At 71.8% G+C, this 57,671-nt stretch carries 43 protein-coding genes and 1 pseudogene (1 of these 44 running past the window's edge); 21 read left to right on the top strand and 23 right to left on the bottom strand.

Annotation, left to right across the window (positions count from 1 at the left end; all coding sequences use genetic code 11):
* Both ACIBLA_RS27375 and ACIBLA_RS27370 read left to right on the top strand, forming a co-directional pair.
* Positions 1–464: the 3' portion of a phosphatidylinositol-specific phospholipase C/glycerophosphodiester phosphodiesterase family protein gene (locus ACIBLA_RS27375; protein ID WP_363245757.1), read on the top strand. It extends 394 nt beyond the left edge of the window; only the last 464 of its 858 coding nucleotides appear in the window; the start codon falls outside the window, past its left edge; its stop codon occupies positions 462–464.
* 101 nt (positions 465–565) lie between these two features.
* Positions 566–760: a hypothetical protein gene (locus ACIBLA_RS27370; protein ID WP_363245758.1), complete on the top strand. Its 195-nt coding sequence runs from the start codon at positions 566–568 to the stop codon at positions 758–760.
* Here ACIBLA_RS27370 and ACIBLA_RS27365 read toward each other — a convergent pair.
* Positions 731–959, bottom strand: a pseudogene (locus ACIBLA_RS27365) (DUF779 domain-containing protein); the annotation flags it as partial. The gene ACIBLA_RS27370 and the pseudogene ACIBLA_RS27365 overlap by 30 nt on opposite strands.
* Before the next feature lie 260 nt (positions 960–1,219).
* On the opposite strand from ACIBLA_RS27365, the gene ACIBLA_RS27360 reads away from it, so the two are divergent.
* Positions 1,220–1,927, top strand: a complete 708-nt coding sequence (locus ACIBLA_RS27360; protein ID WP_363245759.1) for an SGNH/GDSL hydrolase family protein — start codon at positions 1,220–1,222, stop codon at positions 1,925–1,927.
* Positions 1,928–2,015: 88 nt separating this feature from the next.
* Here ACIBLA_RS27360 and ACIBLA_RS27355 read toward each other — a convergent pair whose 3' ends face one another.
* The 6 genes from ACIBLA_RS27355 to ACIBLA_RS27330 are packed head-to-tail and all read right to left on the bottom strand — an operon-like array spanning position 2,016 to position 17,873.
* Positions 2,016–3,923, bottom strand: coding sequence for an ABC transporter ATP-binding protein (locus ACIBLA_RS27355; protein ID WP_399200168.1), 1,908 nt, complete (start codon positions 3,921–3,923; stop codon positions 2,016–2,018).
* A gap of 44 nt (positions 3,924–3,967) precedes the next feature.
* Positions 3,968–5,152: a glycosyltransferase gene (locus ACIBLA_RS27350; protein WP_363245761.1), complete on the bottom strand. Its 1,185-nt coding sequence runs from the start codon at positions 5,150–5,152 to the stop codon at positions 3,968–3,970.
* Positions 5,149–5,961 (bottom strand): alpha/beta hydrolase, encoded by an 813-nt coding sequence (locus tag ACIBLA_RS27345; protein ID WP_363245762.1) that lies wholly within the window; start codon positions 5,959–5,961, stop codon positions 5,149–5,151. The genes ACIBLA_RS27350 and ACIBLA_RS27345 overlap by 4 nt, the downstream gene beginning before the upstream one ends.
* Positions 5,962–5,965: 4 nt before the next feature.
* Positions 5,966–6,277: a phosphopantetheine-binding protein gene (locus ACIBLA_RS27340; RefSeq protein WP_363245763.1), complete on the bottom strand. Its 312-nt coding sequence runs from the start codon at positions 6,275–6,277 to the stop codon at positions 5,966–5,968.
* The gene (locus tag ACIBLA_RS27335; protein ID WP_399200167.1) at positions 6,274–10,935 is read right to left on the bottom strand and encodes a beta-ketoacyl synthase N-terminal-like domain-containing protein; all 4,662 of its coding nucleotides are present in this window, start codon (positions 10,933–10,935) and stop codon (positions 6,274–6,276) included. Before ACIBLA_RS27335 ends, ACIBLA_RS27340 begins: the two co-directional genes overlap by 4 nt.
* A complete protein-coding gene (locus ACIBLA_RS27330; RefSeq protein ID WP_399200166.1) occupies positions 10,932–17,873 on the bottom strand; it encodes an SDR family oxidoreductase in 6,942 nt (2,313 codons plus the stop codon). The genes ACIBLA_RS27335 and ACIBLA_RS27330 overlap by 4 nt, the downstream gene beginning before the upstream one ends.
* A 573-nt stretch (positions 17,874–18,446) precedes the next feature.
* Here ACIBLA_RS27330 and ACIBLA_RS27325 point away from each other — a divergent pair.
* The 5 genes from ACIBLA_RS27325 to ACIBLA_RS27305 all read left to right on the top strand — a co-directional run bounded on the left by ACIBLA_RS27325 (position 18,447) and on the right by ACIBLA_RS27305 (position 23,748).
* The gene (locus ACIBLA_RS27325) at positions 18,447–18,980 is read left to right on the top strand and encodes a methylated-DNA--[protein]-cysteine S-methyltransferase (RefSeq protein ID WP_363245766.1); all 534 of its coding nucleotides are present in this window, start codon (positions 18,447–18,449) and stop codon (positions 18,978–18,980) included.
* Between the two features lie 27 nt (positions 18,981–19,007).
* Positions 19,008–19,613, top strand: a complete 606-nt coding sequence (locus ACIBLA_RS27320; protein ID WP_399200165.1) for an RNA polymerase sigma factor — start codon at positions 19,008–19,010, stop codon at positions 19,611–19,613.
* Entirely contained in the window at positions 19,594–20,214 is a 621-nt protein-coding gene (locus ACIBLA_RS27315) for a methylated-DNA--[protein]-cysteine S-methyltransferase (protein WP_399200164.1), read from the top strand. Before ACIBLA_RS27320 ends, ACIBLA_RS27315 begins: the two co-directional genes overlap by 20 nt.
* Before the next feature lie 150 nt (positions 20,215–20,364).
* Positions 20,365–21,129, top strand: a complete 765-nt coding sequence (locus ACIBLA_RS27310) for a S1 family peptidase (RefSeq protein ID WP_363246222.1) — start codon at positions 20,365–20,367, stop codon at positions 21,127–21,129.
* Between the two features lie 198 nt (positions 21,130–21,327).
* Positions 21,328–23,748, top strand: coding sequence for a penicillin acylase family protein (locus tag ACIBLA_RS27305; RefSeq protein WP_363246223.1), 2,421 nt, complete (start codon positions 21,328–21,330; stop codon positions 23,746–23,748).
* 7 nt (positions 23,749–23,755) lie between these two features.
* On the opposite strand, the gene gudD is transcribed toward ACIBLA_RS27305, so the two are convergent.
* The 4 genes from gudD to ACIBLA_RS27285 form a co-directional block, all read right to left on the bottom strand.
* Positions 23,756–25,117 (bottom strand): glucarate dehydratase, encoded by a 1,362-nt coding sequence (gene gudD / locus ACIBLA_RS27300; protein WP_399200163.1) that lies wholly within the window; start codon positions 25,115–25,117, stop codon positions 23,756–23,758.
* A 121-nt stretch (positions 25,118–25,238) separates the two neighbouring features.
* Positions 25,239–26,114 (bottom strand): LysR substrate-binding domain-containing protein, encoded by an 876-nt coding sequence (locus ACIBLA_RS27295; RefSeq protein WP_363246225.1) that lies wholly within the window; start codon positions 26,112–26,114, stop codon positions 25,239–25,241.
* 87 nt (positions 26,115–26,201) lie between these two features.
* Positions 26,202–26,807: a TetR/AcrR family transcriptional regulator gene (locus ACIBLA_RS27290; protein ID WP_399200162.1), complete on the bottom strand. Its 606-nt coding sequence runs from the start codon at positions 26,805–26,807 to the stop codon at positions 26,202–26,204.
* Between the two features lie 160 nt (positions 26,808–26,967).
* Positions 26,968–27,561 carry a putative glycolipid-binding domain-containing protein gene (locus tag ACIBLA_RS27285; RefSeq protein WP_399200161.1) on the bottom strand — a complete coding sequence of 198 codons (594 nt, stop codon included), beginning with the start codon at positions 27,559–27,561 and terminating at the stop codon, positions 26,968–26,970.
* On the opposite strand from ACIBLA_RS27285, the gene ACIBLA_RS27280 reads away from it, so the two are divergent.
* From ACIBLA_RS27280 to ACIBLA_RS27270, 3 genes are all read left to right on the top strand, one after another.
* On the top strand, positions 27,554–27,868 hold the full coding sequence (locus ACIBLA_RS27280) for a hypothetical protein (protein WP_363246228.1): 315 nt from the start codon (positions 27,554–27,556) through the stop codon (positions 27,866–27,868). The genes ACIBLA_RS27285 and ACIBLA_RS27280 overlap by 8 nt on opposite strands.
* Before the next feature lie 60 nt (positions 27,869–27,928).
* Complete coding sequence (locus tag ACIBLA_RS27275) at positions 27,929–28,423, top strand: GNAT family N-acetyltransferase (RefSeq protein ID WP_399200160.1); 495 nt, start codon at positions 27,929–27,931, stop codon at positions 28,421–28,423.
* Positions 28,424–28,524: 101 nt separating this feature from the next.
* Positions 28,525–29,313 (top strand): SAM-dependent methyltransferase, encoded by a 789-nt coding sequence (locus ACIBLA_RS27270; RefSeq protein WP_363246230.1) that lies wholly within the window; start codon positions 28,525–28,527, stop codon positions 29,311–29,313.
* Here ACIBLA_RS27270 and ACIBLA_RS27265 read toward each other — a convergent pair.
* Positions 29,306–30,544, bottom strand: a complete 1,239-nt coding sequence (locus ACIBLA_RS27265; RefSeq protein WP_399200159.1) for an MFS transporter — start codon at positions 30,542–30,544, stop codon at positions 29,306–29,308. The genes ACIBLA_RS27270 and ACIBLA_RS27265 overlap by 8 nt on opposite strands.
* 194 nt (positions 30,545–30,738) lie before the next feature.
* Here ACIBLA_RS27265 and ACIBLA_RS27260 point away from each other — a divergent pair, with 194 nt between their 5' ends.
* A complete protein-coding gene (locus ACIBLA_RS27260; RefSeq protein WP_399200158.1) occupies positions 30,739–32,259 on the top strand; it encodes a hypothetical protein in 1,521 nt (506 codons plus the stop codon).
* Positions 32,260–32,307: 48 nt separating this feature from the next.
* Here the strand turns inward: ACIBLA_RS27260 and ACIBLA_RS27255 are convergent, their stop codons facing one another.
* Positions 32,308–33,681, bottom strand: a complete 1,374-nt coding sequence (locus ACIBLA_RS27255; protein ID WP_399200157.1) for a cryptochrome/photolyase family protein — start codon at positions 33,679–33,681, stop codon at positions 32,308–32,310.
* A gap of 274 nt (positions 33,682–33,955) precedes the next feature.
* Here ACIBLA_RS27255 and ACIBLA_RS27250 point away from each other — a divergent pair, with 274 nt between their 5' ends.
* From ACIBLA_RS27250 to ACIBLA_RS27230, 5 genes are read left to right on the top strand one after another with little or no spacing between them, the layout of a single operon-like run.
* Complete coding sequence (locus ACIBLA_RS27250) at positions 33,956–34,219, top strand: hypothetical protein (protein ID WP_399200156.1); 264 nt, start codon at positions 33,956–33,958, stop codon at positions 34,217–34,219.
* Positions 34,216–35,751 carry a phytoene desaturase gene (locus ACIBLA_RS27245; RefSeq protein ID WP_399200155.1) on the top strand — a complete coding sequence of 512 codons (1,536 nt, stop codon included), beginning with the start codon at positions 34,216–34,218 and terminating at the stop codon, positions 35,749–35,751. Before ACIBLA_RS27250 ends, ACIBLA_RS27245 begins: the two co-directional genes overlap by 4 nt.
* Entirely contained in the window at positions 35,748–36,704 is a 957-nt protein-coding gene (locus ACIBLA_RS27240; protein ID WP_363246236.1) for a phytoene/squalene synthase family protein, read from the top strand. Before ACIBLA_RS27245 ends, ACIBLA_RS27240 begins: the two co-directional genes overlap by 4 nt.
* The gene (locus ACIBLA_RS27235; protein ID WP_399200154.1) at positions 36,701–37,741 is read left to right on the top strand and encodes a DUF5914 domain-containing protein; all 1,041 of its coding nucleotides are present in this window, start codon (positions 36,701–36,703) and stop codon (positions 37,739–37,741) included. Before ACIBLA_RS27240 ends, ACIBLA_RS27235 begins: the two co-directional genes overlap by 4 nt.
* 13 nt (positions 37,742–37,754) lie before the next feature.
* On the top strand, positions 37,755–38,303 hold the full coding sequence (locus tag ACIBLA_RS27230; RefSeq protein ID WP_399200153.1) for a dihydrofolate reductase family protein: 549 nt from the start codon (positions 37,755–37,757) through the stop codon (positions 38,301–38,303).
* Positions 38,304–38,380: 77 nt separating this feature from the next.
* On the opposite strand, the gene ACIBLA_RS27225 is transcribed toward ACIBLA_RS27230, so the two are convergent.
* Positions 38,381–38,722: a hypothetical protein gene (locus ACIBLA_RS27225; RefSeq protein ID WP_363246239.1), complete on the bottom strand. Its 342-nt coding sequence runs from the start codon at positions 38,720–38,722 to the stop codon at positions 38,381–38,383.
* Between the two features lie 74 nt (positions 38,723–38,796).
* On the opposite strand from ACIBLA_RS27225, the gene ACIBLA_RS27220 reads away from it, so the two are divergent.
* Positions 38,797–39,246, top strand: a complete 450-nt coding sequence (locus tag ACIBLA_RS27220) for a DUF6234 family protein (protein WP_363246240.1) — start codon at positions 38,797–38,799, stop codon at positions 39,244–39,246.
* Between the two features lie 22 nt (positions 39,247–39,268).
* Here ACIBLA_RS27220 and ACIBLA_RS27215 read toward each other — a convergent pair whose 3' ends face one another.
* The 9 genes from ACIBLA_RS27215 to ACIBLA_RS27175 form a co-directional block, all read right to left on the bottom strand.
* Positions 39,269–40,822 carry an FAD-dependent oxidoreductase gene (locus ACIBLA_RS27215; protein ID WP_399200152.1) on the bottom strand — a complete coding sequence of 518 codons (1,554 nt, stop codon included), beginning with the start codon at positions 40,820–40,822 and terminating at the stop codon, positions 39,269–39,271.
* A complete protein-coding gene (locus ACIBLA_RS27210) occupies positions 40,819–41,526 on the bottom strand; it encodes a class I SAM-dependent methyltransferase (RefSeq protein ID WP_363246242.1) in 708 nt (235 codons plus the stop codon). Before ACIBLA_RS27210 ends, ACIBLA_RS27215 begins: the two co-directional genes overlap by 4 nt.
* Positions 41,523–42,725 carry a lycopene cyclase family protein gene (locus ACIBLA_RS27205; RefSeq protein ID WP_363246243.1) on the bottom strand — a complete coding sequence of 401 codons (1,203 nt, stop codon included), beginning with the start codon at positions 42,723–42,725 and terminating at the stop codon, positions 41,523–41,525. The genes ACIBLA_RS27210 and ACIBLA_RS27205 overlap by 4 nt, the downstream gene beginning before the upstream one ends.
* A gap of 88 nt (positions 42,726–42,813) precedes the next feature.
* Positions 42,814–43,851: a hypothetical protein gene (locus tag ACIBLA_RS27200; RefSeq protein WP_363246244.1), complete on the bottom strand. Its 1,038-nt coding sequence runs from the start codon at positions 43,849–43,851 to the stop codon at positions 42,814–42,816.
* 10 nt (positions 43,852–43,861) lie between these two features.
* Positions 43,862–44,398, bottom strand: coding sequence for a membrane protein insertion efficiency factor YidD (gene yidD, locus ACIBLA_RS27195; protein ID WP_363246245.1), 537 nt, complete (start codon positions 44,396–44,398; stop codon positions 43,862–43,864).
* Positions 44,399–44,498: 100 nt separating this feature from the next.
* Entirely contained in the window at positions 44,499–46,091 is a 1,593-nt protein-coding gene (locus tag ACIBLA_RS27190) for an ABC transporter substrate-binding protein (RefSeq protein WP_363246246.1), read from the bottom strand.
* Between the two features lie 10 nt (positions 46,092–46,101).
* A complete protein-coding gene (locus ACIBLA_RS27185; RefSeq protein ID WP_363246247.1) occupies positions 46,102–48,174 on the bottom strand; it encodes an ATP-binding protein in 2,073 nt (690 codons plus the stop codon).
* Between the two features lie 256 nt (positions 48,175–48,430).
* The gene (locus tag ACIBLA_RS27180) at positions 48,431–51,652 is read right to left on the bottom strand and encodes an NACHT domain-containing protein (RefSeq protein WP_363246248.1); all 3,222 of its coding nucleotides are present in this window, start codon (positions 51,650–51,652) and stop codon (positions 48,431–48,433) included.
* A 325-nt stretch (positions 51,653–51,977) separates the two neighbouring features.
* Complete coding sequence (locus ACIBLA_RS27175; protein WP_399200149.1) at positions 51,978–53,624, bottom strand: hypothetical protein; 1,647 nt, start codon at positions 53,622–53,624, stop codon at positions 51,978–51,980.
* Between the two features lie 326 nt (positions 53,625–53,950).
* Between ACIBLA_RS27175 and ACIBLA_RS27170 the strand changes: the two genes are divergently transcribed.
* The 3 genes from ACIBLA_RS27170 (at position 53,951) to ACIBLA_RS27160 (ending at position 57,580) form a co-directional block, all read left to right on the top strand.
* Positions 53,951–54,370, top strand: coding sequence for a hypothetical protein (locus ACIBLA_RS27170; protein WP_363242573.1), 420 nt, complete (start codon positions 53,951–53,953; stop codon positions 54,368–54,370).
* 84 nt (positions 54,371–54,454) lie between these two features.
* Positions 54,455–56,773: an APC family permease gene (locus ACIBLA_RS27165; protein WP_399200148.1), complete on the top strand. Its 2,319-nt coding sequence runs from the start codon at positions 54,455–54,457 to the stop codon at positions 56,771–56,773.
* Positions 56,774–56,800: 27 nt separating this feature from the next.
* Entirely contained in the window at positions 56,801–57,580 is a 780-nt protein-coding gene (locus ACIBLA_RS27160; protein ID WP_363242575.1) for a class I SAM-dependent methyltransferase, read from the top strand.
* Positions 57,581–57,671: the final 91 nt, after the last annotated feature.

Below are 57,671 nucleotides of genomic sequence, written 5' to 3'. Positions count from 1 at the left end.
ATCTGGAGCTGCACCGCCAACTCCGCGCCTACCGCTCGATGCTGAGCACCTACTCCCACGGGGCCGTACGGTACGGCGCCGTCACCCCGGTCATCTCCGGCGACCGCGCCGCCCGCGTCCCGATGGAGGCGCAGCGGGTCCGCCACGCCTTCTACGACGGCCGGCTCGACGACCTCGGCAGCGCGGCGCGCGCCTCGTTCGTGCCGCTCATCAGCAGCAACTGGACAACGAGCTTCACCTGGCAGGGAGTCGGCGCGTTCCCCGCCGCCGAGCGCACCGAACTGCGGCGCATCGTCGACACCGCCCACCGGCGGGGCCAGCGCGTCCGGTTCTGGGCGACGCCCGACCTGGCCGGGCCCGCCCGCGACGCGGTCTGGTCCGAACTGCTGGACGCCGGGGTCGACCACATCAACACGGACGACCTCGCGGGCCTGGAGAGCTTCCTGATCAAGAACGACCGGTAGTCAACCCGTACGGCCTACACGCCAGTTGCCAGAACAGCCCCTCCGCTCCGCCAGACTGACGGCCGAATGCCGCAATTCCGGCGCGGCGGAGGAGGTTGGCGATGGCCATTTCGATCTCACTGGTTCTGCTACTGACGGTGCTCACCGTGATCTTCGTGCGCAACGGCGGACTCAAGCTGGGGCACGCGATCTGCTGTGTCCTGCTCGGGTTCTTCCTCGCCGGCACGAGCATGGCGCCGACCATCGAGGACGGGATCAGCTCCACGGCGGACGTGGTGAGCAGCCTCCAGCCGTAGGCCCGTTGGCCGTTGGCCTTTCTTGCCCCGCCCCTCCACGACGTCGACGATCAGCCGGGTGTGCCGCCATGCCTCGTACTGGCTCACCGACATCCAGAACGGCACCGGCTCCCTGACGCCCGTGGTCCGCCCGCAGTCGCCGTATCAGATCGGCGGCGGCGGGCGTCACCTCCACGCGCGCGGTCTCCTCTTCGCTCATCCTGCCAGTGAACCGCACTCAACGTTGCAGGCAGGTTGCGCGCCCGGCCGGGAGCTTCCCTGAATTGCCATCAGATAATTTATGACCGGGTATACCGCGGGGCATCAACTGGTGCTATTTATATAGAGTCCATGACCCCACTCATCGGAGAAGTATTCGTGCGCTCAAAAAGACCAATCATCGCCGCTCTGTTGGCAATGGTCGTCGCCGCAACCGTAGCCCCCACAGCGAACGCGGCACCGAAGGCGGACGGTAAGTACGTGGCCATCGGCGACTCCTACGCGGTCGCTCCCGGTACGCGTACCTACGACAACCCCGACGACCCGTGCCGGCGCGGTCCGCTGACCTACCCCCGGCTCTGGGCCGCCCAGCACGCGTCCACCGCGTTTGTTGAGGCCTCGTGCTCAGGCGCGACCACGGCCGACGTCGTCAGCACCCAGATACCGCAGCTGACCGCGGACACCACCCTGGTAACGGTGCAGGTCGGAGGCAACGACGTCGGTTTCGTCGACGTCCTGACGAACTGCATCCTGACGATCGACGACGCGGACTGCATCGCCGGCGTCGAACTCGCGAAGCAGGCCGCCCAGGGTGCGCTGTCACCCGCGCTCGCCCAGACCTACGGTGCGGTGCGGGCCGCCGCCCCGTCGGCCAAGGTCGTCGTCGTGGGCTACCCGCGGCTCTACAAGATCGGCGGTTCCTGCGGGATCTTCGGTCTCAGCGACGCCGAGCGTTCGGCCATGAATTCCGCGGCCGACGTGCTGAACGACATTATGGCGAGCCGCGCGGCCGAGGCCGGATTCACCTTCCTCGACCCGCGTCCCGCATTCGACCCGCACACCATCTGCTCGGGTGGCTCGGAATGGGTGACGAGCCTGGAGTGGGACAAGATCAACGAGTCCTACCACCCGAATGTGGAAGGCCACAGGGACGGATATCTGGCAGCCCTGAACTCGATTACCGGCTGACCGGAACGCAATTGATCGAGAGCCGCACAGAGAACGACTAGAACAGGTGAGGGCATTCCGCGAACGAGCGGAATGCCCTCACTCCTTTTCACCGGTTCATCGGCACCGGCTCCCCGGCCGCACCGCCGGTGCCCGCGACGCCTTCGACCGCCGCGACGCCTTCGAGGGCCGCGCCTTCGTCGCCCACCAGCATCTGGGACGCGGCCAGTTCGCGGTACAGCACGTCCGCCTCGACCAGCTCCTGATGCGTTCCCGTGCCACGCACCCGGCCGTGCTCCAGCACCACGATCTGATCCGCGCCCGTCACCGTGGAGAGCCGGTGCGCGATCAGCAGCACCGTGCAGCGCCGCGCCGCCTGCTCGACCGCCTCGCGCAGTGCCCGCTCGTTGTTCGCGTCGAGCTGTGCCGTCGCCTCGTCGAGCAGCAGCACCTCCGGACCGCGCAGCAGAGCACGCGCGATGGCGAGCCGCTGGCGCTCGCCGCCGGAGAGCGCGACCCCCCGGCTGCCGACCTCCGTGCGCAGCCCGTCGGGAAGTCGCGCGATCAGCGAGTCGAGCCGTGTCAGTCGCAGGACCTCCGCGATCTCCTCGGCCGACACCTCGGAGGCCGCGTACGTGAGGTTGTCCTCGATCGTCCCCGCCATGACGGGGGACTCCTGCTCGACGTACGCGATCCGGCGGCGCACCTCGGCGCGGGGCAGGGTGGCGATGTCCACACCGCCGATCAGGATCCCGCCGGCCGCCGGCTCGTAGAACCGCTGGAGCAGCGCGAACATCGTGGTCTTTCCCGCACCCGAGAGACCCACCAGCGCGCTCTGCGTACCGCCGCGTACCGTGAACGAGATCCCGCGCAGCGCGGGGGACCGGTCCGGGTAGGAGAAGTGGACGTCCCGGAACTCGACCGCCGGTGCGTCCTTCCCGTCCCAACGGCCGCCGCCCGCAGCGGAGTCGGCGTCCAAGCCGTCCACGTCGTCCTCGATCGGCATCCGCCCCACCTGCTCGATACGCCCCACGGCGCCGAGCCCCTGCTGGAGCATCCCCAGCCCCGCGACCAGCGAGCCGATCGGACTCGCCAGATAGAACACGTACAGCAGGAACGCGATCAGCGCCGACGCCTCCAGACCCCCCGAGGCGACCAGCGCGCCGCCCACCCCGAGCACCGCGAGGAACGCCGCCTGGATGGAGACGCCGGACAGCACCTTCACCATCGCCACGTACCGCGCGCCGACCAGACCCGCGCGGTACGCGCCGTCCACGGCCTCTCCCGCGCGCGCCGTCTCCCGGCCCTCCGCGCCGTTGGCCTTCACGGTCCTGGCCGCGCCCAGCGCCCGGTCCAGCGCCGCGCCGACGGAGCCGATTGAATCCTGCGAGCGGGCGACCGCCTCCCGGATGCGCGGCAGGATGAGCACCATCACCAGCGTGACGCCGAGCAGTACGGCGACGGTCACCCCGAGCAGTCCCAGATGCACCAGGCCCATCAGGACCACGGCGCCCAGGATGCTGAGGACCCCGTTGGCGACCATCACCAGGCCCTCGGTCGCGGCGTTCTGCACGAGGGTGCTGTCGGAGGTGACGCGGGAGATGAGATCGCCCGGCGCGCGGCGGTCGAGTTCGGGCACCCGCAGCCGGATCAGCCGGAACACCAGATCCCGGCGGATCTGCCGCACCACCCGCTCCGAGGTGCGCTGCTGCCACCACGACTGGAGCCCGGTGAGCACCGCCCCCAGAACGACCAGGGCGGCCAGGAGCAGGACAGGCCCCATGACGCCGGTTCCGTCGCCGAGTCCGTCCAGGACGTGCTGTGCCACCAGCGGTTGTACGAGGCCGGCCCCGCTCGCCGCCAGGAGGAGCAGCAGAGTGGCGCACAGGACGAGGCGGTGCGGCCTCGCGTACCCGAGCAGGACGCGCAGCGGAGCCGTACTTGACGGTTCGTCAATCACCGTGGCGTCACCGGCGGGTCCGGTGCGGGAGTCGGGGGGAGCGGAAGCCGATGTCATGGGGGGTCCTGGTGGCGGTGGGGGGAGGGGCAACGGGGTGGGGGTCAGCCGGACGCGGGGACGGGGGCATGCCGGGCCGCGATCCGTTCGAGGTGGTCGGCGGCGGCGGACCTGCCTCCCGCCGCGCGCAGCGACCGGCCGATGGACTCGGCGGCGGCCCGGTGCCCGCCGGTGTTGTCCAGCACGGTCTCGATCGCGGCACCGAGCCGGGCGGCGTCCACGCGGCGGAACCGGACCCGCACCCCGGCGCCCGCGTCGACCACCTGTCCCGCGACGATGGGCTGGTCGTCCCGGATCGGGGCGAGCACCAGCGGCAGGCCGTGCCACAGCGTCTCGCACACCGTGTTGTGGCCGGCGTGGCAGACGACCGCGTCGGCCCGTGCCAGCAGGTCGAGTTGGGGCACGTGCGGGCGCACGATCACATCGGGCGGTACGGCTCCGAGGGTGCGGCCGGGATCGACCACGACCCCCTGCACCCGGTCCCGGAGCACGTCCAGCGCGGTCACCGCCTCGGTGAGGAAACGGCCCCCGGCGTCCGCGTTGGCCGTGCCGAGCGAGACGAGGACGAGGCGGCGCGAGGGGTCGAGCCGGTCCCAGGGGAAGTCCGAACTCCCGGCGCGTGGCGCTACGGCGGGGCCGACCAGATGGACCTCCTCGCTCGGCAGCGGCGTGTCACCGACCAACTCACGCCCCGTGAAGGCGATCACGCCGTGCGGCGAGTAACGCGGATCGCCCTGCGCCGACGGATCACCGATCCGGGCCCGCAGCCCGCCGAGCAGATCGGCCAGCCAGGCCCCCACCTTCGGCAACTCCGCCAGCGGGTCCACGAGTTCGGCCGACGTGGTGGCCGAGGAGATGTGCACGATTCCGCGCCGCTCGGCGACCAGCGCGCCCGCGACGGCGTGCTGGTCGGTGAACACGGCGTCGGGACGGAACGCGTCGATCGCCGCGTCGACGCCCGGCGCCATCAGGTCGGCGAGCGGGACGAAGAACTTCTCCCAGAGGTACTGGAAGGCGGCGGGCCCCGCGAGGCCCGGCGGCCGGGTCAGCCCGGCGTCCGGCATGGTGCACTCGTACACCTGGGCCTGTGGGCCCGTGAGCGCCCGGATCTGATCGCCGTAGCCGGCCCACGCCACCTCATGTCCCCGGTAGGTCAGTTCATCGGCGACCGCGGCGAGTGGGTTGGTGTGACCGACCAGTGGGGGGACGACGAGCAGGAACCGTGTCACCGCACCGCCTCGGCCAGGGTGTGCTCCGTCACCCAGCGCAGGATCAGGTCCAGCGTCTCCTCCGTGCGCTCGACCAGCACCGAGTGGCCCTGCTCGGCGAGGACCACGGTGCGGCACGACATCAACTTGGCCTCCAGGTCCGGCACTTGCGCGCTCAGACCGGACTCGTCGCCGAAGATCGCGAGCACCGGGCAGCCGTCGAGCGCGTCGAGACTGTCGTCGATGACGCGTCCGGCCGGGACATCCTCGGCCAGGGTCGTCGTGGCCAGGATGCGGCTCGCTCCTCGGGACAGCCGGGCGGTGTGCGCGCCGTGGTTCGCGGAGATCCAGCCGATGACCTCCTCACGGGCGAGCTCGTTCTTGGCGTCCGCCAGCCCGTCGGCCATGTGCCGGGCCCACTCCGCCACCGGCGGCTCGGACTCGATCATGGTGACGGTGGCGACCCGGTCGGGGTGCCAGGCGGCGAACGCGGTCGCGATCGTGCCGCCGAAGGAGTTGCCGACCACATGCACCCGGCGGCTCTCGCCGAGCGCGTCGAGAACGCCGACGAGATCCCCGACGAACGATTCGAGGCGGTACCCCGTGGGTGGCCGGTCGCTGCGGCCGTGGCCCCGCAGGTCGTACATGATCACGTCGATGCCCGCAGCCGCGAACGCCGGGCCGAGCGTGAAGTAGTAGCTGGCCAGGCTGTCCGTGAGCAGACCGTGGACGAACACCACGACGGGCGTCTCGCCGCCGTCGGCCGGCGGGTGCGCGGCGGGCAGCCGCTGGACATGCGTGGTGATCTCGCCGGTGCCTATCTTCGCCATCGGATCAGACCTGCCCGGAGGTGCGCAGGGAGGCGGAGACATAGTCGACCAACTCGCCGACCGTGAGCGCGATGATCTCGCTCAGTTCGAGATCGGCGATGAACAGGGCGAGGTTGACCTGGTCGCCGTAGTGCTCCCGCAGCGAACCGGCCAGGGTCACCAGGTCGATGCTCTCCAGTTCGAGATCGTCGTGGAAGGTGGTCTCCCGTGTGATCTCGGCGTCGTCCAGGCCCTCCTCCGCCAGCATGGTCCGCAGCATCGCGATGATGTCGCTCTCCACGGCCGCCGCCACGCTTGTCTCGGTTTCGGTGGTCATTCCGAATCTCCTGTCTGGTCAGTCTGTTCGTCGTTCTCCGTCGTCGTCCACGCGACGACGTAGTGCCGATCCGGCAGCCCCGGCGGATTGGCTGTCTTCTCCAGGCGCACCTCGTAGAGCCGTCCCCCGGTGACGACTCGTGCGCGGTTCTCGTCGGCGGCCACCACGCGGTACTCCGCCGGGCGGCCACGCAGACCTGTGCCGCGCGCCTTCGCGACGGCTTCCTTGGCGGTCCAGAAACGGGTGAACCACAGGGCGCCACTGCCCGGCGACCTCGCCACCAGACCGTCGAGCAGGGTGAGTTCGCTGGTGTCGCACGCGGTCTCGACCGTCGCGCGCGGCCGGTCCGTGATCTCCTCGATGTCGATCCCGCAGGTCCCGCGCGCGGCGACGGCCACCCCCGTCTCGCGGCGGTGCGCGATCGAGACCGTCAGCTCGCCCAGCGCCCGCCCGTGCACCCCTTCGACCAGCGGGCGCCCCGACGCGTCGTTGCGTACGGAGATCTCGGCCGGATAGATCTCGCCCGCGCCCTCCCGCCACAGCAGCCCGCGCACCGCGTCCTTGGCGGCGATCCGCCCCAGCAGCCACTGGCGCCTGCGCACCGGCGGCAGGGCTTCGTAACGGGACCGCTCGGCGCTGCCGAGTATGTTGCGCATGATCAGCTCGCGGGTCGCCAGGTCCGGCCAGCGCTCGTGGACGATCGTCCGACCGCCCGGCCGCGCCGTGGACAGGGTGTTCTCGCCCGGGAAGCGGTCCACCGCGCGGATGTTGGCGTCGGTGTCGAAGCGCCGGTCCTGCCAGCCGGTGAACTCGGCCCAGACCACGCCGTCTTCACCGATCAGCTGCATGTCGGCCGTGAGCGTGAGGTCGGTGACCTCGGTGATCCGGATCAGACAGGTCAGCCGCGTGCCCGGCCGCGGGTGCGGCCCGTGGAACCGGATGCGCTCCATACGGACCGGGAACACCGTGGTGCGTTCGGTGAGCGTGGCCATGATCCAGTAGCCGAGCAGCTGACCGACGTTGTCCAGCAGGGCGCCGGGCGCGTCGGGGGCGGTCAGCACCCCGCGTACCCACCGGTCGCCGATCGCTGTCAGCTCGCTGACGCCCTGGAAACGCGGCCCGTGGAACATCCACCGCTCGCTGTAGAGCTGTTCGGCCCGCATTCCGGGGACCCGTTCGACGGCGGTGTCGACCGGCCAGGCCGGGGGAGGCGCCGGGTGGGCGGGGCTGAGTTCGACCACGGCGCGCGAGTAGCCGGTCAGGCCGACCTCGACCCGGTCGGATGCCAACTGCCTTACCTCCACCGGCACATCGACGGCGGGCATCGCCTCGATCCACTTCAGCAGGCGTACGTCGTGGACGGCGACCGCCCGCGTGCCGGGCACGGCGTGTTCGGCGATCTCCATGAGATGGCCGATGACGGTGGTGGCCGGGACGATCGGCCAGCGGTCGCCCTCGTCGGGCCAGCCGGGGCGCTGCCGGAAGAAGCAGTGGTCGAGGAGGTACGGCATCTCGCCGACGTCCACGCGCAGCGACGCGGGAACGGCGGGAACTGCGGGAACGGCGGGAACGGCGGGCTCCGGTGGGGGGAGCGGGGACGCCGTCGGCGTCCCCGCCGGAGCGGTCCCGGCCGTCAGCGCTGTCAGTGCCGTCCCCGCCGTCCCCGCCATCCCCGCCGTCGGGTACGCGGCCCGCGCCGCGATCAGCTCGTCCGCGACAGCCGCCGTGTCGTTCATCAGCGCCGACAGTTCGGCGGCGATCGGGAACCCGGCACCGGTCCGGCCGAGCGCGACCAGCCGGTCGAGGGCATTGCCGTCGCCCAGCGGCCGGGCCGCCGGGGGGTGGCCGATGCTGTCGGCGAGCAGCTTCTTCGCCTGCTCGGGCAGGGACACCAGCGCCCCGCCGAGGTCGAGCCGGACGCCGGGCCGGACCCGCCCGGCACGCGCCGGAGCGGTGGCGGCGGCCGTGAGAGGCGCGGATCCGAGCAGCGGACCCACGTCCGGCGCCCCGCCCTCCACCCACAGCGCGGTGACGACGCGGCGCAGCTGCGCCAGGCTGTCCCGCGCCGAGGAGTGCGCGGCGACGACCAGCCGGTCCTTGCCCGCCAACGTGTCGTCGATCAGCGAACCGAGCTGACCGGCGCCGAGTTGGATGAACACGCGGTGACCCGCGTCGTGCATCGTGGTGATCAACTGCCGGAACCGCACCGGTTCGAGCAGATGCCGGACGAACAACTCCCGTACCGCCGCCGGTTCGTGGGGATAGCGCGCGGCGGTCGTCGCCGACCAGACCGGTGTGGACTGCGGGTGCAGCGTGTACGTCTCGGCGGCCCGCCTGATCGGATCGAGATACGGGGCGAGCATCGGGGTGTGGAAGCCGGAGCGGAACGGCAGCACCTGCCCGATCACGCCCCGCGTGCGGAACCGGTGGACCAGTTCGCCGACCGCCTCCTCCGGACCGCAGATCATCGACTGGTTCGGCGCGTTGTCGTGCGACAGCACGACGTCGCTCCGGCCCGCGAGTTCGGCGAGCACCCGGTCTGAGGGCATCCCGAGCACGGCGAAGGCCGCACCGGGCACGCGCAGCGCGTCCGGGTCGAAGCCCGCGAGGAACGTGTCGACCTCGTCGGCGGCGTGAATCCCGCCGCAGGCCATGGCCGTCCACTCGCCGACGCTGTGCCCCGCGACGGAGTCCGGCACCACCGACAGCCGACGCAGGGCCGTGTCGAGGAGCCGCCCGAGCTGGAAGACCGCCGCGCCGTGCCGGCCCACGTCGCCGACCTTGGCGTCGTGCCCCGGCGACCACACCAGGCCGAACCGCTCGGCCAGGGAGTCCACTTGGGCCTCGAACTCGGCTTCGAGACCGGGGAAGACGAACGCGGTCGTGCCGCCGCCGGGACCGAGCAGCGGACGCGGGCTGAACCACACGTCGCTGCGCCCGCGCCAGGCCGCGCCCTTCGTGACCGCCTTCCTGGCCAGCTTCAGTCTGCGCGCCGTCGGGTCCACGATGCCCAGCCGGACGGGGCCGTGGGCGGGCGCGCGCTCGTCGAGACCGGCGGCCAGCACCGTCGCGTCGTCGGCGTCCAGCAGCGCGGCCAGCGTCGCCCGATCGGGGGCCGCCAGCCGCAGCACCCGCTCCGGCTCGGTGACGGTCGCGGTCGCGGTCGGGGACGTGCCTGTGGTCGTGGTCGCGTTTGTCGTCGCTCGCGCCGTACGCCCGCCGGCCGGGACCGCCCCGGCAGCCGCCGACGTCGCCTGCTCCAGCACCACATGGGCGTTGATGCCGCCGAAACCGAACGCGTTGACACCCGCCCTCCTCGGCGCGCCCGTCGCCGGACTCTCCCACGGCGCCGACCGGGCGAGCGGGGCGAACCGCGTCGCCTCCAGCGCGGGATGCGGGTCCTCGCAGTGCAGCGTCGGCGGCAGCACCCCGTGATGGAGCGCGAGCGCCGCCTTGATCAGCCCCGCGACACCGGCTGCCGGCATCGTGTGACCGATCATCGACTTCACGGACCCGATCGCGGCACGCGCGCCCACCGCCGGGCCGAACACCTCGGCCAGGGTGGTCAGTTCGGCACGGTCACCCGCCGGGGTCGCTGTCCCGTGCGCCTCCAGCAGACCGATGGAGTCGGCCGCGCGCGGGTCGAGACCCGCCGCGTCCCACGCCTGCCGTACGGCGCGGACCTGACCGCCGGGATCGGGGTTGAACAGACTCGCCGAACGCCCGTCGCTCGCCACACCGGTGCCGGAGACGACCGCGTACACCCGGTCGCCGTCGCGCTCCGCGTCCGCCAGCCGCTTCAGCACCACGATGCCGGTGCCCTCGCCGATGAGCACACCGTCGGCATCCTGGTGCAGCGGCCGGATCCGCTCGCTCGGCGACAGCGCGCCGAGCTGGCTGAACACGCTCCACAGCGTGATGTCGTGGCAGTGGTGCACCCCGCCCGCGAGCATCACGTCGCACCGGCCGCTGTTCAGTTCGCGTACGGCGTGGTCGACCGCCACCAGCGACGAGGCGCAGGCGGCGTCCACGGTGTACGCGGGACCACGCAGATCGAGCCGGTTGGCGACCCGTGACGCGGCCAGGTTCGGCACCAGCCCGATCGCCGACTCCGGCTGCTCGGGCCCGAGTTGACCCGCGAACGCCGACCGCACCTCCTCCAGCCGGTCATCACCCAGCTCCGGCGCCAGCTCGCGCAGGGTGCGCACCAACTGGTTGGCCGTACGCACCCGTTGGTCCAGCCTGACCAGACCCGGCGTCAGATAGCCACCCCTGCCGAGGACGATGCCCGCCCGCTGCCGGTCCGCCGGCAGCACCGGCTCACCACCGGCGTCGGTGATCGACCGGTGCGCCACGTCCAGCGCGATCAGCTGGTCCGGCTCCGTACCCGCGACGGAGGTCGGCATGATGCCGAACCGCGTCACGTCGAACTCGGCGCTCTGGTCGACGAATCCGCCGCGCCGGCAGTACACCCGGTCGCTGCGCGGGGGGCCTCCGGGCGCGTAGAACTCCTCGTCCCAGCGTCCGTTCGGCACCTCGGTGATCGAGTCGACGCCGTTGACGATGTTGTGCCAGTAGCTCTCCAGATCGTTGGCGCCCGGGAAGTACACGGCCATGCCGACGACGGCGACCGGAGTGCGGGAGTCCACCGAGGTCACCAGCCCGACGCGGTATAGACGGCCGCGTGCACCTCGGGCGCGCCCCAGGCCAGCTCACGCAGCAGGCTCAGGGGCCCCTCCTCGGGGTCGATGAGCTTGATCCCCCGTGCGGCGTACGAGCGCATCAGCGCCGGTGTGACCATGCCGCCGTTGGTCTCGGCGGCGGCCCACGGGCCCCAGTGCACGGTCAGCCCGCGGCGGTCGTCCGTCGACCAGCGACGGCCCAGCTCCTCCAGCGCGTCGTTGGCCGCCGCGTAGTCGGACTGGCCGCGGTTGCCGAGCGCGGCGGCGATGCTGCCGAACAGCACGGCGAACCGCGGGCCGCGCGGCAGCACGTCCACCGCGTCGAGCACGGCGCGCGCGCCGTCGACCTTGGTGGAGAACACCCGGCCGAAGGACTCCGCCGACTTCTCGGCCAGCAGCTTGTCCTCGATGACCCCGGCCGCGTACACGACACCGTCGAGCCGGCCGTGCTCCGCGTAGATTTCTTTCACGGTGGCCTGTACGGACTCCGTGTCCAGCACGTCGACGCAGTGGTAGCGCACCTCGCTGCCGAGCGCCCGCAGCGCGTCGACCGTGGAGCGCACCTCGCGCTCGGCGAGCACCGCCCCGACCAGGCGCTCCACCTCGCCGGGGGAGGTCAGGCCGGTGGCCAGGAACGCGGCCCGCAGCCCGGCACGGTCGGTGGCGCCGGCGGTGGCCGGGTCCTCCGCCGTGGCTGGGACCGGGGTCCTGCCCATGAGTTCGATCCGGCACCGGCTCGCCGAGGCGATCGTGCGGGCGAAGCGCGCGGTGATCCCGCGCGCGCCACCGACCAGCAGGACGACCGACTCACGGTCGAGTCCCGCCGCCTCGGCCTCCGCCTGGCCCTCGCCGGCGGGTCCGGCCCCGGTGGCGGCGAGCGCGCCCAGATCGGTCGGGGTCAGCCGCAGCGCGCGCCGCTTCCCGCCGTCGGTGAGGACGACCGGCTCCTTCTCGGTGGCGGCGAGTTCGGTGACGAGGCCGTCGGCCACCGTCTCGGTGCTCGCGTCGGCCGACACCTCGACCAGGGTCGTCTTCATACCGGGGTACTCGCGGGCGACGCTACGGAAGAAGCCGCGCAGCCCGCTGGCCGCGCCTTCGGCCCTGCGCTCGACGGCGACGAGCGTCGCGGGCGCGCCCGCGAGCGCCGCCTGGAACAGCGGGAGCGCTTCGGGGAGCGGCGGCTGCGCCGTGTCCAGCGTGTCGAGGACCACCACGGCGTCGGCGGTGGCCGTCGGCAGCTCACCGGCCGGTACGAGCGTGGGCGAGGCACCGGCCGCGCGCAGCCGATCGGCCAGGGCTGTCGCCAACTCGCCGCCGCCGAGCAGCAGTACGGCGGCGCCGGCGGTGATCGTGCCGGTCACCTCGTCCAGCGGCTCCTCGGTGAACTCCAGGCGCTGCGGGGCCAGGATCTCCGCCTCGGCCTCCGCGTCGGCCGTACCGCTCCCGACCGGCGCCTCGCCCGCCGCGACCGGTTCCGCCTCCGGCGCGTCGGCACCCGTCAGCCGTTCCACGAGCAGTCCGGTGATGCCGGAGGCAGTGCGTGCCGTGCTGAGACCGTCCAGCTCGCCGCTCGCGTCGAGGGGCAGGCCGAGGCGTACGGCGAGTTCGCCGGCTATCTCGGCGCGCTTGATGGAGTCGACGCTGAGGTCGGCCTCCAGATCCAGCTCGGGCTCGATCATCTCGACCGGGTAGCCGGTGCGCTCCGCCACCACGTCCAGTACGGCGGCGAGCACCGATTCCGGATCCGCCGGGGACGCGGCCGGCTCGGCCTCCGCGACGGCCGCGACGGTCGCGGGCCCGGCCTGGGCCACGGCCGTGGTGCTGGGGCCCGCCGCCGCGGTGGGGGACACGGCGGCGGGCAGTGTGAGGACCGACGGTGCGGTCGGTGCGGCGACGGCGGCGACAGCGGCCGGCTGCCAGGCGACCGGAGCCGGCGCCTGGACGGCGGCCACCGCTCCCGGCCCGCCGAGATAGGTCATCAGGACGTCGCGCTGGGCGGCGACCAGATCGCGGCTGGTGCGCAGGAACTCGGCGACGAGCGCGTCCGGTGCGCTGTGGGGGGAGTGGGGGGACTGGTTCTCCGGCACGATCAGCTCCGTAACGGGTCGGGCGGGGTGCAGCGCGGTGGGGGGAATGGTGCCGTCGGCGAGCCGGACGAGCTGGCCGTCCACGGTCCAGCCGGGGCTCCGCCCGGCGACCGCCGTCTCCGGGTCGACGGCGTCCCGGCCCCGGAAGAGCCGGCCGGTACGGACATCGGCCCCGCTGACGGCGAGTTGGGCCAGGGCGGTGAGGAAACCGCTCAGTCCGCCCGGTCGGCCACCGTCGAGCGGAACCGTCCGGTGGGGGCGGTCCCCGAGGACGGCCGAGACCAGCCGGCTGAGCACCCGGCCGGGACCGACCTCGGCGAAGACGCGGGCACCGGCGGCGTACATGGCCTCGATCTGCTCGGCGAACCTGACCGGCGAGCCGATCTGCGCGGCGAGCCCCGCCCGTACCCCTGCCGGGTCGCTCGGATACGGCTCCGCCGTGCGGTTGGCCCATACGTCGAACGCGGGCGGATAGACCGTGAGCGCGTGGAGGCGTTCGGCGAAGGCGTCACCGGCACCGGCCAGCAGCGGACTGTGGAAGGCACAGGCCACCTGGAGCGGTTTCACCGAGTGGCCGGCGTCCCGCAGCCGCGCGACGGCCGCGCCCACCTGCTCGGTCGGGCCCGAAATGACCGTCTGGGTGGGCGAGTTGCGGTTCGCGGCGACGACCTCCCCGCCCAGGCCGGCCAGCCGCAGCACCTCGTCCACCTGCTCGGGCGACGCGGTGACGGCGGCCATCGTGCCGGGGTCGCCGCCCGCCGTCCTGGACAGGATCGCCTCGGCGCGTGCGGCGCTCGCGGTGATGACGTCCTGCGGGGAGAGCGCCCCGGCCACGCCGAGCGCCACCAGTTCGCCGTAGCTGTGCCCCGCCGCCATGTCCGGGCGTACGCCGACGGAGGCGAGCAGTTCGGCGGCGGCGAGTTCGACCACGCCGAGCGCGGGCTGGGCGACGGCCGTGTCGGTGATACGGGCCAGCTGCCCGGCCTTGCCCTGCTCGCCGAAGGCGGCCGGCGGGTGGAGGATGTCCGCCCAGCGCGCGCCGAGTTGGAGATAGCGCTGCAACTCGGGGAAGGCGACGAAGAGTTCGGCGAGCATGCCGGGCCGCTGGCTGCCCTGGCCGGGGAAGAGGAACGCGAGCTTTCCGTCAGCCGGGACCCCAACTCCCACGTCCGCCGCGTGGATTCCCGCATCGGGAGCGTGCTCCCCCTCCGCCGCGCGCCGCAGCAGCTCGGGCAGCGCGGCAAGGCTGTCCGCCACCACGGCGATCCACACGCGCTCGCCCCGCACGGCGGCCCGGTCGGAGCGCCGTGCGGCACTACGCGCGAAGTCGCGCAGCTTCCCTTGGCCACCCTTGGCCAAGAGCTCCTGGAGCGCCCGGACCGACCGCTTGGCCGCCTCGGCGTCCTGCCCCCGGAAGGTGAAGAGTTCGGCCGGCCAGGCGTCGAGTGAATGCGCGGGTGGCGCCTGGGTGTACGCGCGTAGAACGGCGTGGAAGTTGGTGCCGCCGAATCCAAAGGCGCTGACGCCCGCGACACGCTCCGCCGGCTCCACCGCCCAGGGCGTCGCCGTCGTGTGGAAGACGAACGGACTGCTCTCCGCCTTCCAGGCGGCGTTGGGCTCCTTCAGATGCAGCGTCGGCGGCTTCACGCCGTGGTACAGCGCCAGCGTCACCTTGATCAGTCCGGCGAGTCCGGCGGCGCACTTGGTGTGCCCGATCTGCGACTTGACCGAGCCGACCGCGCAACTGGCCACCTCCGCACCCGCCTCGGTGAACACCTCGGTGAGCGTGCTCAGTTCGGTACGGTCCCCGACGACGGTGCCGGTGCCGTGCGCCTCGACCAGTCCCACCTCGGCCGGCGAGACACCGGCGTTGCGGTAGGCGCGGGTGAGGGCGGCGTGCTGTCCCTCCGGGCGCGGCGCGGTCAGCCCGAGCGCGCGTCCGTCGCTCGCGCTGCCGACCCCGTCGATCACGGCGTACACCCGGTCGCCGTCGCGCTCCGCGTCCGCGAGGCGCTTGAGGACCACGCAGGCGACGCCCTCGCCGAGGGCGATGCCGTCGGCGGCGGCGTCGAAGGTGGCCGAGCGGCCCGTGGGGGAGAGCGCGTGCACCGACGAGAACAGCAGGTAGTCGTTGATGCCGTTGTGCAGGTCGGCGCCGCCGCACAGCACCATGTCGCTGGTGCCGGCGACCAGTTCCTTGCAGGCGACGTCCACGGCGGTGAGCGAGGAGGCGCACGCCGCGTCGACGGTGTAGTTGGCACCGCCGAGGTCCAGCCGGTTGGCCACCCGTCCCGCGATGACGTTGGCGAGCATTCCGGGGAAGGAGTCCTCGGTGAGCCGGGGCAGTTGCTCGTCCAGCGCGGGCGGGATCGTACCGATGTAGCCGGGCAGCACCGTACGCAGCGTCGTCGCGTTCGACAGGTCGCTGCCCGCCTCGGCGCCGAACACCACCGACGTACGGGCGTGGTCGGTGCCCTTCGCGTCGTACCCCGCGTCGGCGAGCGCGCGCCGAGCGGCCTCCAGTGCGAGGAGCTGCACCGGTTCGACGGCGGCGAGCGAGGCCGGCGGAATGCCGTAGCGCAGCGGGTCGAACGGGATCTCGGGCAGGAAGCCGCCCCAGCGGGACGGGGTGCGTTCGCCGTCGCCGTCCGGCGCGTAGTACCGCTCCTGGTCCCAGCGCTGGGCGGGGACCTCGGTGACACAGTCCTTGCCCGCGAGGATGTTGGCCCAGAAGTCCGCCAAGTCGGGGGCGCCGGGGAACATGCCGGCCATGCCGACCACGGCGACCCGCAGCGGCTCGGGAGCGGGCCGTTCCGTCGTCGCGCCGATGCCGAGCGGACCGCGCAGCTCCGTGCCCCTGGTGCGCAGCCGACCGGCGGCGCCCTCGCTCACGGCGTCGTGCAGCGCGGCGACGGTGGTCACGGCCTCCCGGAGCACCACGACCTCACCGGCCATGAACATGCCCTCGTCGGCCTGCCGGGTCTCGTCCACGGCGAGCAGGTCGTCGCCGACGCGCTCGATGCCCTTGCTGGCGAGCCGGAGCCGTCCGACGTTGAACCGCTCCAGGCGCTCCCAGATCTCCCGGTCGGGCACGCCCTGTTCGCGCAGCTCGTCCTTGAGCGCGGCGAAGTCGGTGCTGATGGCGCTGCGCGCGCACCGGGTGGCGTGGCCGGGCGCCGTCTCCAGGAGATCGGTCCGCTCCGCTTCGAGGATCCGGCGCTGGAAGAGCGGCTGGATGGCGCCGCCGCGTACCGCCTCCTCGGTGAACAGGTAGGCCGTGCCCATCAGTACGCCGAACGCGACACCGGCGCGGGTCAGCGGGGCGGCCAGTGCGGCGGCCATCGCGGCCGACCGCTCGTCGTGGATGCCGCCGGCGAACAGCACGGTCAGCCCGGCCGCCTCGGCCCCGGCTCCGTCGCCGGACTCCGCGAGGAAGTCGAGCAGGACCTCGGTCTGCGCCTCCCACAGCGGGAAGCTGTTGCGCGGTCCGACATGACCGCCGCACTCGGCGCCCTCGAAGATGAACCGGCGCGCGCCCGCGGCCAGGAACTGGCGCAGCAGTCCGGGCGACGGCACATGCAGGAAGGTGGTGATGCCCTCCGCCTCCAGCGCCGCCGCCTGGGCGGGCCTGCCGCCCGCGATGATCGCGTGCGTGGGCCTCAGTTCCCGTACGACGTCGAGCTGCGCGGCCTTGATGTCCTCGTCGGCGAAACCGAGCACCCCCACCCCCCACTTGGCGTCGCCGAGCGCGTCGCGGGTGCGCTCCAGCATCGAGCGGGTCCGCTCCGCGTTCGCCAACGCCAGTGCGAGGAACGGCAGTCCGCCCTCTGCCGCCACCGAAGCGGCGAACGCGGGCTCGTCGCTGACGCGCGTCATCGGCCCCTGCGCGACGGGCAGCCGGGTGCCGAGTGCGCGCGCGCCGGCCGATCCGGCGGCCAGCGCGGCGGCGGGGGCGTCGTCGGCGAACGCATCGGCCATGGCGGCCCCGATGCCGCGTACAGCCTCGGCCACCGTGGTCCAGCGCTCGGCGAAGGAGGCGGCGAGGAAGGCGTCCTGGCCCAGCGGGACGAACTGCGTACGCAGATCGTCCGTACCGATCCTGGCGGTGAACTCGGCCTGATCCGAGGGGAGTTCGGGGGCGCCGGGGCCACGGCGGCGCAGGACGCGCACCCCGTGGTGGAGAACGGTCTCGGAGCCGTCGAGCCCGGCGAGGACGCCGGTGAGTTCGGTCGGCAGTCCCGCCTCGTCGAACAGCGCGAGCTGGGTGTCGAGCACGACGCCCGCCGCGCCTCCGGCGACGGTGGCTGCGGCCGTGTGCGGTCCGATGCCGCCGCAGGCCCAGGCGGGCAGATCCAGGGCGGGTTCGGCGAGCACCTGCTGGAGCAGGACGAAGGTGCTCAGCTCACCCGCGCGTCCGCCGCTCTCCGAGCCGCGCACGACGAGACCGGTGGCGCCGGCCCCGGCGGCGCTCAACGCCTCGGCCAGGCTGGTGACTTCGACCAGGACGCGGCGGCCGGCGAACTCGGCGGGTGACCGCGCGGGGTCGGCGAGCAGCACCGTGTCCACGAGTTCGGGCAGCTCACCGGCGGTCGCCGAACAGCCTTCCCGTATCCGGACGCCGAACGGCCCGGCCGACCAGCGGCAGGTGCGGTCGAGCAGATCGACCACCTGCCGGGGGTCCTCGGTCGGCAGTTCGAGCACACCGATCGCGCCGGCAGCGGCGGCTGTGGCGGTCAGTCGTGGGGACGGCCGCTGCAGAGGGTTGATCACGATGACCGAATGCGGCAGGGAAAAGTCGTTGGACCAGGAAGGTCCTGGAGTCCGCATGAACTCTCCAGATGCGGGGGGCAGTTGTGGGGATTGGCAGTTAAGTGCTCGCGCTTCCCCAGAGTCAACCGATCACAGAGAGTCGTCGTCCCGATTTATCGAACATCTGTGCGTCTTTGTGGCGCGCTCGATTCGGGCGGCCGGGGGGTTGGAGGACGTTTTTCATGTGCGTCATCCGTGGATCATGTCGGCGAAATCGACCTGACATGCTTACGGAACGTCCGGCACTCATTCACGCGTGAGCCTGTGCTTCAGATCACAATAACTATCTCGATGGGTGTCCGGTATCGGCCTTATGGCTACACAGCGTGAGGAAGCTCCGGCGGGCGGGCACGCTGAGCCCCGCGGCCGGGTTTCGCCAGTTCAGCGGCGCGAAATGGTCGTATCCCGCGCTTCTGGAAACCTTCTTTCGCACGGTTCCGACACTCAATGTCCACGGAAAGACAAAAGGTTGGCGACGGAGCGCAGCGGAGAACCACCCCGCCGAACAACGCGAAACGCGACCTCACACTCTCCCGCCACCACGCGTCTACCTACTGAAGCAGCACCTCGCAAACGAAGGAGGCCGGGACCATGAACGACACGGGCACGCGCACCGACACCCGCCACGCGGTCGTCGAGACATCCCTCGGCGGACTGACCCTGGTGGCGTCGGGCGACGCGATCACCGGCCTGTACTTCCCGCACCACTGGTACATGCCGTCCGAGGAGAGCCTGGGCCGGCGCGTCGACATCCGGGACGACACCCTGCTCGGCCGGGCCGCGACGCAGCTCGACGAGTACCTCGACGGCGACCGGACCACGTTCGACCTGCCGACGCGCACGAACGGGGACGCCTTCCAGGAGCGGGTCTGGACGATGCTCCGGGAGATCCCGTTCGGCGAGACCACCACCTACGGCGAACTGGCCGAACGGCTGGGGAACAAGGCACTCGCGCAGTCCGTGGGCCAGGCCGTCGGCCACAACCCGCTCTCCATCATCGTGGCCTGCCACCGGGTGGTCGGGAGTAACGGGAAGCTCACGGGCTTCGCCGGCGGCCTGGAGCGCAAGCAGCGACTCCTGGAGATCGAGGAGCCCGCGACCGTCAAGGAGTCCAGGCTCTTCTGACCAGGGAACTCCGCACCGGCACACAGAATGACGGACATGAAGAAGCCATTTGAGCGGGTCGTCGAGGAACACGCGGACACCGTGCTCCGCGTGTGCCGGGCGGGGGGGGGGGGGGGCCCCCCCCCCCCCCCCCCGGGCGGGGGGGGGGGGCGGGGGGGGGGGGGCCCCCCCCCCCCCCCCGACGCCTGGTCCGAGACGTTCCTCGCGGCGTTGCGCGCCTACCCGGACCTGCCGGACGACGCCAACGTGGAGGCGTGGCTGGTGACCGTCGCCCACCGCAAGGCCATCGACATCACACGCGCCGGACAGCGGCACGCCGTTCCGGTCGCGGACCTGCCCGAGCGGCCGTCGGCCGTCGGACTGCCGGGCGAGACCGACCACGACCTGTGGCGGGCCGTCAGAGCGCTCCCCGCGAAGCAGCGCCAGGCGGTGGCTTACCACCACTTCGCCGGACTGCCCTACCGGGATGTCGCGGAGATCGTCGGCGGCACCCCGGAAGCGGCGCGCCGCGCCGCGTCGGACGGCGTGAAGGCACTCAGAACCGCACTCGGAACCGCACCCAGAACCGAACTCGGCACCACCCTCACCGACCGAAGCGAAAAGGAGCGAAGCCATGAAGGACACCACCGGTGACCCGGACGTCTCCCCACTCGTCGACCGCGCCGCGGCCGACCCCGAGACGCTCGCTCGGCTGCACAGCAGGCTGGAGGACGCGGCGGCACGCGACGGCCTGCTCGACGTCGCGTACACCGTGATCGACAGCCCCGTCGGACGGCTCCTGCTCGCCTCCACAGAGAAGGGCCTGGTCCGCGTGGCCTTTCACAACCAGAACCACGACAAGGTCCTCGACGACCTGGCCGGCACCCTGAGCCCTCGGGTGCTGCGCGCCCCGAAGCGCCTGGACGGCGTGGCCCGCGAACTCGACCAGTACTTCAGCGGCGAGCGCCGGACGTTCGACCTGCCGCTCGACATGTCGCTCTCGCACGGGTTCCGGCAGCTGGTGCAGCGTCACCTCCCGGAGATCTCCTACGGACGGACGCTCAGCTACGGCGAGGTCGCCAGGCTCGTCGGCAACCCGAAGGCGGTCCGCGCCGTCGGTACGGCCTGCGCGACCAACCCGCTGCCCGTCGTCGTCCCGTGCCACCGCGTGCTGCGCGCCGACGGAACGCTCGGGGGTTACGCGGGTGGCGCCGCCGCCAAGTCGGTCCTGCTGGATCTGGAGGCCGCGGCCTGACCTGCCGCGCGCCGCTGCCACACCGCTGCCACACCACGATCCGGGCGGCCGATCCCGGCCGAATGGCGTCTTTCCGCCTGACACTTCCCTCCCCGCGCCCCCACAATGGCAGGCGCATGCCATGCCATGACCGGGAAACGGGGAGGGAACATGAATCCGTACCGCACCGAGAGACCGTTCCGCCGAGCGATCCGCACCGCCGCGTCGGCCGTCGCCGCGCTGACCCTGCTGCTCGGCTGGTTCACCGCCACCGGATCGGCGGCGTACGCGCAGGAGTCCGGCGCACCGTCCGCCACCGCCACCGCCACCGCCACCGCCACCGCCGGCAAGGCGGTCGAGGTACGCGGCGGCAACGTCATCTACAGCAACATCGGAACCCGCTGCACCGTCGGCTTCAACGCCCACAGCGGCATCACCCAGTACGGCCTGGTGTCGGGCCGCTGCGCACAGGGCGCCACCACCTGGTACGCGGACGCGGCCCTGAACGTCTTCGTCGGCACCACCGCCGGATCGAGCTTCCCGGTCAACGACTACGCGCTCATCCGCTACACCACCGGCACGGCGGTGGTCTTCCCCGGCGAGGTCGCCCTCGGCGGCGGCGCGGTACGGGACATCACCGGCGCCGCCAATCCCACGGTCGGTCAGTCCGTCTGCCATGTCGGCCAGGCGGGCGGGGTCCGCTGCGGCACTGTCACCGCCGTGAACCTCACGATCAGCTACCCCGAAGGCGTCGTGAGCGGACTGTTCAGGTCCAACATCTGCTCCGAGCCCGGCGACGCGGGCGGCCCCGCGTTCTCCGGCAGCACCGCGCTGGGCATCATCGTCGCCGCGACCGGAAACTGCTCGGTGGGCGGCGCCACCTACTACCAGCCCGTGGTGGAGTGGCTGTCGGTCTACGGCCTGACCATCTACTAGGGGTGGCGGAAAGCCCTGATACCGCGAACCCCCGGTCCGGTGGGCCCGCGAATAGGGGGACGTTACGGGTGTGAGGGTGCTCGGGAGGCCGGTTAGCTTGTCCGGCATGAGGGGAATCGACCTCAACTCCCCAGGGGAATACCGGCGATGCCCTTCCGTGTCGCCGGTCGTTCTCCGCACTCACCTCCGAGGAGCGCCATGTCTCCATCCCCTTCGCGCCGGGTCCTGCTCGGCACCGGTCTGGCCGGTGCCGCCGCCGCACTGACCGGCGCTCTCCCGGCCGGTGCGGCGGCTGCTCCATCGCCGGGCGCGCCGTGGAAGGAGGACGAGGGGCAGACGTACTCCGTCCCCGGACTGAAGCGGCCGGTCCGAGTGACGGTGGACATCTGGGGGGTGCCGCACCTGTTCGCCGAGAACGTCGGCGATCTGTTCCAGGCCCAGGGATTCAACATCGCCCGTGAACGGCTCTTCCAGATCGACACCTGGCGGCGGCGCGGTCTCGGCCGTTTCAGCGAGGTGCTCGGCGCGTCCTACGTCGAACAGGACAGGGCCGCGCGGCTGTTCCTCTACCGCGGTGACATGGCGGCGGAATGGGCGAGTTACGGGCCCGAGGCCCGCGAGGCGGCGACGCGTTTCGCCGCCGGGATCAACGCCTACATCGACTGGCTCGGCGACCACCCGGACGCCCTGCCGGCCGAGTTCCAGCAGCTGGGCTACCGGCCCGCGCACTGGAAGCCGGAGGACGTGGTGCGGATCCGTACCCACGGAATCGGCAACAACCTCGGCTCGGAGGTCGCCCGCGCCCGGCTCATGCACGCGGGCGGCGAGGAAGCGAGCGCGTACTTCCGCAAGCTCGAACCCCGGCACACGGCCCAGGTTCCGGACGGGCTCGATCTGAGCCTCATCCCCGCCGACGTCACACGGGTCTACAGCCTCGCCACCACGCCCATGGTGTTCGCGAACGGCACGGTGCGCAGGCTGTCGCAGGAGCTGAACGTCCTGCGTGAGACCGCGACGGGCAGCAACGCGTGGGCGGTGTCCCCGACGCGGACGGCGACCGGCCGGCCGATCCTGGCGGGCGACCCGCACCGGGAGGACTACACGCTGCCCGCCAACCGGTACATCGCCCATCTCAGCGCCCCCGGACTGAACATCATCGGCGCCGGTGAACCCTGGAATCCGGGCATCAGCATGGGGCACAACGGCCATGTGGCGTTCGGTCTCACCAATCTCCCCGCCGACCAGGCGGATCTCTACGTCTACGAGCTCGATCCGAACGACCACGGCAGATACCGCTACCGCGATCGCTGGGAGAAGCTGACCACCGCCACCGAAGAGATTCCGGTGGCCGGCGGTGAACCCCGCCAGGTCCAGCTGTCGTTCACCAGACACGGTCCGGTCGTCAAGATCGACGAAACGAACCACAAGGCGTACGCGGTGCGCACCGTCTGGACGGAACCGGGCACGTCGCCGTATCTCGGCAGCCTCAACTTCCAACGGGCCAAGAACTCACGGGAGTTCGTCGAGGCGATGAGCGCGTGGAAGACCCCCGGCTCGAATCTGGTCTACGCCGACACCCAGGGCGACATCGGCTGGGTTCCCGGAGCGATCGTGCCGAGACGCCGGGGCAGAGGGTACGACGGTCTGCTCCCCGTGCCCGGTGACGGGCGCTTCGAATGGGACGGGTTCTACGACAACACGGAGTTGCCCAGCTCGCGCAACCCGCGAGCGGGCTTCTTCGCGTCGGCCAACGAGTACAACTTCCCTCCCGGCTACCCGACTCCCACCTACGAGTGGCAGCCGGCCTACCGCAAGGACCGGATCGACGAGGTCCTCTCCCAGCAGCGGCGTACCTCCATCGCCGACACCCTGGCACTGCAGAACGACGAGAGGTCGGGTGTCGCGCGGCAGTTCCTGCCGTATCTCGCGAAGCTGAGTTCCGCCGACCCGACGACGGCCAAAGCGCTGCGGCTGCTGTCCGGTTACTCCGGTGTCACCAGCAAGGACTCGGCTCCCGCCGCGCTGTTCGAGACCTGGATCATGCGGTTCCTCTATCCCGCGTGGGCCCAGCTCCTGCTGCCGAAGCCGGCGGCCGACCAACTTGTGGGCATCAGCATCGACCTCGATCTGCGCGTCATGAACGACTCGTTCCTCCGTCCCGACGACTGGTTCGGCCCGGACGGCGCGCGCAAGCGGGACGAACTGCTGCTGGCCACGCTGCCGAAGGCGTACGCGGACGTCTCCTCGAAACTCGGCGCCGACGACAGCACCTGGCGGTGGGGCGCGATGCACATCCATATGTTCGTCCACCCGCTCGGTGGTCCGAACGTGGGTCCCACCGAGCGCGGCGGCACCTTCGCCACCGTCCGCTCCTCGTACTTCTACTACCTGGCCCACCCGTACTCCGAAGTGCTCGGCCCGACCTTCAAGATGGCACTCGACGTCGGCGCGTGGGACAACTCGCGCGCCATCAACGCACCGGGCCAGTCGGGCGATCAGCGCAGCCCGCACTACAGCGATCTCCACGAGGAGTGGAGCGCGGGGGAGTACTTCCCGCTGCTGTACAGCGAGAAGGCGATCGAGCTGAACGGCGGGACGAGGATGCTGCTGCGACCCTAGAGCGGCTTCATGAGCGGTCGCCGGCACGTACGAGCGCAGGGCGCTTGTTGTCGAACTGCCAGTCCGGCACCAGATACCGCATCGCCGTCGCGTCGTCGCGCGCCCCGAGCCCGAGGCTCCGGTACAGCTCGTGCGCCGCCTCCACCCGCTCCATGTCGAGGTCGACCCCCAGCCCCGGCCGGTCCGGCACGTCCAGCATGCCGTCCTTGATCTCGAACGGCCGGGCGGTGAGGCGCTGGCCGTCCTGCCAGATCCAGTGCGTGTCGATGGCCGTGATGTCACCGGGAGCTGCCGCCGCGACATGCGTGAACATCGCCAGCGACACATCGAAGTGGTTGTTGGAGTGCGACCCCCAGGTGAGCCCCCACGCCTCACACAGCTGAGCCACCCGCACCGAACCGTTCATCGTCCAGAAGTGCGGGTCGGCCAGCGGGATGTCCACCGCGTCGGCGCGTACGGCGTGCCCGAGCTGCCGCCAGTCGGTGGCGATCATGTTCGTCGCCGTACGCAGCCCCGTCGCCCGGCGGAATTCGGCCATGGTCTCGCGGCCCGAGTAGCCGCCCTCGGCGCCGCACGGATCCTCCGCGTACGCCAGGACGCCACGCAGCTCGCGGCCCAGGGCCACGGCCTCCGCCAGTGACCAGGCGCCGTTCGGGTCCAGAGTGATCCGCGCGTCCGGAAAACGCTCCGCCAGCGCCCGTACGGCGTCCGCCTCCTCCGACCCCGGCAGCACACCGCCCTTGAGCTTGAAGTCCCGGAATCCGTACCGCCGTCGGGCCGCCTCGGCCAGCCTGACCACCGCCTCCGGCGTCAGCGCCTCCTCGTTGCGCAGCCGCAGCCAGTCGTCGTCGGCGCCGGTCTCCGAGCGGTACGCCAGGTCGGTGCGCGCCCGGTCCCCCACATAGAAGAGATAGCCGAGAACCGGTACCCGGTCGCGCTGCCGCCCCTCGCCGAGCAGCGCGCTCAGCGGCACCCCGAGATGCTGTCCGAGCAGGTCAAGCAGCGCGGACTCAAGCGCGGTGACCGCGTGCACCGTCACCCGCAGATCGAAGGTCTGGGTGCCGCGCCCCGCCGAGTCCCGGTCGCCGAACCGCCCACGTACCGCGCGCAGTACGGCGTGGTGGTCACCGACGGACCGTCCCACGACCAGGTCCCGCGCCTCCTCCAGCGTCGCCCGGATACTCTCGCCGCCGGGTACCTCGCCGACACCCGTACGTCCTTCGGAGTCGGTCAGGACGACCAGGTTGCGGGTGAAGTGGGGAGCGTGCGCGCCGCTGAGATTCAGCAGCATGCTGTCCTCGCCGGCGACGGGTATGACACGGACGGAGACGACCGACGGCGGGCGTGCACCGGGTGCGGGGGTGCTCATGGGAGTCCTTCCGGGATCGGCGCGCGAATACGGCTCTCGCTACCGAGGAAGTTAGGACGCCGTTCCCATACGGGTCAAACACTTGTTTCGTATGCTGCGATACCGAAATTGGATCGCACGCTCACACGTGCCGGAGCAGGGCGTGCAGAGCCGGGTTGTCGTTGTTGGTGCGCCAGGTGAGCGACAGCTCCACCGGTGCCGGGGCGGCCAGGGCGACGTCCCGGAAGACGACGCCCGCGTAGCGCAGCTGGGTCGCGGCCTCCGGAACCAGCGCGATGCCCCAACCGCCGTTCACCAGGGCCAGGATGCTGTGCACCTGGCTCAGATACTGGGTGAAGGTGGGCGCGATCCCCGCCGCGCGGAAGACGCTGATCAGCAGTTCGTGGAAGTAGCGGGACTCACTGGTCGAGTACATCAGCACGTCCTGGCGGTCGAACGCGGCGATGTCGAGCGCGCCTTCGCCCCGCGCCAGCGGATGGCCGGCGGGCAGCGCGGCCACGAGCGGTTCCGTGGCGGCCGGCCGGGAACTCAAGTCCGGGCTGCTCACCGGCGGCCGTACCAGCCCCAGGTCCAGACTGGACTCGGTCAGCGCGTCGAGCTGGTCGCCGGTGACCATCTCGCGCAGCACGATCTCCACCCCCGGCATGACCGCGCGGGCGGTGTCGAGGAGCCTGCCGAGCATGGAGTACGCGCTGGCGGCGGTGAACCCGATGGCGATACCGCCCGCCTCACCGGCGGACACCTGGCGTACGGCGAGCGTGGCCTGTTCCGTCTGGCGCAGGATCCGGCGGGCCTCGTGCAGGAACGCGCGCCCTGCGGGCGTCAGCCGTACGGAACGGTTGGTGCGGTCGAAGAGCTGGACGCGCAGCGTCGACTCAAGGAGCTGGATCTGGCGGCTGAGGGGCGGCTGGGTCATCCGAAGGCGCTCGGCGGCCCGCCCGAAGTGCAGTTCTTCGGCGACGGCGACGAAGTTGGTCAGCTGAGCGAGGGTGAACAACGATGCTCTCCCGGTATCGGTTGACGCGATTCTAGCGCTGGACGGGAATCGAACCATGGTCCGGGCGGGCCCGAACGGTCCACGCGGTCAGCCCCGTGCCCCGCCCAGCAGGATCTCCGCGCCCCGCCGTGCCTCGTTGGCCGGCTCCGCGCTGTGCCGCAGCTGCGCGGCGACCACCGCGCCCTCCACCAACAGGTAGACGGCGTCCGCCACGGCGGCCGGGTACCCGGCGTCGCGCACCGTCCCGGTCAGCAACTCCCGGAAACCGTCCTTGTGATGGTGCACCTCCGCTGCGACGGCGGCGTTCGTGGGCCCCAGTTCGCCATAGGCGTTCATCCACGCGCAGCCCCGGAAGTCCGGCTCGCTGAACCATCCGTGCAGCCAGTCGAACAGCGCGAACACCCGCTGCTCCGGCCCGTCCGCGCGGGCGACATGGCCCCTGATCGCACCCATCATCCGCTCGTGCCGCCGTTGCAGGAACGCGCAGACCACGTCGTCCTTGGAGGCGTACAGCTGGTAGATGCGCTTCAGCGGGACGCCGGAGGCCGTACGGAGCCGGTCCATGCCGACGGCCTGGATGCCGCGCGCGTAGAACGCCTGCTCGGCGGCGTCGAGCAACCGCACCCGGATCTCATGGGCGGGATCTTCCGCTGCGGGGACGGGGGAGGGGGCGGGGACGGGGGCGGTTGGCACGAAACCTCACTGGGGCAGGGCGCGTTGACGCGGAGAACGATCGTTTTCTAGATTATCAGCGAGTCGGAGAATGGCCGTTCTCAGGAGATGTCCCATGGCCGTCCGGCGATCGTCGAGTTCCTGATCCGGTGACGGTGGCGCCGGTGACGTAACGGCCGCGCTATGCCGCGCGGGTGGCGATCCCCGGGTACGAGAGCACCAGACCGGCCTCGTCGTAGACCAGCCGGCAGCGGAAGTCGAAGACCTCGGCCGAGTAGTCGTAGGCCTGCCGTGACCCCTCGTCGGCGACGCGCCGGTAGTTCTGCTCCAGCCGCTCGACGGAGAGGTCGAGCGCGCGTACGTACGCGGCCGGAGCGGCCGACGACCCCCCGACGGCCAGCCGGAAACGGTGCACGGGAAGGGTGTTGGTCATCGCGGAGGACTCCAGATCGACATCGAGACACCCGTCGAGGTGCGGCGCCGGTGCCCCGTCCACCCGCCAGCGCCCGGCGCCGTCGGCCTGGAGCACGGTCGAGCGTGTCCCGGCCTCCGACCGCCCGGTGACGACGGCCCGGCGCGTCAGCCAGTCGGCGTCCAGGGTGATGTCGTAGTCCACCGTCCAGGTCAGGCCGTCCTCGACGGCCGTCGTGCACCCGACGATGTGCTGCCCGTGCGGCTCGTCGCCCGACGGCCGGAAGTAGACGACCTCGAAGCCCTGGCGCGCGTGCTCATGCGTCCATGCGGCGGTCGCCGGAGGCGGTACGAAGGTGCTCATCCCCGCACGATTTCACGACCCGGCCACCCCTGTGGCCGAGGGTCGCGGCCTTCCGGACGACGCGTCGGACGGACTGCGAGGCGATTTCGCCGCGTACGGCGGTCCTGGAGACGTCTACGGGACCACGTGGCTGACGTGGGCCGAGCTGGCCGCCGTCGACTGGGAGGAGACGGACGCGTCCGGCGCACGGAGCCGCGCCTCGGCCGCCGGGGGCGACAGCGACTGGGGTCGGGTCTGGAGCGTCATGGGCATACTCGGCGAAGTGCACGGAGCGGAGAACGTGCGCCTCGTCGTCTGGTTCCACTGACTCAACGCGACGGCTGAGCACCCTACTTGGCCGGACGGGCCGTGCTGAAAGAATGTCCGCATGATCGTGAGACTCGCGCGGGAGCGGGATCTGTCCGGCTTTCTCGGCCTCGCGGCCCAGGTGGAGCACTGGTTCGGGCCGATGGTCGATGACCCCGGCTTCAGGGGTGCGGTGGCCGAGCACATCCGTGGCTCCAAGGGCCTCGTCGCCGTCGGCCCGGACGCCGGTCCGGATCCGACCCCGCAGCCGCAACCGCCGTTGCTCGGTGGGCTTTTGTTCGGGGCGGACGCCCCGGTCTTCCACGTCCACTGGCTCGTTGTCTCGGAGCGGGCGCGCGGCCGGGGTGTCGGGGCCGCGCTGATGGCCGACGCGATGAAGAGGTTCGTCACCGGTCCCGGCACAGTCGAGGTGGTCACCTTCGGCGCCGACCATCCGGGCGCCGTCGTCAGCGGCGCCCGTGTCTTCTACGAGCGGCTGGGCTTCACCCCCGCCGAGGTGACCGTTCCCGGGCCGGAGGGCGGCTCACGGCAGATCTACCGACGGACGGTCGGCTGACAGCGAGCGACCCGAACAGGCCGCCATGGCAAGGTAGTTGACGTTGCAACTGACGAGGGCCGGGTCATCGGCCGGGTGCTCGCGGTGACATAATCCGGCGCATGACGTCAGGCACCCCCAAGCCCCAGATCGACACCAGCAAGCCCCACCCCGCCCGGATGTACGACTACTACCTGGGCGGCAAGGACAACTACCCGGTCGACCGGGAGCTGGCGGAGCAGCTGGCCACGGGGGCGCAGCGCGGCGCGCAGATCAACCGGGAGTTCATGCACCGTGCTGTGGCCTGGGCGGCGAGGAGCGGTGTCGACCAGTTCCTCGACATCGGCACCGGCATACCCACCGAGCCCAACCTGCACCAGATCGTGCAGCGCATCGTCCCGGCCGCGCGGATCGTGTACGCGGACAACGACCCGATCGTGCTCCGGCACGCCGAGGCCCTGCTGGTGAGCACACCCGAGGGGGCCACCGACTACGTCGAGACCGACGTACGCGAACCGCGTGACGTGCTTGAACACGCCCGCCGTTTCCTGGACTTCGGCCGGCCCGTGGCGCTCTCCCTCGTCGCGGTGCTGCACTTCCTCGGGGACGACGACGACCCGTACGGCGTCACCCGCACCCTCGTCGACGCCCTGCCGCCGGGCAGCCTCCTGATCATCTCGCACGGCACGGCGGACTTCCTGGACCCCGAACAGGCGAAGAAGATCACCGGCACCTACCGGTCCGGCGGTATCACCCTGCGGCCCCGCACGCGGGCCGAGGTCGAGCGGTTCTTCGACGGGCTCGACCTGGTGGAGCCCGGTCTCGTCCGGGCCCCCGAGTGGTACAAGGGCACGCCCGCGCCGGCGAACGAGGAGAGCGGCTTCTACGTCGGAGCCGCCCGCGTCAGCTGAACGGCGGCTCCCCGGCCCCGGCCCCAACCCCGTTCGCGTTCCGCCGTACCCGCAGTTCGCGGAGCTCGTACAGCCCCACAGCCGCCGCCAGCACCGCCACACACCCGGTGAAGATCATGCCCACCACCCGCAGCTCCAGCAGCAGCGTCAGCGCGCCGATCCCGATCACCGGCAGTGAGATGCCGACGTACGCGACGACGAAGAACGTGGAGATCGTGCCGCCGCGCGACTCCGGCGGCGCCGCCGCGCCGATCGCGGTGACGGCCGCGCGGAACGCCAGCCCCTGGCCCAGCCCGCCGCAGACCACACCGACCACCAGCAGCGGCAGCGACTCCACGAACAGGGAGACCCCCACCAGTACGAGTCCCACCACCAGCACCAGGCTGCCGCCCGGCAGAGCCCTGGCCGCGCCCACCCGGCCCATCATCGACTGCCCGACGGTGGAGGCCAGGAAGACCGAGAACACGACGGCGCCCGACACGGCCAGATTTCTCTCGCCCAGGGTCGTCGCGATGAACGTCGGCGACACCGCCGTGCAGAGCCCCAGCAGCGCGAAGCCCGCGAAAGCGGCCAGCGCCGCCGGCGCGAAGACCCCACGCACCTCCGGCGGCACCTTCAGCCCCTGCGGACTCAGCTTCGGCCGCCGGGTCCGGTGTTCGACCGTCTCCCGCAGGAACCACGTCACCACCACGCCCACGGCCACCAGCCCCAGTGCCGCGACGAACGGCAACCGCAGCGGTGACGGCGCGTACTGAGCCAGCAGCCCCGCGATCAGCGGGCCGCAGCCGAGACCTCCCATGTTCGCCGCCGTGGCGGCCAGCCCCGCACGAGCCTCACGGCCCGGCGGCGCCAGCTCCATCACGGTGGCGGTGGCCGAGCCGCTGAACAGCCCGGCGGCGAAACCCGACAGGAGGCGTCCGGCGAACAGCAGAGGCAGCCCGCCCTCGGTGAGGAAGCAGACCGCGCTGGCGGCGGAGAGCCCCAGCCCGATGAACAGGACAGGCCTGCGGCCCACCTGGTCGGAGAAGTTGCCGGCCAGCAGCAGCACGGCGATGACCCCGAACGCGTAGACGGCGAACACCACCGTCACCATGAACTCGGAGAAGCCCAGCTCCTCGCGGTAGAGCCCGTACAGCGGCGTGGGCAGCGTCGTCCCCATCATGCCGATCGCGAAGACGACCGCGGCGCCGAGATATCCGGCGGACAGCCGTCGTGTGGTGCGCTGCGGCATGGGCACTGCGTCCTCACCGTACGAAAGGGGACATCGCTGTCCATATCCTCAGGGTGGTGACGGGCCCTGTCCAACGAGGGGTCACATCTCCTGCCACCCATTGAGTGATTCATATGCTTTAGATGCGATTTCTTAATATTCGGCGCATGGCGTGTCCGTCGGCCCGGTAGGCCCCGGACAGGCAGCGTTGGGCCATGACACAGACCAAGGCCGTCGCGAGCGGCCTGCGAGAGACGAGCCGTCCGGCCCGCCGGGACTGGACGGCCGACGGCGGTCTCCTGTGGCTGGCGGTCGTCGCGAGCGTGTACACCCTCGTTCAACTCGTCTTCCTCGTCGCGGGATCCGGGCTCGGCTGGGACGAGACGGTGTACACGAGCCAAGTCAGCCGCGCCGCCTCCGACACCGCGTTCTTCAGCGCCCCCCGCGCACGGGGCATCACCTTCCTCATCGCCCCGGTGACCTCACTCACCTCCTCCGTCGACGTGCTCCGCGTCTACTTGGCGCTGCTCTCAGGCGCGGGCCTCTTCCTCGCCCTGTGGGTGTGGCGGCGCCTGCTTCCCGCCTCCGTACTCGCCCTGGCCGGGGCCCTGTTCGCCGGACTGTGGATCACCGTCTTCTACGGGCCGCAGGTCATGCCGAACCTCTGGGTCGCCCTCGGCTGCCTCTGCGCCGTCGGCTTCTTCGTCCGGGCCGCGCGCGACCGGACCGACCGTACGGCCCTCATCGGCCTCGGTGTCGCGGTCGCCTTCGTCGCGCTGATGCGTCCCACCGACGCCTTCTGGCTGAGCGCGCCGCTCGCACTCGTCGCAATGGCCGTCGGACGGTGGCGGCGGTGGGCCCTGCTGACGGCGATCGCCGCGGGCGGGGCCATCGGCTGCGCGGAGTGGGTCATCGAGGCGTACGTCAGTTACGGCGGCCTCTTCACCCGGCTGGCGCGGGCCAGCGAGATCCAGGGACATCTCGGCTGGCACCTCGTCTTCGCCGACCACATGCGCGCGCTCGACGGGCGCCTCCTCTGCCGGCCCTGCTCCGTCCAGTGGCGGCGCCCGGCCACCGCGATCTGGTGGTTCGCCCTGCCGCTGCTCACCCTCGGCGGAGTGCTCCTCGCGGCGCGGCTGCGGCGGCTGCCGCTCGTCCTGGTACCGACGCTGGTCGGTCTGTCGATGGCCGTGCAGTACCTGCTGCTGATCGGATACGCCGCGCCGCGCTTCCTGCTTCCCGTGTACGCGCTGTTCGCGCTGCCCACCGCCCTGTTCCTGACCTGGATCGTCCGGACCGCCCGACCGCGCCCGCTGGTCGCGGCCCTGCTCGCGGCGGCGGCGGTCGCGCATCTGTGGGTCCAGGGTTCGGTCGTCGCCGACCGGGCGGAACGCAGTCGCGCCGACCGCGTGAAGATGGACGCGGTGGCGGCCGAGTTGGCGCGGCAGGGCGTACGGCCGCCGTGCGTGGTCAGCGGCACGGAGGCGATCAGGGTCGCGTTCCGGGCCGGCTGCGCGTCACGGCAGACCGGTGGCCACGACGGGAGCATCACCCCCGAAGGACTCGTGGCCCACGCGCGAGAGCGGCCGGTCGCGTTCGTGGTGGCGGGCCAGGCCGGGCCACCGGCGTACGCGCGCGGCTGGCGCGTCGAGCGGATCCCGAACCTGCCGGGCCTGCGCAACTGCCGGGTGTATCTGTCACCGTCGGCCCATCAGGCCCCGACGCACACGCGTTAGCGCGCCCGGGTCCCGGTGCCCGCTGGACGCCCGGCCGGACAGGCGCCCTCAACTCCTCCCGCGGGCCCGCTGGAAGCGGTCGCGGCCCTCGGCCAGGTCCAGGAGCGGGCCCGGGTAGTCGTACCGGGCGCGTTCGCGCGCCGGGAGTCTCCGCGGCTCGTGGACGGCCGCGCCCGCCAGCCCGCTCAACTCCGGGACCCAGCGGCGTACGTAGCGGCCATCGGGGTCGTACCTCTTGCCCTGGGTCACCGGGTTCAGCACCCGGTTGGGGCGCGAGTCCGTGCCGGTCCCGGCCATCCACTGCCAGTTGAGCTGGTTGTTGGCGATGTCGCCGTCCACCAGCAACTCCAGGAAGTGACGCGCGCCCACGCGCCAGTCCACGTACAGCGTCTTCGTGAGGAAGCTCGCCGTCAGCAGCCGCCCCCGGTTGTGCATCCACCCTTCGTGGCGCAGCTGGCGCATGGCGGCGTCCACGACGGGGTAGCCCGTGCGGCCCGCCTTCCACGCCTCGATCTCCTCACCGGCGGACTCCTCCGACCGCCAACGGTCGTGCTTGGTGCGGTAGTCGGCCCACGACGCGTCCGGCCGCGCGGCCAGCACCTGGTGATGGAAGTCCCGCCAGCACAGCTGCCGTACGAACGCCTCGGCGCCCGCGCCTCCCGCGCGGCGCGCCCGCAGGACCAGTTCCGTGGGGGAGACGGTGCCGAAGTGCAGATGCGGCGAGAGCCGTGAGGTGAGGTCACCGGCCAGGTCGTCGTGGCCGTCCTCGTACCCCGTGAGGCCGGTCCGCTTCCAGGCGGCGAAGCGCTTGCGGCCCGCCGTCTCACCGCCCTCGGCGAGGCCTGCCGAGACGCCCGGCGTGTCGGCGCGCGCGGGTACGCGCTCGGAGCCGACCTCGGCCGGCACCCGTACCGCCCTCGGCGCCGCGAGGACGTCGCGCGGTCGCTCGTGCGACCAGCGGCGGAAGTACGGGGTGAAGACCGCGAAGTGGTCCGACCCGGCCGGGGTCACAGCACCCGGCGGGAGCGCGGTGAGTGTGCCGTCCTGGACGTGCAGCCGACGGCCGTCGGACTCCAGCGCGCGGCGCAGCCGTTCCTCGCGCCGCTGGGCGTAGCGGCTGACCCCACCGGCCACCCGCACCTCACCGGCCCCGGCCTCGGCGGCGACCTTACGGGTCTCCTCCGCCACGTCACCGGTGCGTACGACGAGCCGGCCGCCGCGCCTGCGGAGCCCCGCGTCGAGATCGGTCAGACAGTCGGCGAGGAACGCCCGGCGGTTGGGCGTGTCGAACCCGGCCGACACGATGGCCTCGTCGACGACGAACAACGGCACCACCCGACCGCCCCCGGCGAGGGCGGCGCACAGGGTGGGGTTGTCGTGCAGGCGCAGGTCGCTGGTGAACAGGACGACCGAGACGGTCATGGATGCCTTTCGCCTTCCGACCGAACGCACCGACATGTGATCAGCCGCTACCGCGGCGGGTGTGAGCCCCGCCCTCCAGGCGGACGACGTTACTTTGCGGACCCCGGGACCCCGGGACCCTGGGCGCCCTCCGATCGGCCGGGGGACGCCCCTCACGGGGTATCACCCGAAGAGGCGCACCACTGACGCGGCTGTCCGACGTGCGGCCGACGACCGTGGTGGACTGGGGCGCGCCACCAGAGCCGCGCCGTCCGACGCGAGGAGAGGAAACGCGATGCGTTGCAGCGGGCCAGGGGCAAGCGCCTCGGAAGGACGTCGGAGCGCGGCGCGGTCGGACGACCTCACGGGGGATGTCGTCGACCAGGACGTGACGGCGGCCGTCGAGCGTCAACTCGCCGACGTACCGGGCGGGAGGGGCCGGGACCCCGTGGAGACAGACCTCGCCTTCGTGCGCGGCATCGGGACCGGGCCGGTCCTCGACGGGCTCGCCGCGCCCGTGGCTCCGGTCCGCGCCGCCGGCCGGGACAGTGGCCGATGAAGACACTCGACGGACCGACCGACCACGTCGTCGTGGTGGGCGCCGGGCTCGCCGGGCTCTCCGCCGCCCTGCATCTCCTCGGCGCCGGACGCGCCGTCACCGTCGTGGAGCGGGGCACCCGGCCCGGCGGCCGGGCCGGGCGTGTCGAGCGTGGTGGCTACCGGATCGACACCGGACCCACCGTCCTCACCATGCCCGACCTTGTCGAGGAAGCGTTCGCCGCCGTCGGCGACACCCTCGCCGACCGGCTCGACCTCATCCCCCTGCACCCCGCCTACCGGGCGAGGTTCGCCGACGGCAGCGCACTCGACGTCCACACCGGCGCCGACGCGATGGCCGCCGAGGTCGAACTCTTCGCGGGAGCCCGCGAGGCATACGGCTACCGGCGGCTGCGCCACTGGCTGGAGAGGCTGTACGCGGTCCAGAGGCGCCGCTTCATCGACGCCAATTTCGATTCGCCGCTGGGACTCCTCCACCCCGACCTCGTACGCCTCGCGGCACTCGGCGGCTTCGGCCGGCTGGACGCCCGTATCGGGTCGTTCATCTCGGACGAGCGGCTGCGCCGGGTCTTCTCCTTCCAGGCCCTGTACGCCGGGATCCCGCCCGCCAAGGCCCTGGCCGCGTACGCCGTCATCGCCTACATGGACACCGTCGCCGGGGTCTTCTTCCCGCGCGGCGGTATGCACGCCCTGCCCCGAGCGATGGCGGACGCGGCGGCGGACGCGGGCGCCGACTTCCGTTACGGACACGACGTCAGCCGGCTGGAGCGCTCGCGGGGCGGGGCCGGTGACCGGATCACGGCCGTCATCGCCGGCCGGGGCACGGACCGGGTACGCATCCCCTGCGACGCGGTCGTCCTCACCCCCGACCTCCCCGTCACCTATCGTCTGCTCGGCCGGCTGCCGCACCGCCCGGTCCCGCTGCGGTTCTCCCCGTCCGCGGTGATCCTGCACGCGGGCACCGACCGTACCTGGCCGGAACTCGGCCACCACACCATCTCGTTCGGACACGCCTGGAAGGGCACCTTCCGCGAACTGACCCGCACCGGGAGCCTCATGAGCGACCCCTCCCTGCTCATCACCCGCCCCACCGCCACCGACCCCTCCCTCGCCCCGCCAGGCCGCCAACTCCACTACATCCTGGCGCCCTGCCCCAACACCCGTGTCGGACCGGGCGTTCAGGAGTGGACGGACCTCGGCCCCCGCTACCGCGACAGCCTCCTCACCGAACTGGAACGCCGCGGGCTGGCCGGGCTCGGCGCCGCCATCGAGGAGGAGTGCCTGGTCACTCCCGCCGACTGGGCCGCCGAAGGGCACGCGGCGGGCACCCCGTTCTCCGCCGCCCACACGTTCGCGCAGACCGGCCCCTTCCGCCCGCGCAACCTGGTGCGCGGCACCGCGAACGCCGTGCTCGCAGGCTGCGGCACCACCCCCGGAGTCGGCGTCCCCACGGTCCTGATCTCCGGCAAACTCGCCGCCGCCCGCGTCACGGGCGCCCGGAGGCCCTGCGTACCGAAAGGACGGCGCGCATGAGCGACCGCGAACTCGACGCCGCCGGTGTCGCCGACCCCTCCCTGCGCGCCGCCTACGCCCGGTGCCGCCGGCTCAACGCCCAACACGGCAAGACCTATTTCCTCGCCACGCGCCTCCTGCCCGTCGAACGGCGCCCCGCCGTCCATGCCCTCTACGGCTTCGCCCGCTGGGCCGACGACATCGTCGACGACCTCGAATCACCTGCCACCGCCACCGAGCGCGCCGACCAACTGGGCGCACTCCAACAGCGGTTGACGGACGGACTGCGCTCCGGCCGCAGCCGCGAGCCGGTGGTCAGGGCGCTCGCCCACACCGCGACGGTGTACGGCATCGACCACCGCCTGTTCACCGACTTCATGACCGCCATGCGCAGCGACCTCGGGGTCACGGACTACGCCACCTACGACGACCTGTGCGGCTACATGCACGGCTCGGCCGCCGTGATCGGCCTCCAGATGCTGCCGGTGCTCGGCACCGTCGTCCCACGCGACGAGGCCGCCCCGCACGCCGCCGCGCTCGGTGTCGCCTTCCAACTGACCAACTTCGTCAGGGACGTCGGCGAAGACCTCGACCGGGGCCGGGTATATCTGCCGGCCGATCTGCTCACCGCCCACGGGGCCGACCGCGAACTGCTGGAGTGGAGCCGTACCACCGGCGTCCGGGACCGGCGGATCACCGCCGCGCTGAAGGCCGCCGTCGCCCTGACCCGCGGCGTCTACCGACGGGCGGCGCCCGGCCTCGGCATGCTCGACCCGGTGTCCCGCCCCTGCATCCGTGCCGCGTTCGTCCTGTACGGCGGGATTCTCGACGCCGTCGCCGCCGACGGGTACGACGTGCTCCACCGCCGCGCCGTCGTACCGCGCCGGCGGCGGGCCGCCATTGCCGTCGACGGGCTGGTACGTGTGGCGGCGGCCCGGACCAGAGCCGCCGCGGTGCGAGGGGAAGTGGCATGAGCGCTCACCACAACGGCCGGCGCGGACGGTATCCGCTGAGGCTGCGCCGAGGGGCCGTCACATGGGAGCGCCAGAAGCCCAGTTGGCGCGAGGCCCGGCCGGGCCTCATCGCGGCGGCGTTGAAGCGGGCGCTCGCCCGGCCGTCGGGCAATTGGTACGTGATCGGCGCCGCCCGCGACGTACGGCCCGGCCGCCCCCTCGGACGAACCGTCGCGGGCGTCGAGCTGGTCGTGTGGCGCGACGAGTCGGGGAAACTGGTGGCCGGCCCCGGCGCCTGCCCCCACCTCGGCGCGCCCCTCAAGGACGGCCGGGTGCACTGCGGCACGCTCATCTGCCACTGGCACGGACTCGCCCTGAACGGCGGGCCGTTCGCGGGCTGGGAGCCCTTCCCGGCCCACGACGACGGGGTGTTGGCCTGGGTCCGGCTCGACCGGGCGGGCGGCGAAAGGCCGTTGGACCGGCCGGTCGTCCCGCCCCGCCCCCAGCCCGCCGAGTCGGTCGCCGCCGTCTACACCGGCTTCGGGGTGTGCGAGCCCGAGGACGTGGTGGCCAACCGCCTCGACCCCTGGCACGGCGCCTGGCTGCACCCGTACTCCTTCGTGGACCTCACGGTCCTCTCCACTCCGGAGGAGGGCGGCCCCGCCATGGGTGACGGCTTCGCCGTGGACGTCTCCTTCAAGGTGGCCGGGCGGGTGGTGGTGCCGGTGCGCGCCGTCTTCACGGCGCCCGAGCCGCGAACGGTCGTCATGCGGATCACGGAGGGGGAGGGCGAGGGCTCCGTCGTGGAGACCCACGCCACCCCGCTCGGCCACGACGACCGGGGCCGGCCACGAACCGCCGTCGTGGAGGCGGTCGTCGCCGCCTCGGACCGGCCGGGCTTCGCCGCCGCCCGCGCCGCCGCTCCCGCACTGCGCCCACTGATGCGCGCGGTCGCGGGCCGCCTGTGGCGCGACGACCTCGCGTACGCGGAACGCCGCCGGCACCTGCGCGACATGGGGCGCTTTCCCGGCGAGAGCGGCGCTTCCGCGACGTGGTGACTATGCTTGCGCGATGGCTGCTCTTCGCTATTCCATCAACGTCACCCTGGACGGGTGCTGCGATCATCGCGAGATCGCCGCCGACGAGGAATTGCACCGTCACGCGGTCGAGAACCTTGTCCGGGCCGACGCTCTCCTCTTCGGCCGGGTGACCTACGAAATGATGGAGACCGCGTGGCGGCTCTCGACGCGGACGGGGGAGTGGCCCGACTGGACGGAACCCTTCGCCCGGACGATCGACGCGGCGAAGAAGTACGTCGTGTCGAGCACCCTCGACCAGGTCGATTGGAACGCGGAGCTGGTGCGCGGGGATCTGGAGAAGGCCGTTCAGCAGCTCAAGCGGGAGTCCGGCAAGGGAATCTTCGTGGGAGGCGTGCAGCTCCCTCTCGCGTTGGCGGAGCTGGGGTTGATCGATGAGTACGAGTTCGTGGTGCAGCCCAGGCTGGTGGGCCATGGGCCGACGTTGTTCGCGGGGCTGTCGGAGCGTGTCGACCTGGTTCTCGTGAGCCGTCTGGAGTTCGCGTCGGGGGCGGTGGCGATGCGGTACGAACCCAGAAGGTAGCCATCAGGCTCGGGAGGGGGCCGTACCGGGTGACCCCGCCCGCGATCCGACCCACGGCCACCTCGAACGCCTCGGCATTAGGGTGCCAGGGCGTCGTGCAGCACTGAGGTCAGCCGCTCCCGCGCGACGCGGGTGGACCTGGGATATTCGATGACCCAGTCGATCTTCACGGTGATCACGCCATCGGTGTTTGACACGATGATGTCGCCGGTGCGCTGGAAGCCGGCGACCCGGTCACGGATCCTTTGGCGTTGCTCTGAGTTCAGTCCGGTGCAAGCGGTGGTGTCGAGGCTGAGTTCGGTGATGAACCCGCCCAGGGTGGGGTCGGCCCGGCCGACCCCCGGATCATCGGGGAGCCTCCACCGCAGCTCGTCTTCGGGGATGATGAGCGATTCATCGACCTGAAGCCCTGATGTCATCCGCTCATGGTCACACACCCCCTAGGTACTCGTACTCATGCCCCCGCGCCGCCCGGACCGGCACGGTGTTCGATATGAGTGACCTGCCCGTCGCGCCCCCGGCCCTCGACGCCCCGGTGAAGCCCCGCGCCGAGCGAGGTCCCGACGTCGGGGCGTCCTGCGCGCTGGTCTTCCTCGAACTGGTCGCCGTGGCCGTGATCGTCGTGCTGTGGCCGTTCTTCGACCACTTCGACCTGGACCCCGCCTCCGACATCGAGCCGGTGTCGCTCTGGCGGTACCTTCCCGCCCTCGGCGGCGTCGCGGTGGTGGCTTTCGTGGCCGCCGTGATCGCCTCCCGTGCGCGGGCCACCGTGACCGCCGTGAGCCAGGGCTCGATGGCCGTGCTCGTCACCCTCGCCTTCTTCGCCGGAGCCGCCCTCCAATCCCACGAGGACGAGCGGAACCGCCCCGTCCCCGCACCGACCGGACCCGTGGGCTGCCGCAGCGGTGGCGACAACAGCGAGTGTGCGCGGTACGGCGGTTGACCCCCCCACGACCGGCCCGATGTCAGCGGCGCCGGGCCAGTCGTACCAGCGCGCGCAGCCCGGCCGACCGACCCCTGTCCGGCACGGTCCACAGCGTCTGACCGCGCACACCCCACCCCTCCAGCAGCGCGTTGGCGGCCAGGAAGCCCGTGGTCGCGGCGCGTTCCATGAGCGCCACCGGCAGATCGGTACGGACGAGGTCGCCGGCCACCACGACGGCCGGGTCCGGCGTACGTACGGTGGGACGATCGCCGTAACCGCCCACCGGGAACAGCGGGCAGTCCGCGCGCCACTCGTGCCGCGCGTCGACGGTCTTCGCGTCCCGCGTCTCCGGATACACCCGGTGCAACTGCTCGACCAGCAGCCGCTGTTGAGCGGCCCGGTCGGCGCCGGGGGCGACGGCGTACGCGTGCAGTTCGACCACGAAGCCGCCCGTACGGGCCGCCCACCGCGCCGCCTCGCCCTCCCATCGGTCCAGCACACTCACGTTGTCGAGCCCGCCGAATCCGCTCGTCCCGAGGAAACCGGGCCGGTCGGCGGCCACCGGACGGTCCAGCCACAGCCGCGACACCAGGAACGGCGGGGCGCTGCGCAGCCGTCCGATCCGCGCCCGCCACCGCGTGTCGCACAACTGGGGTGAGTCGGCGACCACTTGGCGCAGCCCGCCGCTGTCCAGCGCGAGCACCACGGCGTCGTACCGTCGTGGCCGACCGCCCGCCGTCACCGTGAGACCGCCGCCCGCCGCCGGCGCCACCTCCTCCACCGCCGTGCCGGTACGCAACTCGACACCGTGCCCGGTGAGATACGAGCCGAGCGGCTGCCACAGGGCGGCGGGGAAGGGCTCGTCCGGCACATCGAAGAGCAGGCCCTCGCTCGACCCCAGGAAGTAGATGTGGAACATCAACACCAGTTCGGCGGCGGACAGTTCGGCCGGATCGGAGAAGAAGCTGCGGGAGAACACCTCGAACGCCAGATGCCGCGCCGCCTCGGGAAAGCGGATCCCGGACAGGAAGTCCTGGGCGCTGACCTTGTCCAGCTCCTCGTACACCTCGGGCACCCGCACGTCCAGGAGGGGCAGCGCGGCCCTCGGATCCATCCGGGCCAGATCCCGCCAGCCGAAGCTGGGGCTGAGCGCGATGAATCCCAGGGCGCTCCACGGCGGCGTACGCGGGACCCGCGCGAAGCTGTCGCACAGGCCCCCGCTGTGCAACAGCGGGTAGTCCGGCAGCCCGCTGAGCATGCCGAGGCCGGGATCGGCCCGCCGGAGCAGCCCCCGGAGGTTGTAGTACTGCCGGAAGAAGGCATGGAAGCCCCGGCTCATCGTGGCCGTCGAACCGTCGGCCAGCGTGATGGGCCACCCGGCCAGCCGCCCACCGAGGGCCTGTTCACGCTCGTACAGCGTGACGCCCACCCCGCGCTCCGCGAGCGCGGTCGCGGCGGCGAGGCCCGCGATGCCGCCCCCGACGACCGCCGCGTGCGGCGCGTCACCGCCGCCGAACCGGGCGCGCCCCGGCGCCGGACGGACCACCCCGGCGAGGTGGTCCCGCCCTCGTCGGGGTGCGGTGCGGCCGGTCACCGCGAGCGCCCCACGAAGGTGTGCGTGATGCCCGTCTGCCAGCCCGGCAACGGCAGCACCCGCACATCCGCGAACCCGGCGCGCCGCAGCCGGTCGCCGAAGGCCGGCGCCGTGTCGAACTCGCCCACGCTGCGCCACAGATGACGGTAGAGGTCCGCGTCACCGGCGAGCCGCCCGGCCGGGAGGACGATGCCCTTGCACACGGCCGTCCAGACCGCGCGGTCCACGGCGCGCCCGCCCAGCGCGTACTCGTGCACACCGATCCGGCCGCCCGGCGCGAGCAGGGACCGTACGACGGCGAGCGTGCCGTCCGGGTCGGTGACGTTCCGGAAGAGATACGCGGCGAAGGCACCGTCGAACGGACCGGTGACGCCCGCGTCGGCCAGCCGCTCCACAGGGGCGTGGACGAACGAGACACCCGCGGGCCACGCCTTGGTGGCCGCCCGCTCCAGCATCCCGGCCGACGCGTCCACCGCCACGATCTCGGCGTGCGGGGCGGCGGTCAGCAGCGCGGCTGTCGACGCGCCCGTCCCGCAGCCGAGGTCGAGCAGCCGCAGACCGGCGCCGCCACGGGGCAGCCGCAGGCGTCGCGCGGAGCGCCTGAGATGCGCGTGGTAACCGGGGTTGACGGCGACCAGCCGGTCGTAGGCGAGTGCGGCATGGTCGAACGCGGAGGCGAGTTCCGCGTCGTGCAGGAGCGTCATCCGACGTCCTTCCCTCTCGGTGCCCGGCGAGGCAGCCAGGGCAGTTCGGCGACGGTGCGCAGCATCGGCCCGACCGGGGTGCGCAGACCGATCGCGAAGTCCTCGTACGGTGCGGTGTCCCCGTCCAGGAAACGGAGCAGCCGCTCCATCGGTACGCGCCGGAACAGCCCATCGAAGAACGCGGCGCCGTCGACCCGGCCGCTGTCCAGCCCCCGCAGCAGGACCGCGTCCATCGCCCTGGCTCGCGCGGAGTAGGCGGGCGGCGGTTCGGGCACCCGTCCGGCGTGGTACGCGGCGGCGACGGCCCGCGCCTGCCGCTGCACGGCCGCGAAGGTGTAGCCGGTCGACGGGCGGGTGGCACCGCCCGCGGTACCGATACGGAACACCGAACGGCCCACACGGCGCGGGAAGCGCCCGTCGGTCATCGGGATGACGCCCTGCTCGGACGCGGTCACCTCGAACGGGCCCAGCCCGAGGACCTGTTCGGTGTAGCGCCTGAGTGCCCGGTCGTACCCCGCGTCGTCCAGCACCTCACGGGAGAACTCGGTGTACTCCACCAGCGCCTCATGGGCGCTGGTCGGCAGGACGTATCCGAAAGCGAGTCCGTGCGGCGGCTGCGGAGTCCGGAAGTCCATCAGATCGGCGGTCCGGGGGTCGAACACCGGCCGCTCGGTGCGGACGAACCAGCCACGGAAGTGCTGGAGCAGCGTCGTCCGCGCGGGCGGCAGGACACGCGGGGGACGCGAGTCGAAGACCCAACGGCCCCGCAGCGTCAGCGGACTCCCGTCGGCGGCGACGCCCGTCACCTCGGCGCCGGACGCCGTGTCGTTGACGGCGTCGATCCGGGCCGTCACCCGGCAGGGCGCCCCGGGCCCGTCGAGCCGTCCGGCCAGCAACTCCTCGAAGGCCCCCGACCGCAGCATCTTGTAGCGGAACGGAGCAGGCCGCCCGACACCCGCCGTCCCGTCCCGCCCGCGTACGCGCAGCGCCTCCCAGGACGCGGTCAGCGCGCCGTCGAAGTCACCGGGGGAGGTCTCCCAGAAACACCATGTCCGCTCCGGCGGCCTCAGGGGGCCGGCCGGGGCGTCGATCAGAGTCACGTCCGGGATCGGACGGCCGGGCGAAGGCGAGCACAGCCGGTACGTGAGGGAGAGCCCGGCGGCGCCCGCGCCGACGACGATCACGTCCGTGTCCCTCATCACCGCACCACCGCTCCTCCCGTCGTCCCGTCAGCATCCCGCATCAGCGGACGACTTGGACGCAGGCGGCGCGGAAAGAGGCGGGATCCTACGACGAGGCGGGCGGCAGCTTGAGGTCGGTGCAGCCGTGCTGCTCAGCCCTGCTTTCGGCGAACGCGACGAGAGCCTTCTTCGCGAAGGCGTCCGCCGACTTGTCGATGTGCACGTACTCCGCGGGATCGACCCAGAAGGCGGCCCGCGGACCGTCCCCAGGACAGCGGGCGGTCGCCCAGTAGAAGCCCTCGGAGCCACCCGCGTCGCGCTTGAAGGTGCCGACGTCGGGATCGTCCGAGCGCAGGCGCTGGGCGAAGGGACCGAACGCGGCCTCAAGATCGAGCAAGGGCTCGCCGCCGTCCTTCAGGTTGCCGAGCACGCAGCGCTCAAGAGGGGCTGTCCCGCTCGCCGGAGCATCCTTGATCCACTCCACCCACTCCTGGTCACGCAGCGGGATCCCTCCGCAGGTGCCCTTCGCGTCGATGCGGGACCCCCACTCCACCGTGGCGGCCGGACGCGGTATGCGGCCGCCGGCCTTCGCGTCGCAGTTCCAGTCCGCCGCCGCCTTGACCGCGGTCGCGGCGACGAGCTCGGCGACACCGCCGGCCCGCGACGTGTCCTCCGTGCTGTCGTGGTAGGCGGTCACGACGACCGCCCCGGCCTTGTTGTCGCAGGCCAGGACGACAGCTGTGTTGTCGAGGTCGGTGTAGCCGCGCCAGCCGCCGCCGAGAGGTACGGGCGGGGTGTCCCCCTCACCCTCGTCCAGCTGGTCGAAGACGCCGGAGGAGTCGCCGTTGAGCGTGGAGTCGGGGATCCGGCCGATGGTGAGGTCGAGGCCCGAGACCGTGCAGGAGTCGTAGTCCCCCTCGGATCCGCCCGCCCGGTAGTCCCGCGACAGACGGGATCCCTCCTTCCCGGTGAACCCGGCGGACTCCTCGTACGGGATCAGCCCGTGGCAGAACGTCTCAAGTCTCTCCTCGTACCGCCAGCCCTTTCCGGTGTCGCTCATCCGGTACCACCCGTAGCCGGCGGCGAGCACGAGGGCCAACGACAGTGCCACGTAGGGGGCCCAGCGGCGTATGGCGGTCTTCACTGACGGGCCTTCAACTCTCTTTAGTCCATGGCTGGTTGTCTCGGACGGTGACCTGACTCGGCCGTCGCGCGGCCGGTACCGGGTCCCGGCCGCCCCGGCGGCGGGCCGCGCCCGGCCGGCAGCGCAGCAGCCGGCCCAGCACCAGGAACCCGCCGCGCAGCGCGCCGTGCCGGTGCAGGGCCTGCACCGCGTACGTGGAACAGCTCGGGGTGTACGGGCAGCACGGCGGCCGAGCCGGACTGATCTCCGCCCGGTAGTGCCGGACGGCCGCGTACATCGCACCGGCCGACCGCCCGGCGGGTCGGGGCGCCGCCGGGTCCTGGCCGGACGAGGGGCGGCGCAGCAGGGCGAGGAAGACGGCCGGCAGCGCGCTCACCCACATCGGTGGGCAGCACTGCCGGCACATGACGCACTGGTCGGCGGCCCCTTCGAGGCAGCTGTCCTTGTCCTTGTCGCGCGGCCCGTCGTCCCCGGTCTCGTACCGTCCCTGCCGACTCTGCCGTGCCTGTCGTCCACCGGCCCGGTCGGGCCTCCTCGACGTCGCCACCACGCCCCTCCCCGTTCCCGGCGGATCATACGTGCGGGCCCCGGACCTGCTGGAACTCGCCCCAGGGGTTGTCCGATTCGCCCGAGCGGCAGACGTCGGCTCAGGAGGGGCAGGTGTTCTCGGCTGCGCCGCGGTACGTGTGGTAGACGGGCAGCGGGTCCCGGCCGGTATCCGTTCGCGCCGGGAACTCCACTACGGGCACGGGCTTGCAGACGGCCCACTGGTCGTTCGCGTCCGGTCCCTCGAAGCCGTACGTCCCGGCGGCGCCCACCAGACAGGACGTGCACGTGCTGCCGGAGATGCTGGGAATGACCAGCGTGTGGTACACGTCGTCCTTCGAGGGGAGATACAGCCCGCCCCGCGTCCGGCTGTCGTCCTCGTTCTCGTTGATCTCCGTGAACGTACGGTCCACGGCGTCCGCGAGCAGCGTGAAGCCGTCGTGATACATGACGGCGTACCCGTCGTCCAGCGGCTTGTCGCCCAGCTCGTGATCGGCCTCCAACTCCCTGAACCTGTCGAGGAACCGGCCCAGCGCCTTCTTCGGCTCGGCCCCCTCGCTCCACCAGGCGGGATCGACGGCGGACGCGTCGACGATCGTGGCCCGCGCCTCCTCCAGCCACCGCCGGGGCGCGTTCGCGGTGAGGGTCGGCTCCAGACCTATGCCGACTTTGAGGATGCGCAGCTGTGAGGTGCGCCCGCAATCGCCCTCCTGCGCGAGGCGCGCGACGAAGGCGGGCAGGTCCTGGTCGCGGCCGGCGAAGAAGACCGTGTCCGACTTCTCGTTGCAGATCTTCTGCACGGCGTCGCTGAACCGCTGCGGGATGCCCTCGGCGGTGCCCGACGAGCCGATGAAGTTGGAGCTGTGGTTCGACAGGTCGTACGTGTCGTTGAAGTGCTTCTCGAAGACGCCGCGCAGATTCTTCGAGTAGACGTCCTCGTCGCGGTTGTCCCAGACCATGAATCCTTTGCGGTCCTGCGGGTTCCGGTCCAGGTACAGCTTCAGCGCACGGGCGAACTGGTCGTTGTTCGGGGAGGTCTTGAAGAAGTACGTGGAGTTCATGTCGGCCGAGGTGATGACCGGGCCCACCGTCGGGATCTTGAGTTTGCTCAGCGCCGCGATCGTGTCCCGCGTCTCCGGCGTACTGCTCGGGATCCCGGTCACCCCCACCAGCGGCGCGCTGGTGTCCTTGGACAGTTCGGCGAGCCGGTCGACGACGGGCTCCCACGCGTCGAGGTTCCGGCCGTCGGGGGCGAGCAGCAACTGGTAGTGCGGTCCGCCGAAGGAGTTGGCCTGCCGCTGCGCCGCCAGCGCGCCGGCAAGTCCCCTGCGGATCATGTCCGTTGTCATCGCGCTGTGTTCGTCGGCGGTGAAGGGCATCATCAACGCGATCCGTACGTACGGGATCTTGGGCCCGCTCGACGGCGACTCCCAGCCCTCGCGCACCCGTGTGTTCTCGTCCGCCACCGCCTCGATGAGGCTCGCGATCTCCGGATCCGCCTCGAAGGCACCCGCGGTGACACCGACGCAGTCGCCGCCGATCTCCTCCAGATCGTCACCGCACGGGCCGGGACCCCGCAGGACGTTGACGAGGACCGCGATCGCCACGGCGGCCAGCGCCCCCAGGCCGAGGACGGTGAGCCAGTCGACCGGACCCCACTCGCGGGGGTGTCGACGCAACAGACGGGCCGGCATCTCTTCCTCCTCACTCTCCGGGGACGGGTAACGGGCGCTTCTTGCGTGCCGCGACGGGCCAGCTGCGGGCGGCCTGCCCGAGGACCGCGTGCCAGGACCGATGCCGTGGTGAGAGGTACGCCAGTTCCTCGCCGACCGCCCGGCACATGTCGGGGTCCGGCTCGGCGTGCGGTTCCAACACGTGCCACAGGGCGTGCAGCAGCCTGTTGACGCAGCGCTCGATGTCGTCCAGCTCCGCGTACCGGCCGTCGTGCGCGCCGAGGGCCACCTGCATCCGCTCGTCGATCCACTCCCCGGCCGGCGGCGCCGGCGGTGTGGGTGCCGTCGCCGCGTACCGCAGGCACAACACCCAGTGTGTGGCGGCCTGTTCGTCCTGTTCCGACTGGAACTCCTCGGCCAGTGTGGCGACGACCGTCTCGGCGTTCCCGGTCGCGAGCGTGTGCCGCAGCGCGTCCGCCTCTCCGCTCTCGCCACGCTGGGTGTGGTGGATCCGCAGGAAGTGGTGGATCTCCTGCCAGTTCCGGCCCGCGTCGGCCGTCCGTGAGGTGCGCCGTGCCTCGTGCACGAGCAGTGTCTGCAACAGGGTGTCGGCGACCAGCGGCTCGTCCGGGCGGGTGAGCCGCTGCCAGTGCTGGTCCTCCAGATAGTCGGTGGCCGAGTTCGCGGGGAGCTGGTCCGGCCCCTGGAAGCGCAGATGGGCCGCCAGCGCCTCCGCCGCCGTGCTGTCACGGGCGAGGGAGAGCAGCGTCAGCCGGTCGCGCTGGCGCCGGTCCGGAAGCAGCCGCTCCAGCAGCACCTCGGTGACCGCGCGGCCGTCCCTCGTGGTCAGTTCGAGCAGGCCGCGCGGCTCCACGGCGACGCCCCGCTCGGTGGCGTCCAGAACCGCGGCGCACAGCACGGTGGTCGCCGCCGGATGCCCGCCGGTCAGCGAGTGCACGGCGGAGGCCAGATACGGGTGGAGCGGCCTGGCCGGCCGGTCCGGCACCAGCAGGGGCAGGATGTCGTCCCGGCTCAGCGGCGCGAGCGGCACGGCGAGCAGACCGGCGGACGGGGCGCGGCCCCGGCGCTCCCAGCCGGACGACTTCACCAGATCGGGAAGCTCACGCCGGATCGCGGCCTCGGCCTCCTCCGCCTCCGGCAGATCGCCGAGCCGGGTGGCCACGACGACAAGCTCCTCGTGGTCGGGGCGTTCGGGCAGCGCGCGGTTCTTCAGCAGCAGATCCAGAAATACCTGACCCGCTGTCAGATGAGCGTCGTCGAGCAGCACGAGCGGCCAGGGCTCCCGGTTCCACCGCCGGAGCCTGCCGTACGAGGCGGCGACATCGTGCAGAAAGGCCGCCATCAGGCTCTGCTCGGCGAAGTCCCGGTAGTCACCTCCCTGTTGGAACCACTCCCCGAGCAGCGGCAGCGGATCCTGTCCGTCCGCGCCCGGCGGGAAGCGGCGCGCGTACCACGCGCGGGCGGCGACCGGCCCGTACCGCTCGGTGTACTCGGCCACCACGGCCCCGGTGACCGCCTCCCGGTCCCGCTCCATCCCGTCGCCGTGCGGAGCCGCCAGCCGGCCCTCGACAGCGGTGGCCCAGGTGTGCCGCAGCGTGTCCGCGTCCCCGCCGGCGAGCCGGCACGCCAGCAGCAGCCGCGCGTGCAGCAGACATGTCGCGTCGCGCTGCTCGGAGTTGCCGCGGTCCCAGCCGGAGACCGCGAACAGACCGGGTGTCAGGACCGGGAAACGGTGCCGCAGTTCCGGCGCGAGACCGCACACCAGCTCCGCCAGAAGTCCGACCAGGGTGGACGCGGTGGCCTCGGTGCCGTGGGCGGGGCCGTACGGCAGCGCTCCCGATTCGGTCGGCACGACCTTGACGTGGGACAGCGGGAGCCGGTCCCGGTAGTGCGCCGCCACGTCCGCCAGGACCGCGCTGCGTCCCATGCCGTGATGGCCCGTCACCAGCACCACGGGCAGATCACCGTGGTGCTCCCTGGGGGTACGTGACCTCTCGTCGTACGCCAGACCGATGAGCCGGGGGACGAGCGAGCGCAGCAGCGGATCGCGGCCGTGGAGCGGTGACGTGTCCGTCGAGCGCATATGGTCGCGTCACGCCCCCTTCTCCGTCGCCGACCGGCAGCCACGAGCCCGGAGGTGGACGGCACCGCTTCCCCGAGACACCAACCGCGGACATCCATACCAATTGAGCCTGGAATCATAGAACTTACCGGCCGGGTAACTTCCTCGCCAGGTCGATACAACACTCTGTCACGTGGTTGTGACAGGTGGGACTCGGGAGAGAGCGCGGCTCAGGACGCCCCTCGGCTCCAGCGGTTGGCCCGCCCAAGCGTCCATGTCAGGGATGCGGATGGATGTCGAGTTCGACGCTGTCGGGGAGCGCGTCCGCCCCGCGTATCTCACCCGCGTACGAGAGCCGGACCAGGCGCAGTCGGCGCAGCCCGGCCAGTGAGCCCAGGTCCAGCTCCGAGACCTGGGACAGATGAATCTCCTCAAGTCCCGGCAACCGCCTGGCGATCCGCCGCAGCGGCACCGCCGCACCCGCCCTCGCCCGCACCGTCAGATGCGTGACCTGCGGAATCTCCGTACGCGGCGCGAACAGCAGCATGCTGAGCTGCTGCGGCGACAGGCTCAGCCTCCGCAGATCCGGCAACTCGCCCAGCAGTGAACCCCATTCGTCGGGCGTCACCCGATCGCTGGCGTCCTGGAGCCTTAGCTCCTCCAGCCCCCGGCACCGCACGATTCCCGCGAGCTGCGCCGCCGCCGGCGGCAGCGACAGCAGGCGCAGCTCGGCGGCGCGCGGCAGGTCGGACAGCCCGCGCCACGGCACCTCCGACCCGACCAACAGCCCTTCCAGCGCAGGGCAGTCCGACAGCTTCAGCAGGGGTTCGAACTGGGGGAGATCCCGCAGTTCGAGGCGCCGCAGACGCGGCAGCCGGGTCAGCGGCGTCGGATCCTTCACATTCCGGCAGCCCTGGAGCGCCAGCGTCTCCAGCTCGGGGTAGACGGACAGCAGCTCCAGGTCCTCCAGCTGGAGCGTGTTGTGCAGCCGCAGCTCGCGCAGCCGGCGCGGGTTCAGCGACGTACGGATCTCCTCGGGGCTGAAATCACCGCGCAGGCCGACGCGTTGATATCCGGACATGGTGCGCAGGGCGTCCAGCTCGGCGTGCGAGCGAACGGTCACCGCCTCGTCCGGAGCCGTCTCCAGAAGCGGCCGTACGATCTCCTCGCCGTACACCAGCGTGTCGAACCGGTCCCAGTGGTCGAGGAGTTGTGCCCGGACGGCGGACTGGCTCGTCTCCAGGAACTCACGCAGCCGGGGGATCGCTGCGTCCCCGCCGATCTGGCATATCGCGTGGACGGTGGCCAGCTCCTCGTCGCCCTGAAGATCCTTCGCGCGGGGCAGCAGACCGAGCAGCAACGGGCCTGTCTGGGCCAGCGATCTGGCCTCGCGCAGGCTGCGCGGCGGCAGCATCCGCGCGGCCCGGTCCTCGATCGCCTCGCGCACCGTCGGCTCCAGGCGGGTGGCCTGTTCGAGGGAGGCGAGGGCGAGCAGCCGCAACCGCGCCTGCACCGCCGCGTCCTTCTCCCGGTCGCCCCGCTCCCGCAGACGGGTCAGGAGGTCGGCGCGTTCCTGGTGTCTTGCCTGTGCGACGGCCATCTGAACCACGTCCTCCCACTGGTCCACGTGTGCGTTGTTCACCAGCATGCCCATGTCGCGCTCCTCCAGCACCGCCCTGGCACCCAGGAAGTCCTGAAAGGTCCGGTGGATGAAGCTCACCGCACCGGTGGCGGGCTCGCGCAGCAGGCCCGAGCGCTCCAGGAGCAGTTGCAGTGCCTCTTCCGGCGTACCGACTTCGGCGAGACGCGGTACGGACGGCTGAAGCCGTCGCACCACGTCGACCGCGTCCGCCCGTTCCAGCTGTGTCCGCTCGTTGCGCAGCAGCCAGTACGCCAGCCGCTGGAGCGGCTCCGTGGCCGACTTCTGGTCCAACTCCGGGCGGTGGCCGCGACCGTACACCTCACGCTCCAGGTCGCGCCGCTCCAGCAGCATGGACAGCGCCGCCTCGTACAGCGAGGCGCGGCCCTGCGGCAGGAAGCCGCGGCGCTCCCGGTGCAGGGCGCACATCAGCGCGCACATCAGCGGGTTGGTCGCCAGCCGGCTCAACTCGGGGCTGCTGCGCAGCGACAGCGTCAGCGACTCGCCCAACTCCTCGGCGGCCCTGGCCGCCGTGTGCCAGCGCCGGATGAACTGGCGCATGTCGGCGGGGCGCATCGGGGTGAGCGTGAACTCCTGGAAGCCCTCTCGTGCGAGCCACTGCCGGTCGAGGGCCGACGGGCGGGAGGTGAGCAGCCACAGATTGCCCGGAAAGACGGCGATCAGCTTCTTGAGCCAGGCTCTGGCGCGGGCCCGCTCGCCCTTCGGGATCTCGTCGGCCCCGTCGATCAGGAGCACGCCGCGCCCGTGCTGGAGCACCCGCGCCGCCCACCCGTCGGGCTCGGTGCCCACCAGCGGACAGCCGATCCACCGCAGGAAGTCCTCGGGCATCGGGAGGTCGGCGTCCTTGCGTACCAGCGCGCGCAGCGGCAGGACGAACGGCACCCGCCCGTACAGCTGCGGCAGACCGCCGGGCACCCGGTCCTGCTGCGCCGTGGCGAGGGCCAGCCACTGGACGAGCGTCGTCTTGCCGGTGCCGGCGACTCCGCGCAGCAGTACCCGCTCATGGCTGGCGAGAAGGGCCTCGGCCGGGCCGCCGGCGCGCTCGGTCTCGGTGTCCCGGTCGACGCCCGACTCGCCGCTGACCACATGGACGGGATCGGTCCCACCGCGGTACGGCATGGCCTCCAGGCTCAGATACGCGGACTCCAACGGCCAGTCCTGGCCGTCCGGTTCGCGCAGGTCGACGCCGTAGATGGTGAGCCGGCCGTGGCACTCGACGATGTAGCGCGCGTACGCCTCCTCGAAGTCGGCGTCCAGGCGGCTGATGTCCGGCAGCCGGTCCAGCAGGCGGTCCAACTTCGCGCTCTGCGCGCGCAGTTCGCGGCTCTGCTCGATCTGGGCGCGGGCCGCGAAGCCGGGCTGTTGGCTGAAGAGGCGTACGAGATGCACGCAGGCCGTCTCCAGGAGCCGGTCGTGGAACCGGGCGGCGTCGTCGCTCAGGAGCCGGCGGGTGTCGGGGCCCGCGCGCCGGGACAGTTCGGCGGCCAGCCGCTCGGGGCCGAGCCCGAAGGCGTGGACGTCGTCCATGTCGAGATCGCCGAGCGCGTGCAGGGTGCGGGTCAGGGCCTGGCCGACGGCGTCGTGCTCGTCGGCGCCGACCGGCGGGTCGTGCGGCCCGGCAGCCCGGACGGCGCGGCGCACCAACTCGCGGGTGAGCTTGTGCAGATCGTCCTCGGTGAGGGTGCGGTGCTCCTTGCCGAAGGCGACCAGCCGGCGGATCGGGATCGGGCGTTCGCCGAACTCCGCGCCCGGTACCTTCGCGGCCGGGAGTAACAGCCGTTTGAGTACGGGTACGACCACCGCGGACGCGATCCGCAGCCCCACCACGCCGCCGTCCACAGCATCCCCTCCCTCACGGGCGTCGATCTCAGCCTAGCCGTGTGAGACCGGATCGGGTCAGGGCTCACACAGGTCGCGCGACGCCCGCACGCGGTCGTACGCCGCGCGCCAACTGCCCACGCCCGGTGCTCCGGTGCTCCGCCCCACCGGACACCGCTGCACCGGTCTCCGCTGTTCCGTCGAAGGCGGAGGGTAGGCGATGCCCCGGAACCGCCATGCCGGCTCCGGGGCATCGGGTGCCGCGGGCGCCGGCCGGTGGCCGGAGACCGGCCCGAGGGGGGTACCGGCGCCCGCGACGGTTCATGGTCCGCCTCCTGATCAGCGGTCAGGGAATCGGCTTCGTCTGGGTGCACTTCTTCCATTCGACCCAGGGTCGTGCGCCGCCGTTTTTGGGTCCGGTGGCGTAGGTGGGGTTCCCGGTGATGGTCTGGTTCTTCTCTTCGTGGGTGATGTCGATGCCGAAGAGTTTGAAGCCTGCGGTGAGTTGTCCGGCGGAGATGCCGAAGCCGATGCCGAGTGAGGCGTTCCACCAGTCGGTGTTGGCGTTGTAGTCGAGGCGTGACAGCTTGCCCTTGTCGTGCAGCAGGCGTTCCAGTGGTCCGGCGTCGCTGCCGGGTGCTTCCGCCGCGTCGGAGGGGGTGGGCAGGGCGTCGCCGGCGGGGAAGTCGCCGCGTCCGCGCAGCCAGTCCTCGACGAGTTTGCTGTCGGTGTCGTTGTCCAGCACGACCTCGGCGGACTCGGTGTGGATCTTGGAGTTGATGGTGCCGCCACCGCCGCCGACGTCGATGGTCACGGGCGTTCCGGGGATGTTGGCGCCGGCTCCGGCCTGGACGCCGGCGCCTTCGCCGTTCTCCTGGCTGGTGGTGATGACCAGTTTCTCGGGGCGGTGTTCCTTGCCGTCCTTCTCCTCCTGGTCGAACGTCTTCGCGTCGTAGGTGACGGCGACCTGCTGCATGCGGGTGGCTTTGCCCTGGGCGAGTTCGCCGCCCTTGGCGTCGACGCTGAAGGTGTAGACGAAGGTGATCTTGCCGGCGTCGGGGCCGGTGTTGGCGCGCATGACGACGACGTCCTCGGTCATGGTGCCGGTGCCGAACTCGCCCGAGATATTGCCGAGGTCGGTCGGCTTGCCGTCCTTGTCCTTCCCGCCCTTGCCCTTCGTGAAGGACTTGCCGAAACTCACCCCGCCCGACACCTCGGTGCTCGTCTTGGTGATGTCGACATCCGGCGCCTTCTCCGGCGGCAGGTCGGGCTTCTTCTTGTCGGCGTGGTAGCCGCAGATCATGCCGAGTTCGGAGGAACGGGGCCCGGCCGGGCGCGAGTTGCACTCGCCCTGCGCCTTCAGATACTCGGTGAACTGCTTGGCGTCCGCCAGGTTCAGCTCCAGGTCCTTCTGCGGGTCGCCGGTCTTGTTGCCGTTGAACAGCCACTGACCGCCGCTGCCGCTGCCCTTCATATAACTGCCGCTCAGCGAGGCGCTGCCGCCCCACTCCTTCAGACCGGGGATACCCGCGGAGATGCTGGCCGTGACCCCGCCCCCGCTTTCGGTCACGCGCTCCAGGGTGACGGTGCCGTCGGACCACTGCTGGAGTTTGATCTGCTCGGAGCTGCTGATCTTGATGAACAGGATCTGGACGACGACCGTGGTCTTGGTCTGATCCTGGGAGAGCAGGCACTTGGCGGGCTGGAACGGATCGTCGGGCGGGCCCTCGGGTATGTCGCCGTCCCCGCCGCCACCTCCGCCGCCGTCCTCCCCGTCACCGTCGCCGGAGTCGCAACCCTCGCCGCCGTCACCGGCGTTGACGATCCGGCACACCGCGTCCTCCAGGGCGACGGCCGTGTCGGTGGGGACGGTCAGCGCCAGGATCGCGCCGATGATCGCCGCGACGACGCCTATCATCGCGACGTACTCGACACCACCCTGACCTGCCTCACCGCGCCCGCGCGCTCTGTGAGCGTAGCGACTGGTGTTCATCCGAGCTCCTCGCCCCAGCTTTGAGTCGTTCACCCGATCGGACTGGAGGGTAAGGAGCCGTCCGGGCCCAGACGCAGGGCCTCTGGGCCCACTACTGGGCCCATCTGACGAGAGGGGCCCATGCTCGGGCGAAGCGCCGAGTGGATACGGGCACCGGAGGTGTGAGATCGGGCGCGGCGCAGGCGCGCGTGGCGGGTCGCGGGTGCGCCGTGTGCCGCGCCGTATCGCCTGGGGGAGCGGTACCGTGGTAAGGACGAGGGCTTCCGGACGCCCCCATGAGGGGACGGCGTGGGCCCGGAAACGTCGTACGTGAAGAGGTGCTCCGTATGGACTCGGATCGCGCCGCGCGTCTGACCGAGGAGCTTCGTGCCCGCGGCGTCATGGCGCATCTGGTGCACGCGGGCGTCTACGAATTCGGTATCCGGGTCGTCCTCGACGACCGGATCGAGGCGCTCTGGGACATGGACGGGGCGGCCGGGCTCGACGCGGAGATCGTCAACGAAGGGGCGCTGATCGGGTTCGTTCCGCATGTGCCCGGGTCGGAGGACTTCACCGAGGAGCAGCTCGTGAACTGCATCGCCACCACGAACTACGCCCTCGACACCCTCCAGCGGCCGGCTGAGCGCACATCCGGCCGGCCGGCGCCCGCAGAGTCGGCCCAGCCGTCGGGCGGGCCGCCGCGCGCGACACCGCCCGCGCTCCGGCGTCAGCGACGGGGCCACTGGATCCGGCGCGGCAAGCGGTGACGTAACGGAGGGCGGGGGAGCGTCGGCCGTAACCTCCGGGCGTCACTCCCACCCATGAGATAGGCATTCCGTCACACTTGCGGCATGTCGGGCACTCGCGGTAACAACTCGAACACCAAGAGCACACGGAGCGCGGCAGTACCGGGCAGCACCCCCCTCCGTGCACTCGACGCACAGCAACTACGCGTGCTGGGCAGCGTGGGACGTGAGTGGCGGCGGGTGTCGGCGGGACCCGAGGTATGGCGGCGCGCGCTGCCCGTCGACCCGGACCTGGGGAGCCTCCCCGCACCGGCCCAGATCAGACCCGCCCGCTTCGGACGGGTCGTTCCGGTCTCCCCGTTCGGCCCTTCGGCGTCGCGTACCGCGGCACCCCCTGCGCCCCCCGGCGGCGCGCCGCCGGGCGAGGGACCTCCGCCGGCCCCCGTCGACCGGACCCGTGCCGTGTACCGGATGCGCCGCCTGCTGCTGGGCCCCGCGCTGGCGAACACGGCCATCGCCCGCGAGCGGATGCGCAAACTGGTCGCCCTGCCCGTCCTGTCCGCCGACGCGCTCTCCTCCGTCGCGTACGGGCCGGAGGCGCTGCTCGCCGTCCTCGTTCTCGCGGGCACCGCCGGACTCGGTTACTCGACCCCCGTCGCCGCCACCATCGTGTTCCTGATGCTGGCCATCGGCGTCTCGTACCGGCAGACCATCCGTGCCTATCCGCGCGGCGGCGGCTCCTACATCGTCGCCAGCGACAACCTGGGACGCGTTCCGGGGCTCACGGCCGCCGCCGGGCTGATGACCGACTACATCCTGACCGTGGCGGTGTCCGTATCCGCCGGTGTCGCCGCGATCACCTCGGCCCTGCCGTCGCTCGCCTCGTCCGTCGTACCGCTCGGCGTCGCCGCCATCGCCGTCCTTCTCGCCTGCAACCTGCGCGGGATCCGGCAGGCCGGCGCGATCTTCGCCGCGCCGACCTACGCGTTCGTGATCGCGATGCTGGCGCTGATCGCGGCCGGCCTCGCCGACGCTGCCGACCGGGGCTTCCACGCGGTGCCCCACCCACCCATCCACGCCACCGAAGGGCTCGGGATCCTCCTCGTGATGCGGGCCTTCGCGTCCGGCGCGACGGCGATGACCGGCATCGAGGCGATCTCGAACGCGGTCCCGGCGTTCAAGCCCGTCGAGTGGCGCAACGCCCGTACCACGCTGACCTGGATGGTCGGGCTCCTCATCGTCCTGTTCGCGGGCATCATCGTCATCGTCCACCTCGGCGGGATCCTGCCGGAGTCCAAGGAGACGGTGCTGTCGCAGCTCGCACACCTCAGCTTCGGCTCGGGCCCGATGTACGTCTTCACGCAGGCGGCCACAGCCGCCGTACTGCTCCTCGCGGCCAACACCGCCTTCAACGACTTCCCGCGCGTCCTGTCCCTGCTCGCCCGTGACGACCACGCGCCCCGCCTCTTCGCGCGGATGGGCGACCGTCTCGCCTTCAGCAACGGCATCATCCTGCTGTCGGTCCTGGCGGGGCTGGTCTACGTGGCGTTCGACGGGCGCACCGCGTCGCTCATCCCGCTGTACGCGGTCGGCGTCTTCCTCGCCTTCACCCTGTCGCAGGCCGGAATGGTGGTGCACTGGTGGCGCCTGAGGGACCGTCACTGGCGCAAGAGCCTGCTGTTCAACGCGGTCGGTGGCGTGCTCTCCTCGATCGTCCTCATCACGGCGGGCATCACCAAGTTCACCGAGGGTGCCTGGGTCGCGCTCGTGGCGGTCGCGCTGTTCCTCTACGTCACGACGCACATCCGACGCCACTACGACACCGTCGCCGCCGCGCTGCGACTCCAACGGCACTCGATCGAACTCCCGCGCCGCACCATCGCGCCCCGTGTCGAGGTGCCGATCCAGGGGGTCGAGAGTTCGCGGGACCCCAGTCACCCCCGCGCCCCGCAGGCTTTCGCGCCGAACGGAGAGGTTGGGAGGGCGGAGGAGCGGCCCGAGGAGACGGAGGAAGTGCCGGAGGAGGTCCGGCACTTCACCCTCGTACTGATCGAAACGCTCGACCGCGCCGGCATGCGCGCGCTCGCGTACGCCGCCTCGCTCCAGCAGCCCGTCCTTGTCATCCACGTCAGCACGGCCGCCGACGAGGCCGAACGCTTCCGTGGCCAATGGCAGTTGTGGGGCGACCATCTGCCCCTCCAGGAACTCGTCTCCCCGTACCGCGCCGTCGTCGCACCGCTGGTCAACTACATCGAGGCACTGCACCACCAGCGGCCGGACCTGACCCTCACCGTGATCCTCCCGGAGGTCGTCGTGCGCCAGCGGCGCTACAGCGCTCTGCACAGCCGCACCGCCGCCCGTCTGCGCCGGGCGCTGCGACCCTTGCGCAAGGTCGTGGTCACCACGGTGCCCTTTCATGTCTGAGGGTGGCCCGTTTGCTATGTTCCTGGCATGAACAAAAGGGGAGCGGACGGCAGCGCGGGGGACGCGGACTACGGCGCGATCGGCGGCGGCTACACCGACCACCGTCGCCCCGACGCGCGGATCGCCGCACGGATCACCGCGGCGCTCGGGCTGTCGAGGACGGTCGTCAACGTCGGTGCGGGGGCCGGTTCGTACGAGTCGACGGACCTGGACGTCACAGCGGTCGAGCCGTCGGCGGCCATGCGCGCGCAGCGCCCCGCGCATCTGCCGGCCGCCGTCGACGCGGTGGCCGAGGACCTGCCGTTCGCGGACGACTCCTTCGACGCGGCGATGACCACATTCAGCATCCATCAGTGGAGCGACACCGAGGCGGGACTCCGCGAGATGCGCCGCGTGGCACGCGGCCCGGTGGTGATACTGACGTGCGATCCGGACCTGGTACGGGAGTTCTGGCTGTACGAGTACGCCCCCGACGTCCTGGAGACCGAGGCCCGCCGCTACCCGTCGGTCGAGACCGTCGCCCGGACGCTGGGCGGCCAGGTCTCCGTACGGCCGGTACCGATCCCCGCGGACTGCACGGACGGCTTCAACGAGGCGTACTACGCCCGCCCCGAGCGACTGCTCGACCCGGCCGCCCGGCAGGCATGCTCGGCGTGGAGCTTCGTCGCGGCCGACGAGCGCGAGCGGTATGTCGGGGCGCTGCGCCGCGACATCGAGTCGGGCGCCTGGGACCGACACCACGGCGCCCTGCGCCAACAGCCTTTCCTGGACGGTTCGTTGACCCTGATCCGCGCGATCCCCTCCTAGTACTCCAGCGGTAGTTCGCTATCGTGGCTGGTCAGGTGCCTCTTTCCGAGTGTAGCGAGCTGACGGCCCGTCATGTTGCGGCAGTTCGTGA

This window comes from Streptomyces sp. NPDC050433 (assembly GCF_044458565.1).
Classification (GTDB): domain Bacteria; phylum Actinomycetota; class Actinomycetes; order Streptomycetales; family Streptomycetaceae; genus Streptomyces.
This window is presented reverse-complemented; position numbering and strand designations above follow the sequence as displayed.

Excerpts from the sequence above, each read along its gene's own strand:
- ACIBLA_RS27355 (WP_399200168.1), bottom strand. The coding sequence starts at position 3,923 with ATGACATCGGCTTCCGCTCCCCCCGACTCCCGCACCGGACCCGCCGGT.
- ACIBLA_RS27210 (WP_363246242.1), bottom strand. The coding sequence starts at position 41,526 with ATGACGCTCCTGCACGACGCGGAACTCGCCTCCGCGTTCGACCATGCC.
- ACIBLA_RS27285 (WP_399200161.1), bottom strand. The coding sequence starts at position 27,561 with ATGAGCACCTTCGTACCGCCTCCGGCGACCGCCGCATGGACGCATGAG.
- ACIBLA_RS27330 (WP_399200166.1), bottom strand. The coding sequence starts at position 17,873 with ATGCGGACTCCAGGACCTTCCTGGTCCAACGACTTTTCCCTGCCGCAT.
- ACIBLA_RS27345 (WP_363245762.1), bottom strand. The coding sequence starts at position 5,961 with ATGGCGAAGATAGGCACCGGCGAGATCACCACGCATGTCCAGCGGCTG.
- ACIBLA_RS27340 (WP_363245763.1), bottom strand. The coding sequence starts at position 6,277 with ATGACCACCGAAACCGAGACAAGCGTGGCGGCGGCCGTGGAGAGCGAC.
- ACIBLA_RS27315 (WP_399200164.1), top strand. The coding sequence starts at position 19,594 with ATGAAGGACACCACCGGTGACCCGGACGTCTCCCCACTCGTCGACCGC.
- ACIBLA_RS27190 (WP_363246246.1), bottom strand. The coding sequence starts at position 46,091 with ATGCCGGCCCGTCTGTTGCGTCGACACCCCCGCGAGTGGGGTCCGGTC.
- ACIBLA_RS27270 (WP_363246230.1), top strand. The coding sequence starts at position 28,525 with ATGACGTCAGGCACCCCCAAGCCCCAGATCGACACCAGCAAGCCCCAC.
- ACIBLA_RS27235 (WP_399200154.1), top strand. The coding sequence starts at position 36,701 with ATGAGCGCTCACCACAACGGCCGGCGCGGACGGTATCCGCTGAGGCTG.
- ACIBLA_RS27185 (WP_363246247.1), bottom strand. The coding sequence starts at position 48,174 with ATGCGCTCGACGGACACGTCACCGCTCCACGGCCGCGATCCGCTGCTG.
- ACIBLA_RS27325 (WP_363245766.1), top strand. The coding sequence starts at position 18,447 with ATGAACGACACGGGCACGCGCACCGACACCCGCCACGCGGTCGTCGAG.
- ACIBLA_RS27205 (WP_363246243.1), bottom strand. The coding sequence starts at position 42,725 with ATGAGGGACACGGACGTGATCGTCGTCGGCGCGGGCGCCGCCGGGCTC.
- ACIBLA_RS27170 (WP_363242573.1), top strand. The coding sequence starts at position 53,951 with ATGGACTCGGATCGCGCCGCGCGTCTGACCGAGGAGCTTCGTGCCCGC.
- gudD (WP_399200163.1), bottom strand. The coding sequence starts at position 25,117 with ATGAGCACCCCCGCACCCGGTGCACGCCCGCCGTCGGTCGTCTCCGTC.
- ACIBLA_RS27310 (WP_363246222.1), top strand. The coding sequence starts at position 20,365 with ATGAATCCGTACCGCACCGAGAGACCGTTCCGCCGAGCGATCCGCACC.
- ACIBLA_RS27260 (WP_399200158.1), top strand. The coding sequence starts at position 30,739 with ATGACACAGACCAAGGCCGTCGCGAGCGGCCTGCGAGAGACGAGCCGT.
- ACIBLA_RS27240 (WP_363246236.1), top strand. The coding sequence starts at position 35,748 with ATGAGCGACCGCGAACTCGACGCCGCCGGTGTCGCCGACCCCTCCCTG.
- ACIBLA_RS27370 (WP_363245758.1), top strand. The coding sequence starts at position 566 with ATGGCCATTTCGATCTCACTGGTTCTGCTACTGACGGTGCTCACCGTG.
- ACIBLA_RS27265 (WP_399200159.1), bottom strand. The coding sequence starts at position 30,544 with ATGCCGCAGCGCACCACACGACGGCTGTCCGCCGGATATCTCGGCGCC.
- ACIBLA_RS27175 (WP_399200149.1), bottom strand. The coding sequence starts at position 53,624 with ATGAACACCAGTCGCTACGCTCACAGAGCGCGCGGGCGCGGTGAGGCA.
- ACIBLA_RS27165 (WP_399200148.1), top strand. The coding sequence starts at position 54,455 with ATGTCGGGCACTCGCGGTAACAACTCGAACACCAAGAGCACACGGAGC.
- ACIBLA_RS27255 (WP_399200157.1), bottom strand. The coding sequence starts at position 33,681 with ATGACCGTCTCGGTCGTCCTGTTCACCAGCGACCTGCGCCTGCACGAC.
- ACIBLA_RS27220 (WP_363246240.1), top strand. The coding sequence starts at position 38,797 with ATGAGTGACCTGCCCGTCGCGCCCCCGGCCCTCGACGCCCCGGTGAAG.
- ACIBLA_RS27275 (WP_399200160.1), top strand. The coding sequence starts at position 27,929 with ATGATCGTGAGACTCGCGCGGGAGCGGGATCTGTCCGGCTTTCTCGGC.
- ACIBLA_RS27225 (WP_363246239.1), bottom strand. The coding sequence starts at position 38,722 with ATGACATCAGGGCTTCAGGTCGATGAATCGCTCATCATCCCCGAAGAC.
- ACIBLA_RS27160 (WP_363242575.1), top strand. The coding sequence starts at position 56,801 with ATGAACAAAAGGGGAGCGGACGGCAGCGCGGGGGACGCGGACTACGGC.
- ACIBLA_RS27245 (WP_399200155.1), top strand. The coding sequence starts at position 34,216 with ATGAAGACACTCGACGGACCGACCGACCACGTCGTCGTGGTGGGCGCC.
- ACIBLA_RS27305 (WP_363246223.1), top strand. The coding sequence starts at position 21,328 with ATGTCTCCATCCCCTTCGCGCCGGGTCCTGCTCGGCACCGGTCTGGCC.
- ACIBLA_RS27320 (WP_399200165.1), top strand. The coding sequence starts at position 19,008 with ATGACGGACATGAAGAAGCCATTTGAGCGGGTCGTCGAGGAACACGCG.
- ACIBLA_RS27250 (WP_399200156.1), top strand. The coding sequence starts at position 33,956 with ATGCGTTGCAGCGGGCCAGGGGCAAGCGCCTCGGAAGGACGTCGGAGC.
- ACIBLA_RS27230 (WP_399200153.1), top strand. The coding sequence starts at position 37,755 with ATGGCTGCTCTTCGCTATTCCATCAACGTCACCCTGGACGGGTGCTGC.